Origin of the sequence: Proteiniborus sp. DW1 (genome assembly GCF_900095305.1) — a bacterium.
Classification (GTDB): domain Bacteria; phylum Bacillota; class Clostridia; order Tissierellales; family Proteiniboraceae; genus Proteiniborus.
Map to the genome: position 1 here is coordinate 1 of NZ_FMDO01000005.1, position 57,671 is coordinate 57,671.

Genomic DNA, 57,671 nt, shown 5'->3' on the forward strand with positions numbered 1-57,671 from the left:
CCATATATCATGTATTAGTATAGAACCTTTTTAAATCATTCCATACCCAATAACCATAGTACACTTACCCCCAAAGCATCGGCAATAGCTACAAGCTCAATGTCAGTTACTGGTCTTGTTTTTGCTTCAATTTTAGATATAGTAGTTTTATCCAACTCAATGCCACGGACAGCAAGACGAGCTAAAAGGTCTATTTGAGTTACTTTAGGCTTAACTCTATGACGAGCTTGACGAACACGATTGCCTATTAAGTTTTTCTCATTTGAATTTCTCATATTAGTCATAAAAGAATCACCTAATTATCTATTTATAAACTTGATTATAGAGCAAGTTTAATGTTATAATTTGCTTTATAAGCAAGTTTTATAAAATAATTGGGGGAATCTATATATGAATGGTGCAGAGGGACATGTAGAAGAACTAAAAGAACAACTAAACAAGCTTAGTGATGATATTAATAACTACGACTTAGAGAAGTTACTTAATATCAGTCTAGAATTAGATAAGGTTATATATGAATATGGTAGAGAAAAGCAAAGACACGGTTTTTGTGGTTGACACACTCAGATATTTTTCATGGATACATTCTAGTATCTTTGACAAATGCTGGTTTTTGTAATAAGATGTTAATAAAAAGTAAAGTGAGGAGATGGTAACAGATGAAAGCTTTGCCAAAGAAAAAGAAGGCAGTAATTGTTACTACTGTCTTGGCACTAACTATGTTTTTAACATCAGTAGCATTTGCACAAGGTACTTATAAAAACCTAAAGGCTTGGTTTGGCGATATTAAGATTTTTGTCAATAATCAGCTAGTACAAATGGATGTGAAGCCATTTATAGTTGATGGTACTACATATGTTCCTGTAAGAGCTATAAGTAATATATTTAATAAAGATATTAAATGGGATGGAGCAAATCTAAGAATAGACATTACTGACAGACCTAATCAAAATGATGCATATGTTACATATTTATCTCAACAATTAATTGAAAGACAAAATAAAATAAATGAATTAGAAACAAAAGTTGCAAAGCTAGAAGCTGAACTAGCAACTACAAAAAAAGGTTCTAAGTATACCTTTAGTCAATTGGAAGACTATCTTAATGATGAACATGGTGTATATCAGAAAATTTCATTTGATATTGAGTTATATGGAGACAAGGATGATATCGAAGTTGAAATTTATGTAGATCTTGATGATGATTATTCTAGATGGAATTCATTGACTACTTCTAAAATAGAAGGCTATATTGAAGACGTAGTTGACGATATTTTATATAATTTTAAAGATGCAGACATAACTGGATTTATAGAGGACAGCCACGAAGATGAAGTGCTTGTAGAATTCTATCTAAACTCAAAGGGGAAATTAGTAGTAGAGATTAAGGAGCACAGGTATGCATATGATATAGATGAGTTGGAAGATTATCTAAACAGAAAACATGATTACTATGGAGGCGTATATTTTGATATAACGTTATCAGGTAACAAAGACATGATTAGAGTATATGTTGAGACTGATGATGACGATTTAGACTATTTAAAAAAATATGAAATAGAAGATTACCTAGAGAAGTTATATTCAGAAATAGTATATGAATACTCATATGTTGATGTGTATGGATATATTAAAGATGATTATACAAAATATTATTTTGATTTCGATTCAAGAGGAAATGTACATATGGAGGAGAACTAATATATCAAGTTAATAACTAGTAGGTTTGTGGACACAAATTAAGACTAGAATAAGCTAGGGCAGATATTAAATGGATATTTTCTTTTGATTTTAATGAGATAGTTTTCACTTTATATGTTTTTCTAAATCGAAAGTAAATATAGTGAACCAATTCTTAGAGATTTGGTTCACTTTTCTATGTAAAGCCAAGCAAATTGCTTGGCCAGTTGTAGAAGTAAATACTATTAATATATAGATTGAAGTGCTAAGTCAATCTATATTTAAAGTTTATACCAAATTGGTTATGTAATCAATGACAAAAATTTGGAGAATATCCTATAAGTTTGAAAATAGCGTTTATACTAATTATATAATCAGTAAAGTATGTGTATAAAATAAAGTTTTAATATTTTGAAGTAATATTCTTAGGATTTTAATCTAATATAGTAGCACTCACCTTGATGTTATAGGTACAATTGTGCTATAATCTAGGAAAATACATGTTTTTGTAAACATTATGGATGGGAGGAGTTTATTGTGAAAAAATTTTTATCACTTACTGTAGCTATTGTTATGCTTTTTTCAATGAGTATTGTTACATATGCAGAGGGCAGTGTTAGTAATGAAATAGATCCAAATAAAGAGATACAACTAAGCCTTAATGACGCTATAGACTATGCGTTAAAACATAGTCGAGATGTAAAAATACAAGACTTAGAAATGAAAGCAGCACAGCTAAAATATGAACAGAGTAGAAGTGGAGCAAGAGATATTAAAGATCAAATTGAGGAATATAACAATCTACCTGACGATATAAGAGGTGAAATTAGGGAAGAAGTCATACCTATTATAGAAAGTGAGTTAGTAGAGCTAGGAGTTATAGACAGACAAGCTAAGCTAACAAGGCAAATATCAGTATGGAATAAAGAAATAAAGGAAAATGAGATAAAATACAATGTAGAAAAAGCCTACTTTGATTTATTACAAAGTGAAATAGATATGGAAATAGCAAGAGAAGGCTTGGAGTTAGCCAATAAACAATATGAGCAAAGTAAAAAAATGTACGAGTTAGGAAGCATATCGCACCAACAGCTTTTATCAGTAGAACTTGCAGTATCTCAAGCCCAGTCAGGTCTTGATATGGCTATAATGGGATATGAACTGCAAAGGATGAGCTTTAATAATACTTTAGGACTTTCTTTAGGACAAAAGGTAAAATTAACAGACAAGATAGAGTATAAAACACATGAAGATATAGAACTAGAGAAAGCTATAGAAGTTGCCAATGAAAATAGTGCTATGCTTAAAGCTGCTAAGGAAAGCTTCGAGCTTTCTGAGCTTACGCTTAAAGCTGTAAAAGCAAAACATGTTACTCCAAATCAATACAAGTATAGAGAACAGGAAATAGCAGTAGAGCAAGCAGCCAAAAACCTAGATACAACTAAAAATGGGGTGGAGATGGCAGTGAGATCTGCTTACCATAGCTTAATCACAGCAGAGAAACAGATAAAAACTTATGAAAAGGCAGTAGAAAATGCTCAAAAAGCATATGAACTAACTGAATTAAGCTATAGCCTAGGTCAAAACACTTCAAACGATGTGACCAAGGCTAGAATAGACTTAATGGATGCTAAGAAAAGCCTTACTAAACAAATACATGCATACAATCTTGCCTTATTAGATTTTAAATATGCTATAGGTTTAGGAAAAAATACAATAGGCGGTGGGTTTTAGCATTTTAAGGAGTGATTCCCATTAAATCAAGTGAAAATCCTAGGATTTTGCACATAGATGTTCTTAGAATTTTATCGATATATGCAGTTGTGATACTGCATATATCAGCTCCGTTTGCAGCAAATATGAATACTTATGGTGCCAGATGGTGGTGGATAGGCAACCTGGGTGACTCCGCCACCAGATGGTGTGTACCTGTACTTATTCTAATTAGCGGTAGGCTTATGCTTTGTAGTGACAGGGAAGAAAGTATACTCCTATTTCTGAGGAAAAGACTTTCAAAAGTAATATTTCCTTTGATTTTTTGGAGTTTTCTATATTTAATTAATATGCTAAGAAAAAGCGAATTAGGTATCCAGTGGGATATGTCATTACTTAAGTTGTTTCTAACAAATCTTTACACAGGCAATGTACATATTCATCTATGGTATCTTTATATGCTAATTGGACTATATTTGATTACACCTATTATTAAGCCATATGTAAATAATGTAAAAAAGGATAATTTTATTTACTTTATAGTCATATGGTTTATATCTAATGGGGTAATTGTATTTTTAGAAAAGTTTACAGTTTATAATATAGGCATTAATTTAAGCTTTTTCCATTGGAGCCTAGGCTATTATATATTAGGCTTCTTGCTAGAAAGGTACAATCCTTCAGAAAAGCAAAGGAAAATAGCATATATCTTTGGTTTCTTAGGATTTGTAGTAACTGCCTATGGAACGTACTTATTGACTGTGAATAATGTAGGACAGCTTGTGGAGCACTTATATTCATATTTAGCTCCTAATGTTATAGTCATGTCTATATCAGTATACATATTATTTAAGAATATCCATTGGGATAGAGTCATAGATAATATTCCTATACTAAATACCATAATATCAAGCTTCAATAAGACCAGCTTTGGCATATATCTGGTACATTTGCTTGTATTAGATATTATCTATTCTGGCGAATTAGGTATTAGCATAAAAGCTTCATCATTTAACCCCATAATAGGAATTCCATTAGTAAGTATTATTACATTCCTTGTATCTCACCTAGTAGTTCTAATCTTGCAAAAGATACCAATACTAAATAAAGCTGTTCCTAAATAAAATGAGATATAATAATAGAAAACAAATAATATATGGAGTTGATTTTACGAATATGAACAGAAAAGTTTTTGGTTTAAAGAAGGGACAGATTCTAGTAGTCATAGTATGTTTTTTTATGATTACTATGCTTTCAGATAGCGAAGCAATCTCATATGGTGTAGATTTTTATAGAGCTTACAATGAAAATGATATAAAGACTGATGCAAATATAGTAGACACCAAAGAAATTATAAACAAGATTGAATTAGAGCAAGTAGAGCTTGTACCTGAGGTATTAGTTTCTCATGCTGGAGGAAGAGTAAAAGGTAAATCTTATACTAACTCAAAGGAATCTATAGATAAAAGTTATGAAAATGGGTACAGGTTTATTGAACTTGATTTTCAGTGGACTGCTGATGGAAATTTAGCTCTTATCCATGATTGGGATGGATATGTGAATACTGCCTTTGGTGTAGAATCTAAAATGTACAGCACTGAAGAGTTTAAAAGCTTTAATATGATAGAAGGACTTACTCAAATGATCTTGGATGATTTAGCAGAATGGCTTCATGTACACAATGACGTATATATAGTTACTGATATTAAGTATGACAATGTTAAAGCGTTAGGATATATAAAAGATAGGTATCCTGACCTAGTAGCTCAGTTTATTCCACAAATATATAGGATTGAACAGTTTGTACCTGTAAAAGAATTGGGATATAAAAATATTATATTAACTCTGTATGCATCTAACTATTCCGATGACGAGCTAATAGACTTTGTTAAAGCACATAGGGTTTTTGCCATTACTATGCCAATAGCTAGAGCAAAGACAGAACTGCCAAGAAAGCTAAAGGAAGAAAGTGTTTTCGTATATGCACACACAATCAACAGCCAAGAGCTAAGACAGGAACTAGAGCTTTGTGGAGTAGATGGGTTCTATACTGATGATATACTTCCATTAAGCTGGGGAATAGACCAAGTTGAGAAAGCGAGGGAATATAACTTAGTTACAGATAGTATTATTGCAAACCTTCATCAGTATCTAACTAGAGAAGAGGTTTGTGAGTTATTAGTAAACTTATATGAAGCAATGTCAGATAATAAAGCAGAGTTACCTGATTTTAATATCTTTACAGATACAGATAATCCAGAAGTGCTAAAGGCAAATGCATTAGGTTTAGTAAATGGAGTTAATGAAACACAGTTTTTACCAAAAGCTAATATTACTAGGGAAGAAATGGCTACTATGATATATAGGACATTAGAGAAATTAGACGAATCTTTAATAGAAGATAGGTCTCATATTTACTTTGCTGATGTTATTGAGATTTCTAATTGGGCATTAGAGCCTATTAGTTTTTTAAGTGACCACAATATATTAATTGGTGTAGGCAGCAATAGAGTAGCTCCTAAGGACAATGTTACAAGGGAGCAAGGGATTATATTAGTTAAAAGAGTCTATGAAAAATTTAAACTAGATTTAGATAATCATAATTTATAGCATAACTTACGGAACAAATATTCTCTCTTTTCGTCTAGAGTATTAGGTGATACATTGAAAGTAGCAAGAAAATGTTCTAAGTTTCATTTATTTTATCGAAGTTAGAAGGATTTAGGTATTATTTAAAGAATATATTATCTATTAAAGATAAAAGGGAGGGCGATGTATTTTATGTACAGAAAAACAGCAAAGCATCTAAAAAAACTTTCACTTGTACTAGCTTTATTATTCATCTTTACAAGTACTTCAGCATTTGCACAAAACTTTAAAGATGTTCCTAGCACACATTGGGCTAAGAACTACATAGATAAAGTTAGTAAGGCCGGTATTATTACAGGAGATGGAGCAGGAAATTTTAACCCAAATGGTGATGTGACTAAGTTACAAGCAGTTGTTATGATGGCTAGAATGATGGGAATAGATTCATCTAAAACAGCACAGGCAAGACAAACATATCAAAGCTTTTTAACTAAGCAAAATATTCCATCATGGGGTCAAGATGCAGTAGCAGTAGCTTTAGCTGCAGGAATAATAACTGAAAACGAAGTAAAAGGCTTTTACTTAAATAATAAAGAAACTGTAGCTCAAAGAGTAGAGATAGCTCGTTGGTTAACTAAAGCTATGGCTCTTGATGAAGAAGCTAAAAAACTAACTATAATTAGGCTAACATTTAAGGATACAGACTTTATCAGCACAGAAGATCAAAAATATGTATACATGATGATTAATAAAGGTATCATAAATCCTGAAGGAGATGCACAAGGAAAGTTCAACCCTACATCTCCTATAAAAAGAGATGCAATGGCAAAGATGCTATCCATAGGATATGATTACTTGGTTTCAAACCTTCTATTAAATAGGCCGTTAGAAAGTCATGAAACATTAGCAGTAAAGACTATTACTGGTACTATATCTAGTGTACTAAGAGCTCCAAATGAGCTATATGTTACACATGAAGATAGACTAGGAAATAAAACTACATATATAGTCAATGAGAAGACTGCTGTAAAACTAGATGGCAAAAAAGTAGACTACAAAGAGCTTATTGAAGGACTCAAGTTTACAGCAGAAGTTACAGAGGATAATAAAGTAGTATCATTTGAAGCAGAAGGAATAAATGAAGAATATACAGGAAAGATAAAATCTATTTCTACATCTAGCCCTCAAATGCTTACTATAGAATATATTACTGACAAAAAATCAAAAACAACTGATAAAAAAGCTTTTTATCTAGACCCTAATGTGGACATAACATTAAATGGAGAAAGGGCATTTTTAAAAGATTTAAAATCAGGTGATTCTATTGATATAATAGTAAGAAACAGTAAGATTATTGAAATAGAAGCAGTGAGTAAATATTTAAAAATTGAAGGCATTATTAAAGAAATTAAACTAACATCCAGTGAGTATTCATTGGTTATTGAAGATGAAGATAAAGAAATATTTGAATATCCTATAGACAAGGATGTGTCTATATATAGAAGCAAAAGCAAATCAAAGGTTACAGACCTTAGAAAAGGCGATAAAGTAACTGTAGATATTGAAGATGGAGTAATAACTGATATAGAAGCGAAGATTGTTAAAAAAGAAGGGAAAGGTTATATAGTATCTATACTTCAAGCTAAAAAACCTGAGATCACTATAATGAACAGCAAGGGTGAAAAAGAGACTTATTATCTTGGACTTGGAGCAACTATAAGACTTGATAAAGAAAGAGCAGAGCTTTATGATTTGAAAGTAGGGTATTATGCAGACTTTTCAGTAGAAGGCGATGAAATAGTATCTGTTTATGCTACTACTAGAGAGAAAAATCAAATTATCATAGGAAACATAAGCAGTATAACAACAAAGCATAGTATAATCACTGTAACAGTTGATGGAGATAGCACTTTATCTGAGGAGACTATAGTATATTCTAGAGATACTGTATTTATAGATTTATATGGAAATACAGTACGTGAAAGTAAATTAGAAGTTGGAGATGAATTAATCATTGTAGGTGATTATAATGATACTTTCATAGAAGCAAAAAGCATAATTTTACCATATGAAAAATAAAGATTAACTATATAAAACCTAAGGTGAGATAAAATCTCAAGCCTTGGGTTTTTTATTCTAAAGTTGCGACGATAAAGTTTGTATTATATAATTTCTATGTGATACAAATTATACTTTGTGAGGATGGTACTAATGAATACACTTATTAAAATACAGAGAAAATATCTAATTGAGCTTATTGCACTTCTAATCCTTTTCTTTATAAAAGCACTTATTTTTAGTTCTTTTATTGGAAGTGGAAAGTTAAGTGTTATTTTAAGCCTAATAAGTTTAATATATATTATTTTTGCTATTGCATTAACTAATATATTAAAAGGAAAAAAGAAAGACATAGTTTTCGTAGCTATATATACATTAGTTTCTTTAATAATGTTTGCAGATGTGGCATATTTTAGGTATTTTAATCAGCTTACATCTGTAGTTGTACTAAAGCAGTTCAGTCAACTGGGAACAGTTGGTGAAAGCATATTATATGTGGTAAAGCCAACAGATATTTTGATAGTAGCTGACATAATACCCATTATTATTTATTATATCTTCACTAGAAAAACTAAATCAACATATAGTACTTTTTTAGGTAGAAAACAATCTTTTAGTATTGTACTAGGTATATTAGCTATATTAATTTTATCAATAGTTTCTGTAAATAACTTTAGTGAAAATATCAATTTATCTAGACAAGAGTTTTTTACTTATCATATAAGTGATGTATACAACACTATCTTTTCTAAGGAAGAGGTCAGGGATACAGACCAGTTGCTAAAAGAATCAATAGAAAAAACAATTAATAAAGAGAAAAACTTTTATGGGGTAGCCAGAGGTAAAAATATAATTACTATTCAAGTGGAAGGTTTGCAGAACTTTGTGATAAATAGGGAATACAGCGGGCAGGAATTAACGCCTAATCTAAACAATCTAATAAAAGAAAATAGTATATATTTTGATAAGTATTATCAGCAACTAGGCAGGGGCAATACCTCTGATGCAGAGTTTGTTACACATAATTCATTGTATCCTGCCATGGATGGTCAAACCTATCTAAAATATTACAATAACACTTTTTATGGACTACCTTGGATACTAAAGGATAATGGATATAGCACAGCTGCCTTTCATGGATATAAAGCTTCTTTTTGGAATAGGGATAAGGCTTATCCATATCAGGGATTTGACAGATACTATAATGGTGATGGAGATTATACTATTAAAGAGCCTATTATAGGTTTAGGCATAAATGACAGTGAGTTTTTCTCCCAGTCTACTGACTATATAAAAGCTATGAAAGAGCCTTACTATGCATTTCTAGTTACCCTATCTAGTCACCATCCATTTGAAATGCCTGATATATATAAGAAAATCAAATTAATGGAAGAGCATGAAGGGACTTTGTTTGGAAATTATATTCAATCCATTAATTATGCAGATGCTGCTTTAGGTGAGTTTATTGAGAGGCTTAAGCAAGAAGGACTTTATGAAAACACAATAATTAACATATACGGAGACCATTTTGGATTATCTTCAATAGATGAAGAAAATAAAAGAATTATGACTGAATACCTAGGGTTTGAATATGATTTCGATGAAATGATGAAAGTGCCATTAATTATTCATATGCCCGGGTCAGATATAAACCAGAGAATAAGTATTACAGGTGGTCAAATAGATTTTCTGCCTACTGTATTAAACTTACTAGGAGTTGAAAATACAAAGGGTATTATGCTAGGACAAGATTTAGTAAATGCTAAGGAAGGCTTTGTGGCTCAACAGACGTACATGTTAAAGGGCTCCTATATTAAAGAAAATATGGTATTTTCCATGTCTAGAGATGGGATATTCAAAAATAGTAGGGCTTGGAATATAAATACTAGAGAAGCCATAGACTTAAGTAAATGTAGAGAGGACTATGAGAGAGCTATTGAAATGATAAATGAGTCAAATTATATCTTAAAAAATGACTTGCTAAGTGAATATATTAAAGATAGAAAAGAATCATCTAATGGAACCGATAATGCAAATAAGAATCTTACACCAGAAAAATTGATTTCTCATGCAGGTGGGCAAATAAACGGCTTGTACTATACTAATTCAAGGGAGGCTATTGATAAAAGCTATGAGAATGGATATAAGTTCATTGAACTAGATTTTCAATGGACTTCTGATGAAAACCTAGTTCTCATTCACGACTGGGAAGAGAGAGTTGAAGAACTTTTCTCTGTAGAGCCTAAAATGTATACTACTGAGGAATTTAAGAATCTTAATATGATAAATGGCCTTACTCAGATGACCATAGAGGATTTAGCAGAGTGGCTTTATGAGCATAAGGATGTATATATAGTAACTGATATAAAAAGCGAAAATCAAAAGGCTTTAAAACTTATTAAGGAAAAGTATCCAGATTTAATAAACCAGTTCATACCACAGATATATAAATTAGACGAATTTATTCCTGTACAAGGTTTAGGCTATTCAAATATTATACTGACCCTATATGCATCAACATATCCAGATGAAGAGCTGATAGATTTTGTAAGGAGACATGAGATCTTTGCTATTACTATGCCGATAGAAAGGGCAAGAACAGTACTTCCAGAAAAACTAAAGAAAGAGAATATTTTTGTGTATACTCATACCATTAATGACTCTGAACTAAGAAAAGAACTAGAAGCAAAAGGAATAGATGGATTTTATACTGATGAAATATTGCCATAGAGATGGGTTTTTAATACAAGTGAAAAATATAGCCCTTAGGAAAAGCAATCCTAAGGGCTATATTTTTTGTCTAAAAAAAGTTTAAATTAATCGTGGAAAAATGAATAAAACAAAGCTAGTCCTAATATATATTATAAAAAAAGAAAGGAGGAACATGAAAGAATACTTTTAAAAATAATAACCAATAAATGAAGTGTAAAGGGGGGATTTACAGATGAATTATAAAGAACTAATTAGACTAATATGCTTTATGTTGGTAATAGTCATATTCACGTCTATGATGCCATTACAAGCCTATGCAAGTGCAAGTGATATAGCTGGATATTGGGCAGAAGATGTAATTACTCAATGGATTGAAAAGGGATTAGTAAGTGGATACTCAGATGGTACCTTTAGACCTCAAAACTATATCACAAGGGCTGAATTCATGAGCCTAGTAAATAATGCGCTTAAGTTTACGGAAGAGACGGAAATAGACTATATAGATGTATCAGGGGACAGCTGGTATGCGAAAGCTGTGAAGATTGCAAAGGCTGCAGGATATATAAATGGCTATCAGGATGGGACTGTGAGGCCAGATGCCCCAATAACTAGAGAGGAAGCAGCTACTATTATTACAAAGATAACAAATCTAAGCTTAAACGAAAAGGCTATAGAAGGATTTAAAGACAAAGACCAAATAAAGTGGAGTAAAGGATATATAGGTGCTGTAACTACTGCTAAATACATGGTAGGGTTTCCAGACGGGACATTTAAACCACTAAACAATATAACTAGAGGAGAAGCTATATATGCTTTAAACAATATAATAAGCAAAGAAGAAGTAAAACTAATAGCAAAACAAGACTTTTTTGGCATTACTTATATACAAGTAGTATGGAATAAGGGAGTAAAACCATTATCTGTAAAAGCTAACGGCAAAGACCTAACATATGATGAAAAAGAAGGGAAATGGAAGGGCACATCTCTAGAATTAAATATAGGAGATACTGTTGAAATTGCAGTTTTAGAAAATGGAGCAGAATCTAAGGCTACTGTTGTTGTGGAAGATATCCTAGATAACTAGGAAGTCTTATAAAAAAATTAGTAGGAGGGTTTACATTGAAGAAAAAATTTTTTGTAAAAAGGCTACTTTCATTGATGATGGCTGTATTGATGGTATTCCCAGCAATAGGACTAGCATCCAATGATGGGGCAGATGGCTTAATAGAAGCTGTTTGTTTTCAAGACGATAATGGCAACATGGTATTTGTAGACTATGCAGAAGCAATTAGGCAGTCCATAGAAGATGAGGATTCCACTCTCTACAACGCAATAAGGGAACATGTAGGAGCTGCAGAGGAAAAGGGAAGACCTGTATATGTAAAGCTGTTCAATGGCAAGGTACTGGATTATAGTCTTGCAATGTTAAACAATTTATTTTTATTAGCTCAAATTATGGACAAAGAGGAATACAAAGTAGATGGAGAAATTAAATGTACTCATGAACTAAAAGTAATTGATGGGAAGGCAGTTATAGTTGAAATTAAAGAAGGTAAAGATTCAGAGTATACTATTGAAATCGGTGGGCCAGAAACATTGGAATTAGGTGAAACTGCTTACTATGATATTAGGGCTTATGGAGATGGAAAGGGCAATATAGATTATAGAGCTACATTTGAGTATACCATAACTGGTGGTACTGGCAAATTGGAATACTTAGAAGACGGTACTTGGAAAGGAATACCTCTAACGGGCTACTTCGGACCAAAAGATGGACTTACTTTAACTCCTAACTGGAACTTAATTACTAAGATAAGATTTACTCCTGATGTGGAAGGAACATTTTCAATTGAACTATTATTAGAAGATTTAGATAAAGATAGGACTTTGGCTGAAGCTGATTATACTTTTACTGTTTTAAAACCAGCAGAAGAACCTGCTAAACTAGTAAGCATAACTCCAGTACAAGGTATAGAAGTAGAGGTAGGTACTGCTGAAAAGATAGTAAAAGAAAAACTATCTAAGACTACTACTATATTAGATAGCAGGGATAAGGTTCATACTGTAAAACTAAACTGGACTATAGAAAATTACAATAAAGATATAGAAGGCGAGTACAAAGCCATAGGAACCTTTGAACTACCAGCTGGAGTTGTAAAACCTGACGGATTAGACCTAAAAGTAGAAGCTATAGTAAAAGTATATGCACCTGTAGTTGAACCAGAATGGCCAATGGAAGTAGAAAGTGTATTTGTAGGAAAGAGTGAAATCACTGGAAACACATATGCAAACATAAAGATAAAAGCAGAGTATGTATCTTTTGTTAAAGCTGTATATGTAGATGGTAAAGTAGCCAATAAAATAGAGACAGATATATCTCAATGGAGAATTCAAGTGCCACATGGTACAAAGGCAGAAGACCTTAAGGGAAATATATCAGTTGTATTAGATACTACAATGATTGCCTATATAAAACCAGTAGAAGATGTAAGCGTAGAATTTGGGACTCCTAAAGCAGATGCAATAGCCAAACTATCTCCAACAACAACCATAAAGGACAATATAGGAAAATCTTATACAGTAGATTTAGAATGGGAAATAGAAGGCTACAATGGCAACTTACCAGGTAATTATAATGCAGTAGCTACTTTTGAACTACCAGAAGGAGTAGAAGAAAATCCAAGTATAGAATTAAAGGTAAAGGCAACTGTAAAAGTAATGGAGAAAGTCATATTGACTGAATTCTTTAAGGATCAATTACTTGGAGATGGTTTTGGACTAGGCAAGTTAATAGCTTATAAGGAAATAGCAAAAGGCTATGAAAATGCTAGTAAATACGCAGTAGTGTATACTGTAGGAAACAGTGATGTTGAAGTGACTACAGATATGGCAGGCTTTGGAGAGGCACCAAAGGATTTGGTTCAACACATAGAAGGTGTAAATAAAGTTGACATCATTCTCTACGATGCTTATGGCAATGCAATAGTAAGAATAGAAAATATAATGGAATAAACTATAATTGTAAACTAATATAAGGAGGGAAAAATCTTGAGAATTAAAAAATACTTATCGTTTCTATTAGTTTTAGTGCTGGTTACTTCAGGAATAGTTTCCTATGCTGCGCCTAGAGAAGCAGATGACTTATTAGATGGTTTTAAAGAAGTTAATATGTTTCCTAAGGAGCCAGATAAAATAGATGTAGTGACATATGATGATATTTACAAAGACAATGATTATGTAAGAATTATTGTCCAACTAAAAGATGAACCAGCAATCTCCTATAGTCAGAGAAATGTTAGAAAATATTCAGAGCTTTCCAGTGACAGAAAGCTTAAGCTTGAAGGAACAGTACTAGATAGTCAAAGAACTTTGCAAAATGAATTATCAGAGCAAGGAATATATTTAGATACTATAAACAATATGACTGTGGCAGTCAATGCCTTTAGTAGTATGGCAAAAGTAGAAGAAATAGAAAAGATAAAAGCTAATCCAAGAGTTAAAGATGTATATATAGCAAATGAATACTTTAGACCTGAAAATCCAGAGATGATAACTAGTAATGATATGATAGGCTCCTACTATATCTGGGATAATCTTGGATACAAGGGAGAAGGTATGGTTGTAGCCATCATCGATACAGGAATAGATCCTTCACATAAAGATATGAAAATATCAGAAGGTGTTGAAGCAAAATTAGATGAGAGATTTGTAAATGCTCAAAAACTTCCAGGAAAATATTTTACAGAGAAAGTACCATATGGATACAACTATTTTGACCGCAATCAAACAATATTAAATGTAGACCCTAGTTCTCATGGTATGCATGTTGCAGGTACTGTGGGGGCCAACGGAGAGATTAAAGGGGTAGCACCAGAAGCTCAACTGCTTGCAATGAAAGTATTCAGCAATGATCCTGATTTCCCATCTACATATGATGATATATATATGAAAGCTATTGATGACGCTATTAAACTAGGTGTAGATGTAATCAATATGAGTATAGGAAGTCCGGCAGGTTTTTATATTCCTAATAGTGCTATGGATGAGATAATCACAAATGCACGAAAGCATGGTGTTGTATTTTCTATTTCAGCAGGGAATGCTGCTCATTCAACTGATGGATACATTCATGGCTATCCTTATAGGGAAAACCCAGATATTGGTATGGTAGGTTCTCCATCCTTAAATAAGGATTCCATATCTGTTGCATCTATTGAAAATACACATAGTCAAACCAATTATATCGCTTATGGGGAAAATGGTAAGGCACAGTATGTTCTAGCAGGCAGTATTCCTTTGGCAGGAATATTTGATGGACCTGTGGAGTTTGTGGATGTTGGATTTGGATATCCAGAGGATTATGAAGGTAAAGACTTAAATGGGAAAGTGGCTCTAATTTCTCGAGGGCAAATTGACTTCGTTTCTAAAATCATGAATGCACAAAATGCAGGAGCAGCAGTAGCTATAGTTTATAACAATGCTGGTGATGATTTAATAAGCATGGTGTATCCAGATGAAGGTAAGATACCAGCTGCATTTATAGGAAATACAAGTGGAAAAGAATTAAAATCACTAGAAGTTAAAGAAATGTCTTTCCCAAAAGACTTACTCAGTGTACCTAACCCAAATGCATGGGAAATGGCGGATTCCACTTCATGGGGAACAACACCAACCTTAGATATGAAGCCAGAGATAACGGCTCCAGGAGCAAAAATATACTCAACTCTTGAGAACGATAACTATGGAATTATGAGTGGTACATCTATGGCAGCACCTCATGTTTCAGGAGGAACAGCTTTAGTTCTACAGCGTCTGAAAAAAGAGTTTCCAAATATGTCATACGAAGAATTGTCTGAATTTTCAAAGATTTTATTAATGAATACAGCAAAGCCTGTTAAAGATAGGTATGAGTATCCTTATTCACCTAGAAGACAAGGTGCAGGACTAATGAACCTAACAGGCGCACTAACTACTCCAGTTACAGTAGTAAATAAAGCCGATGGAGAGGCTAAAGTACAACTAAGGGATTTTGACTCTAAGGTATTTAGTATTAACTTACTAGCGACTAATCATTCAGATAGAACAGTTGATTATGATATTGAAGTAGATGTACTAGGAGAGTGGATACATCCTCAAGGCCTTAGTTTCTTAGATGTGGCACCATTAATTGGTGCAAAGGTTACAGGAGATACATCTGTTACTTTAAATGCTGGTGAAACTAAGGAGATTTCCTTAAAAGTAGATATTTCAAATGCAAAAGTTCCAGGTATAGAGACTCCTATAGAGCCAAATATGTTTGTAGAAGGATTTGTAAGGCTTGTGGCACCAACTCAAGTTGCTGTAGATGAAGTGGAAGAAGAACTTTATCCAAGCCTAGTAGTTCCTTATGTAGGCTTCTATGGAGACTGGTATGGGGAAAACAGTCCAAGAATTCTTGATGGAATGCCTAGATTTGGTGAAGAGTCCTACTATGGATATGCAGGTATAGTAAATCAGAACGGACAGTATATGGGCTTTGACCCAGTAAACGGGTTTAGCAACTCTATTGATAGGTTAGCAATTTCACCTGATTCTAAAGAAGAAGAGGCAAATACTCATATAATTCCAGTACTATCATTCATGAGGAATGCAGAAGAAATACAGTTCAATGTAGTAGATGGAAGTGGAAGGCAAATAAGAAGAATAAAAACAGAAAGCTGGGTAAGAAAGACTTATTATAATGCCCAAAATATTTGGTTTTCATATGTATCAAATAGAGGTTGGGATGGGAAAGCCAACGGTAAAATTGTAGAAGATGGCCTATACTTTTATGAAATAAAAGCTAAACCACAAAATGGTGACTGGCAAGTATATAGATATCCTGTACATGTAGACACAGTAGCTCCAGAGATATTAAATCTCAAATATAAAGACAGCAAATTGACTTGGGAAGCTTCTGATAGGGGCATAGGAATATCACACTTTACAATATATGTAGGCGATAAAGAACTTGAAGTAGTAATACCAACTATTGATGGAAAATATCAATTGGAAATTGAAGTTCCAGAAGAGACAGAAATTACTTTACTGGCTCAAGATTATGCAGGAAATGTATCTAGGGCAACAGTTAAATCTACTATAGGGCAAAAGCCTTCAATTACCTTCGAAACACCACAGCCATTTGACCTATATAAAACTAATAGTATAACAATAAAGGGTAGCGTAAAGGCTGAAGAGGGACTTAAGAGCCTAATTGCTTATATTACTCCAGATGGAATAGAAGAAGATACATTAGAAGTAAACATAGATATAAATGATGAAGGCCAGTTTAATAAAGTAGTAGAGAACTTAGAAGATGCTGTGTATTATATAAGACTTGTTGCTATTGATAATGCAGATCAGAATTCTGAAATATTTAGATACTTCCATATAGACACCACAGCTCCTGTAATCAAGAATGTACAAGTAGAAATAGAGGAATCTGATGGAGAAACTATAGATAAACAAATGCCTAATGGTGGAGTTGCTATAGTGATACCACATCTACAAGAAGCATATCATAGAGACTATATAACTAAAAATACAGTTGCTAAAAATAAATTTAACCAAGCAATTGCATCAGGTAAAGATGTTTATGTTAAATTAGCTAATAATGTATTTGTTAACTATGAAGGGAAATTAGTGACTCAAGATAATGTGCCTGCACTAACCTATTATAATTCACAAGGTTTTGTGGAGAAATATGATGAAAATGGGAACTATATAGTTACGGCAACAAAGATTGCTAAGTTTAGATTAGAAGTAGAAGAAAACCATGGATACTTTGAGGTTTACGTGAATGGTAGCCAAGAATATATTCAAAAAGAATATGGATTAATCGAAAGAAAGCCTTTTGATGGAACTATAGAATTTAGTATTGAAGTAGCAGATAGTATAACTGAATTCGAAATTGTTATAGAAGATAATGTAGGAAATAAAGTGTCAGAAAAGGTAGGCTTAGACCTAGCTAAAAGATAATAATACAAGGATACTTGAAGAAAAAAATATCTAATTAATTTCAGAAAAACAAATCAAGGAACACTAGATCAAGGCGAGGTAGTGACCATATCTCGTCTTGATTTTATCTTTTGATTATAAAAATCTCCATAGACAAGAAAGCATATGATATATCAGCAGATATACCAGTGAAAATAAATGCAAAAATAAGGGAAAATATACACATATATCTAGAACATAAGGATGCAAAGGTAAATACTTTTAAATTTTTTTCCTACAAAAAACAACATTTACTTTCAATTATTTACAAAATTTCATGTAACTTTTTGGATTAATATAAAACTAAAACAATAATAATGTAATAAATTGTCAAATATGGTTGAAAAGTTTTTCTGAACAGAACATATTTTCGGAAGGTATTTATTCTAAAAAGATGAAATACTTATAATGAAAATTGAAAATTTATTAAATATTTGAAGCGGTCAAGGGGGAATTTTTGTGGGGGAATAGTTTCAGTGAATCCTAGGGTCTTATGTGTAGATGACCAATATGGCATCAGAGTATTACTTAAAGAAATCTTAAAATCAGACTATGAAGTCATGACTGTAGAAACAGGAGAGGAAGCCATAGAAAATGTTTGGAAATTTGCTCCTCATGTAGTAATACTAGATATGAAACTATCAAAAATGAAGGGAACAGATGTTTTAAAATCCATAAAAGAAATTAATTGTAGTATAGGTACTATAATCTTGACAGGCTATCAAGACAGCGACTTAATCAATGAAATTAAAAAATCAAATCCTGAAAAAATCATTTTTAAACCATTTGACATTGAGCAAATTAAAAACAGTGTTAAGGAACTTGTAGAAAATTCTATAGAAAATACGCAGGTAAGTTAGATAGAGATAAGCAGAGAGAGCGATAATGCTCTCTTTGTTTGTTGCTTTGCTAAATAATTGTCATAATTGCTTAATTAATTGCTAAATATTATGAGTATCCTGTATAATGTAATTAAGGAGAAAAACAGGAGGGGAACATTATGAAGGCAATGATAAGAGTTAGAATGAGTATGCATGATGCTCACTATGGGGGAAATCTAGTTGATGGGGCAAAGATGCTTCAACTATTTGGAGATGTGGCAACTGAATTATTAATAAGACATGATGGAGATGAAGGGCTTTTTGTAGCATATGAAAGCGTTGAATTTAAAGCACCTGTTTATGCAGGAGATTTTATTGAAGCTGTAGGTGAAATAACTCAGGTTGGTAATTCTTCTAGAAAGATGGTATTCGAAGCTAGAAAGGTCATAGCTCCAAGACCAGATATTAGTGATTCTGCTTGCGATGTTCTAGAGGAGCCTATAGTAGTATGTAAAGCAGTGGGTACTTGTGTAGTACCTAAAGATAAGCAAAGAAAAAAGGGGGAATAGTAAATGGATAAGTTAATCATTACAGCAGCACTAACAGGGGCAGAGGTAACTAGAAAAGAACAGCCTAATTTACCATTGACTCCAGATGAAATAGCAGAGGCAGCATACGAAGCATATAAGGCAGGGGCAGCTATGGTTCATGTCCATGCAAGAGATAGTGAAGGAAATCCTACACAGGATTATGAAGTATATAAAGAAATCAAAGAAAAAATCGAAGCTAAATGCCCAGTGATATTCCAACCTTCAACTGGTGGAGCAGTATGGCATTCGCCAGAGGAAAGACTTCAACCTGTTGAGCTAAAGCCAGAAATGGCTACCCTAAGCTGCGGAACCTGCAACTTTGGCTCTGATGTATTTATGAACAGTGAAGAATACATGGAGAAGTTTGCAAAAAGAATGAAGGAACTTGGAGTAAAACCTGAGATTGAAGTCTTTGAAAGAGGTATGATAAACAATGCTTTAAAGCTTGTTAAAAAGGGACTAGTAGATACGCCACTACATTTTGACTTTGTAATGGGTGTTCCAGGAGCTATTACTGCAGAGCTTAGAGATTTACTGTACTTAGTAGAAAGTATTCCAGCAGGTTCTACTTGGACTGTTGCAGGGATAGGTAGATTTGAGCTTCCATTAGCAGTAGCTGCTATAACTCTTGGAGGCCATGTGAGAGTTGGATTTGAGGATAATGTATATTATAGCAAAGGAGTTCTAGCAAAGTCTAATGCTGAACTTGTGGAAAGAATAGTTAGAATAGCTAAGGAGCTAGGTAGGGAAGTAGCCACTCCAGATGAAGCGAGAGAGATATTAGGACTTAAATAATAACAATTAAAAAATATTATTTATTATACAAAAAGTAGCTTTCAGGTAATGTACCTGTACAAGCTACTTTTTGTTTTGAATTTATATTTTAATTTAAGAAGGAATTATTATGTGAATGAAGAATTAAAGTATAATAAGGAGGGAAATGCCATGCTTGTTAATACTAAGATAGCTATTGCTGTAAGGTGTGGGACATGTGATAGTCTTAATGTGCATGAGACTACTTTATTTGAGCTTTTTTCAAATAAAGTAACAGATCTAGATTGTAGCTGTGGCCAGCGTATTGCTATTATAAGAGCTAATGACTACAAATCTTTGCAGATGGATATAGACTGCTGTGTATGTGAAGATAAGCATACATTTAAATATACATTAAAACAACTCCTAAAAGGAAATATAATAACTAGATGCATAGAAACAGGAGTAGAAATCTGTCTCATGGTAAATAATGGAGATGCTGGGGAGTTAATAGATAATTTTAAAGTGAATTCAGATGGCATATATGGAGAATTAGAATTTTTAGATTATTTTAATGCCCCAGACATAATGATGAAGTCACTTAACAGGATAAAGGAACTAGATAATGATGGACGTATAGGATGTAGCTGTGGAGAAAACAGTATAGAAATGAATATATTTCCAGATAGAATAGAGTTAAAATGTATGAAATGTAAGGGTATAAAACTCATATATGCAGAAAATAATGAGGACTATTGGAACTTTGTTTCTAAGGATAAGATAATTATTCGCGAAAACAGATTTGAATGTATAGATGCAATAAATCAAAATCAAGATACAGAGAACAAATAGTCTAGTCATAAAAAGTTATTAAATTACCATATAGATAACTAATAATATAGATAGAAAAATATAAGGAGGTTTTTTTAATGCTTGTATCAGGTAAGGAAGTGCTACAACACGCACACAAAAATGGATATGCTGTAGGTGCATTCAATGTAAACAATATGGAGATAGTACAAGCTATAGTATCAGCTGCTGAGGAAACAAATTCGCCAGTTATTCTTCAAGCTAGTCAGGGTGGACTTAAATATGCAGGTGTAGAATATATTGCTAAAATGGCTCAAATAGCTGCAAATAACGCAAAAGTGCCAGTAGTTATACATTTGGACCATGGAACAGACTTCGTTCAAATAATGCAGTGTATTAGACATGGCTTTACATCAGTTATGATAGATGGTTCAAAATATGACCTAGAAAGAAACATTGAAATTACTAAGAAAATAATTGAATTAGCTCATGCAGTAGGAGTATCTGTTGAAGCAGAGCTTGGGAAAATAGGCGGTACAGAAGACGATATTACAGTATCAGATAGAGATGCTACATTCACAGATGTTGATGAAGCTGATAGGTTTGTTAGAGAAACAGGTGTAGACTCATTAGCTATAGCAATAGGTACTGCTCATGGCCCATATAAAGGAGAGCCAAAGCTAGACTTTGATAGACTAAAAGCTATAAAGGAAAGATTAAATATACCTATAGTGCTTCATGGCTCATCAGGAGTTCCAGAAGAAAGCATTAAAAAGGCAGTAAGTCTTGGAGTTAATAAAATAAACATAGATACAGATATTAGATTTGCTTTTTCTAATGCAGTGAGAGAAGTAGTTACAAACAACCCTAATGAATACGACCCAAGAAAACTACTAGACCCTGCAAGAAAAGCTATGCAGAAGATAATAGCTGAGAAAATGATAATGTTTGGGTCAGCAGGAAGGGCATAGTTAATAGTTAATTGAGAATTAGGAAATATTGTTATATTAAGTACTGTAAGCTGATATGTACTTTGTAGCCCTGAGACGATTTGCTAGGTCAATTATAACTTGTTACCTTGAGATGGGAGGGTAATCCTTACTTACGAAGGGCTAAGAATGGAGGGAAAATAAATTGAAGCTTTTTATTGATACAGCCAATATAGAAGAGATAAAAGAAGTAAATGATTGGGGAGTAATCTGTGGTGTTACTACGAACCCATCACTTATAGCAAAGGAAGGCAGAGATTTCAAACAAGTTATCTACGAGATAACAGATATAGTAGATGGACCAATTAGTGCAGAGGTTATCAGTTTAAATGCTGATGAGATGGTAGAAGAGGCATTAGAATTAGCTAAAATTCATAAAAACATAGTTATAAAGATACCTATGACTAAGGATGGGCTAAAAGCAGTTAGCATGCTTAGCAAAAAGAAAATTAAAACAAATGTGACCCTTATATTTTCAGCTAGCCAAGCACTACTTGCAGCTAGAGCAGGTGCTACATATGTAAGTCCATTTGTAGGAAGAATGGATGACATAAGCAATGAGGGCATGAACTTGATAGAAGATATAGTGGATATATTTGATTTACATGGAATAAATACTGAAATAATATCTGCTAGTATAAGACATCCAATGCATGTAATCCAATCAGCAAAAGCAGGAGCACACATAGCTACAGTACCATATAAGGTATTTCAAGCTATGTTAAACCACCCTTTAACTGATATAGGTATAGAAAAGTTTTTAAAGGATTGGGAAGGCGTGTCGAAATAAGTACAAATAATCTAATTTTAAGCATATAAAATTGATAGTATCAAGAAGAGAAGATTACCTTTTTAGGTATTTTCTCTTTTTTTATTAAAATAAACGACAAAATTTTTGAAATTTCTCGATAATTTTACAAAAAGTACTTTTAATTATTAAGAAAATGATATATAATAAATTTAGGTAAACGATTACCTAGGCGATAAATTGAGATAGCGAGGAAAGATTATTATATGAGTATTAGTAAAATAGCTAAATTGGCAGGAGTATCGACTGCTACCGTATCGAAAATACTAAATGGAAAAGATCAAGCCATAAGCGAGAAAACTAGACAAAAGGTTTTGAAAATCGTAGAAAGTGAAGGATATATTCCCAATGCGATAGCTAAAAGTCTTAAAATAAAGAACACAAAAACTATAGGGCTAATAGTACCTGACGTAATGAACTTATTCTTTAGTGAATTAGCTAGGGGAGTAGAAGATTCGGCTGATAGGTTGGGCTATTCAGTAATACTTTGTAATACTGACAATAATTCGGACAAGGAAAAAAAATACCTACAGGTATTGCAGTCAAAAAGAGTCGACGGGATTATTATATCTGCTGTAGAGAGCAATAAAAATATTTGCTTTAGCAACTGTATCACGCCAATAGTGTTAATGGATAGAGATATCGAAACAGATAAACCTGTTGGCAGAATAAAAGTAGATAACATAGGATGTACTTATGATGCAACTACACATTTACTATCAAAAGGCTGTACTAATATTGGATTTATTTCCTCTGATACAACTAATGTTCTGTCAAGGGATCGCTTGAAAGGATATATCAAGGCATTAGAGGACAACAATATGCCCTATATAGAAGCCGCTGTGTATCTTAAGGATTATTCTATAGAAACCGGATATCTTGGTGCTAAAAAACTGCTAGATAATAATAAAATAGATGGGATTTGTTGCGGAAATGATTTAATAGCAATCGGAGCAATTAAAGCTCTTAAGGAGAAGGGAATTCATGTTCCCAAACATGTCAAAGTAATCGGTCTTGATGATATATTTATAAGTAGCTATTTTGATCCGCCGTTAACTACTATTAAACAACCTATATACGGCATGGGGCATGAGGCTGTTAATCTTCTTATAGATATGATAGAAAAAAAAGAAACTAATTTATTGCGAGTTTTAAACCATAGGTTAGTTGAAAGGATGAGTACCTAGTGAGCAGTGATATCATTGTGATTGGCAGTATCAATATGGATATTGTTGTAAAGACTAAAGAAATTCCCAAAGTAGGCGAAACTGTTATTGGCAGAGAGATTACTGAAAATCCAGGAGGGAAAGGTGCCAATCAAGCAGCTGCACTAGCTAAGCTAGGAACAAAAGTCAGCTTTCTTGGGATGGTTGGTAACGATACAAACGGAAAAAAACTCTTATCATCAATGCAAGAATCTGGTGTAAACACTAGCCTTATTAAATCAATAGAAGGTTCTTCAGGCACTGCATTTATTTCTGTTGATGATGAAGGAAACAATAGTATTATTGTAGTTCCAGGAGCTAATGATAAAGTAGATAAAAACTATTTAGAAGAGAATATAAATGCTATAAAAGAAACTAAGTTTGTACTTCTTCAACAAGAAATACCAATGGAAACGGTAAAGGAAGCAGTTTTACTTTCAAAAAAACTTGGAAAGACAATTATACTAAATCCTGCTCCAGCCCATTGCCTAGATGAAGAAGTATTGAAAAATATTGATATACTTATTCCCAATGAACATGAGCTAGCTAGATTATCTAACAGAGAAATAAAAGATATAGATTCTATCATAGAAGCTTCAAAGTATCTAATAAGTGTGGGAGTGTCGAAGATAATAACTACCCTAGGGGAAAAGGGAGCTATATATGTTGACGAAGCTGTAGTACAACACTTTAAACCCTTTACTGCTAAGGTTATAGACACAACAGCTGCTGGTGACAGTTTTATTGGAGGATTTTTGCACAGTTATTTAGATACAGGAAATATATTTAAGTCAATTGAATTTGGTCAAAAGGCTGCTACGATAACTATTCAAAAATATGGAGCTCAGGTCTCTCTACCTACTATAGAAGAGATTAACAATTACGGGTTTTATAAGAAAAGCGAGGTGATAGTAGATTGAAGCAGGTTATTATAGACGTAGATACTGGCATAGATGATGCACTTGCTTTGATTTTAGCTATTAATAGCGGAAAGCTGGATATTAGAGGAGTCACTACTGTATGTGGCAATGTGCCAGTAGAGCTTGCAACTGAAAACACCTTAAAAGTATTGAAATTATTAGGTAGGGAAGATATTGAAGTTTATGAAGGCTGTAATACTCCTAAGACTAGGCATATCTCTTTTAGTGAGTCAATTCATGGAGAGAATGGCTTAGGTGGGCAGTTAAAAGAAGCTGTGACAAAAGAAAAAAACTCTATGCATGCGGTTGACTTCATTATAAGTCAGGTTAATGAACATCCAAATGAAATATCCCTGATAATGCTTGCTCCACTTACAAACCTTGCAAAGGCATTTGAAAAAGAACCTCAAATAAAGAGCAAGATAAAGGAATTATATATAATGGGGGGAGTAGTAAATGGACCTGGCAATGAAAGTGCTGTAGCAGAGTTCAATTTTTATACAGATCCCGAAAGTGCTTACGAGGTGTTGAATAGTGGTGTACCTATTAATTTAATAGGTTTAGATGTGACTAGAAAAGCACAGTTTTTTGAAGCAGACTTAGACAATTTTCCAAATGACTCAAGCTTAACACAATTTGTAAGAAATGTTATTAGTCATTATATAAATAGAGTTTCATTAGGCAAAACAGTAAGGAGATGCTTACTTCATGACCCACTTGCAGTTGCAGTAGCCATAGATGAAGACGTTGTTGTTATGAAAGATTATTTTGTAGATGTAGAGTATTCCAGCAGACTATGTGATGGACAAAGCATTTGCGATTTTAACAATAAATACGATAAAGAACCAAATGTCAAATTAGCTTTAGAGTTAAATAAAGACAAGTTCATGGATATGTTTTTACAGAGCATTATGAAGTAAATGTCTATAAATTCAAAAGAGAGGATGGTGTAAGTGAAAAAATACTCATTTTACTTACTTTTAGCTCCGGGTTTTCTATTTCTGTTTGTTTTTGCAATCCTTCCACTTATTATTGTCATTTCAGGTTCGTTTATAAGTGAGGAAGGTATTACAATAAGTAGATACATTGATTTTTTTAAGGACTCTTATTATACAAGTATTTTATTAAGAACATTAAAGCTGGCTTTAATAGCTACCTTGATTTCAGCAATATTAGGATTTCCAACAGCTTATTATATTAGCAAAACCAGCATTAACAGGAGAGGACTCTATATAGCATTGGCAGTGTTCCCTATGCTAACAAGCCCTGTAGTTAGGTCTTTTAGCTGGATGGTTATATTAGGAAAATACGGAATAGTGAATAATACTCTTATGAAGCTAGGTTTGATAAAAGAACCTCTATCATTGCTATATAATGAGTTTTCAATTGTTATAGGTTTTGTGTACCTATTTATGCCCCTTATGATTTTATCTTTAATAGGAGTATTAGAGAATATAGATAAGGACTTAGTTGCGGCTGCAGAGAGCTTAGGGGCAACAAGATTTAAAGCCTTTATGAAGGTGGTCTTTCCTTTAAGTATACCTGGCCTAATAGTAGGAAGTGTGTTAGTGTTTACTGGGAGTTTGACGGCATATACTACTCCTCAGCTATTAGGTGGAACTAAATCAAGAGTACTAGCAACTGTTATGTATCAGAATGCTATGACATTATTTGATTGGGATACTGCTGCAGTAGTGGCTACTGTAATGATAGTAGTTACAATATTAATAAGTGGTGTAATTAACTCCTTTGCAAGGAAATTAAACTCTAGGGGGTGATGTCCATGAATAGAACTAGCAAAGGACTAAAAATATTTGCGTTTTTAGTGTATTTCTTTTTATTGGCTCCGTTAGTTATCATTTTTATAGCATCCTTTGGAGCTGAAAAATCATTAGTATTTCCCCCAAAGGGATTATCATTGAAATGGATGTTAAATATATTCAAAATAGAGATGTTCAGAAAGACATTTTTAATCAGTATTCAACTATCTGTTATTGGAACCATAATAGCTCTAATATTAGGAATTCCAGCTGCATATGCACTTAGCAGATATGATTTCAAAGGAAAGAGCTTATTTAACGGAGTATTTCTATCACCAGTTCTAATACCAGGGATAGTACTAGGATTTTCACTATTAAAATATCTAGTTATATCTTTTAAATTGCCTGTTTATGCAAGCTTATTAATTGGACATGTTATCATTATGATTCCTTATATTATAAGGGTCATTTCTTCTAGCTTAAGTAACTTTGATTATTCAATAGAAGAGGCTTCTATGAGTTTAGGAGCCAATAAAGTGAAGACATTTTTCACTGTAGTGTTACCTAATATTAGGTCTGGGGTCATAGCTGCATTTATTCTTGCATTTATAAACTCATTTAATAATGTGCCAATATCATTGTTTTTAACAGGTCCTGGCGTTAGTACCTTACCTATACAGATGTTAATACACGTGGAGTACAATTTTGACCCAACGATTGCGGCTTTGTCGGTAGTGCTTATGGCAATGACAGCAGTACTCATGCTCATTATTGAAAAGACATTAGGCTTAGCATATTTTGCAAAGTAGATTTAAATAGAATTGGGAGGGTAGCAGATGTCACTTATTAGTTTGGAGAAAGTAACAGTTGCATATGGTAACAATGTTATTTTAAAGGATTTAGACCTAAGAGTAGAAAAAGGGCAGCTTGTGTCTTTGCTAGGACCAAGTGGTTGTGGTAAAACTACTACATTAAGATTAATTGCAGGATTTTTAAATTCACAAGGTGGAAAATTCATCTTTGATGGCAAAGATTATTCTAATATACCTGTGCATAAAAGAAACTTTGGTTTGGTTTTTCAAAGTTACGCATTATTTCCACATCTAAATGTCTTTGACAATGTAGCTTTTGGACTAAACCTAAGAAAAGTTGAAAAGGAAGAAATAAGAAAAAGAGTTGTAGAGATACTTGAAATCGTAGACTTACTTGAATATCAAAAGAGATTTCCAGCAGAACTATCTGGTGGTCAAAGGCAAAGGGTTGCTCTAGCAAGAGCTTTAGTAATTAAACCTGATCTGTTATTACTAGATGAACCATTGAGTAATCTTGATGCGAAACTAAGAGTTAAAATGAGAGTAGAAATAAGAAAAATACAACAAGAGCTAGGAATTACAACTATATATGTTACTCATGATCAAGAGGAGTGTTTCTCAATTTCTGATAATGTTGCCATTATGAATAATGGAGTTATTGAACAGATGGATGAACCAGCAAAGATTTACAAGTATCCAAGTAGTGAGTTTGTAGCAAGGTTTGTTGGTTTTGAGAATTTTATTGATTTAAAATTATTATCTAGAAATGGAAAAACCTTAAAATTGATATCTAAAAATAATACTAGTTTCATCGTAGATGACTTAGATATTTATAATAATATTGAGCCTACTAAGGGTGCCATAAGACCAGATGACTTAAAAATTAGCAGTTCAAATTTAGAAGGAGATTCAAATATTATAAGTGGTAAGATTATAGTCAGAACATTCTTAGGGAGAGATTATCAGTATGAGGTAAAAACAGACCTTGGGAACTTCCTAGTAAATCATGAAGCTTTAGAAACCTTTGAGGTAGGGGATAATGTGAGTATATATTTTCCAACAGATAAGATTGTTTTAGTAAGATAAATAAAAAGCAAGACTAAAGAGGAATTGATTTTTAATTATATCTTTAATAAAAAAATATAGGTTAAACAGTGATTTTATTCACTGATTAATACAATATTAATTGTCAAGGAGGATTTAACATGAAAAAAATAAGTCTACTATTAGTATTATTAATGACGTTGTCAATGTTCATGGTGGCTTGTTCACCTGCATCAGACAATAATACTGATACCAATCAACCTAACGGAGATGCTTCAAATCAAAGTAGTTCAGGTAAACCAACAGAATTAGTTATTTCAACTTGGGGCTTCAATGAAGAACTACTAAGAAAAAACATCTACGAACCATTTGAAAAAGCACATAATGTAAAAATTGTTTTAGAAGTAGGAAATAATGCGGACAGACTTAATAAAATAAGACTTGGAAGCAGCAATGTAGATATTATTCAGATAGCAGAAGGCTTTGCAATTCAAGCAATAGAAGAAGGTTTATTTGAAAAAATTGACCGTTCAAAAATACCAAACATAGAAAATCTATATGATGTTGCTAAGGCGCCATTTGGTGAAGATTATGGTCCTGCATATACTGTAGGAAGATTTGGAATTATGTATGATGAAGCCAAAGTAAGCAAACCAATTGAATCATGGGCTGATTTATGGGATGAGTCTTTAGCTAAACAAGTAACAATTCCTGATATCACAACAACAGCTGGACCTTTTCTTCCTTTCATAGTAGCTGATATAGAAGGACTTGACGTTAAAGCTGATACAGATGCAATTTTTGATAAAATTAAAGCTATAGACAAGAATCTAGTAAAGATTTACTCAAAGTCATCTGAAGTTGTAAATATGTTTAGCCAAGGAGAAGTAGCTGCAGTTGCTGGACAAGATTTTTCATTTGGGCAAGTTAAAGAAGCAGTTCCTACAGCAAAATGGGTAGATCCTAAGGAAGGTGCTTATGCAGTAGTAAATACAATTAATATTGTAAAAGGAACTAAAAATAAAGAGCTAGCAGAAAAGTTTATAGATTGGATTTTAAGTGAAGAGGTACAAAAAGCTAATGCTATTGATAAAGTAGATTCACCAGCCAACAAAAATGTAGTATTAACTGAGGAAGAGGCTGAAGGCTTGACTTATGGAGCAGAAATAATAGACAAATTGATACTAGCAGATTGGGAATATATCAATAGTGTTAATAAAGAGTGGATAGACAGATGGAACAAGGAAATAACAGGCAGCAACTAATAGTGTAAGCACCTAGATATCTAGGTGCTTTTCATATAATATTAGATTATACAAGGAGGTAATTAAGTACATGTTAATAAAAAATGTAACTGTTTTAACAATGAACTCCAATAAAGACATAATTGAAGATGGAGTAGTTGTAACTGATAAAGAGCTTATTATAGACATTGGAGGAAGGGAGTTATTAGAAAAATACTCTCATCATGAAGTAATAGATGGTGAAGGGGGGATTTTAATCCCTGGCTTTGTAAATGCCCATACCCATTGTGCTATGTCAGTTTTTAGAAGCCTAGGAGATGATGTTGCTGATAGGCTAAGGAGATTCCTGTTTCCGTTAGAAAAAATGCTAGTAGACAGGGAATTAGTTTCTTTAGGTTCCAGATATGGTATTTGTGAAATGGCATTGGCTGGGGTTACCACTTTTGCAGATATGTATTATTATGAAGACGAAGTAGCAGAATCGACAAAACAAATAGGCTTAAGAGGAGTGCTTGGGGAAACAATAGTAGACTTCGTAGCTCCTGATGCAAGTAAACCCTATGAAGGATTAGAGTATTGTAGATGGTTTATAGATAAATGGAAAGATGATGATATGATTATTCCTTCTGTTGCGCCTCATGCACCATATAGTAACGATACAGCACACCTTCAAGAAGCTTTCAATCTTGCGGAGAGTAAAGATGTACCTATAATCATGCATATAGCGGAAATGGAATTTGAAACTGAAAAATATAAAAAGGAATATGGGTTAACTCCTGTACAGTATCTAGACAAAATAGGAATACTAAATAACAGAATGATTGGGGCACATCTCATAAATGTAAACGATGAGGATTTAAAAATATTAAAGGAAAAGAAAGTAGGCATCTCTCATAATATTGGAGCCAATGCCAAAGGAGCTCATGGTGTTGCACCTGCATATAAAATGTATAGCATGGATTTAAAGCTTGGGCTAGGTACAGATGGACCTATGAGTGGAAATACTCTAGATATGTTTACTCAAATGGGTCTAGTTGCCAAGATACACAAATTAGTAAATAATGATAGAACCATTTTTTCGGCAGATCAAATACTAGAAATGGCTACCTTAGGTGGAGCAAGAGCTTTGAATTTAGATAGCAAAATAGGCTCTATTGAAATAGGTAAGAAAGCTGATTTTGTTATAGTTGAAACTAAATCCATAAATATGCAGCCAATTTATGACTATTACTCAGTGTTAGTATACTCAGCTAATGCAAGCAATGTTTCTTCAGTGGTGGTAAATGGAAAGTTTATTGTAAGAGACAAAGTTTTATTAACTCAAGACTATAGCATTTTATCTAAAGAGTTTAAGAAGATAAGAGATAAAATAATGGCTGTTGCCAAGACTTTATAATAAAGGTTATAGTACGTCTTAGGAGGGATTATATGGATGAAAGATATAAGGAGTATTTGGATAGAGTATTAGATGAAATAGATAATAACAAAGAAAGTTTTATAAGCACATCTACCTATATATGGGAAAACCCAGAGATTGGACATAAAGAATTTAAAGCTATGGAAGCTTTAGTGGAACTATTGAGGAATAATGGATTTCAAATAGAAACTAGGGTTGCTGGGCTTGATACAGCTTTTTTAGCTACGGTAAAAGGCAAAAAACCAGGTCCAACTATTGCATTAATGGCTGAGTACGATGCCTTGGAGGGGCTAGGACATGCATGTGGGCATAATTTGTTTTCTGTATCAGCGGTGGCTACGGCTATTGGATTAAAAAAAGTAATACAGGAAATAGGAGGTACTATAAAGGTTATCGGAACTCCTGCTGAAGAGGGAACAGTGAAAAATGCAGGAGGCAAGGCTATTATGGCGGAAAAGGGTATATTTGATGATGTTGATATTGCCATGATATGTCATGCGGAAGGGAGAACTATAATTGAAAGAAGACTAGTTGCAGCAACTGTAATGGAAGTAAGCTTTACAGGTAAGGCTGCACATGCAGGAGGCTCGCCAGAAAAAGGTATCAATGCGTTGACAGCAGGAGTATTAACTATTAACAATATAAATGCACTTAGACAACATTTTTTACAAGGTACTATTGTCAATCCTGTCATCATAGAAGGAGGTATAGGACATAATACTATTCCCCATAAATGTGAAATGAAAATGAGTATAAGAGCTACTAATAGAGAAATATTAAAGGATGTATTGGAAATGGTTGAGAGATGTATATCAGCAAGTGCATATGTTACTGGATGTAAGTATAGCATTAATATGCCTAATAAAGTATATGAAGATTTGAGGCCAAACCATTCTCTAGCATTAGTTTTTAAAGAAGCACTGGAGTATTTAGGAATAGATTATATACAGGCAGAGGATGCTAATTATTCTTGGGATGCAGGTAATATTAGTCATCTATGTCCTACTATTGCCCCTTACATTAAAATCGGAAGCCCAGAACTGGTAGGGCATACTGAAGAATTTAAAAAAGCTTCTTGTTCTAAAGAAGGTTTTAATGGGATGATAGTAGGAGCTAAGGCAATGGCTATGACAGCTTTAAAGTATATATTAGATAAGGATTTTAGAGATAGGGTGAGTAAAGAGTTTTTAGCTAAATAATTGCTTTGTGATATACTTTTGACAAAAAGATACTAAATAGAATATACTATATTATATAAAAAACTGAAGAATGCTAAACCTAGGAGGGGAATATATGGATAGAAATCTAGCTTTGAACTTAGTTAGGGTCACAGAAGCTGCTGCATTATCTAGCGCAAGATACTTAGGACGAGGAGATAAAAACGCAGCAGATCAAGCTGCAGTAGACGGTATGAGGAAAATGTTTGATACACTCAGTATCGATGGCATTGTAGTTATTGGCGAAGGAGAAATGGATGAGGCTCCTATGCTTTATATTGGAGAGCAAATAGGTAGATGTATAAACAATAGCTTAAAGGTAGACGTTGCAGTAGATCCAGTAGATGGTACTACAGCAGTAGCAAAAGGGCTTCCTAATGCTATTTCAGTAGTGGCTATGGCACCTAGAGGCTGTTTACTTCATGCACCAGATATGTATATGGATAAAATTGCTGTAGGACCAAAGGCTGCAGGCAAAATAAATATAGATGCACCTGTAGAAGAAAATTTAATTGCAGTTGCTAAGGCCTTAAATAAGGACATATCTGATTTGACAGTTACTATAATAGACCGACCAAGACATACTGAGCTTATAGAAAAGGTGAGAAAAGCAGGTGCTAGAATAAAGCTGTTTTCAGATGGGGACGTGGCAGCAGCTATGGCTACTTGCTTTGAACACTCAGGCGTTGACATACTTTTAGGAATAGGTGGAGCACCAGAGGGAGTTATTGCAGCAGCAGCGCTAAAGTGCATGGGCGGAGAATTTCAAGGAAGACTATACCCTATGAATGATGAAGAAAGAGAAAGATGTAAAGCAATGGGCATAGGAGATATAGACCGAGTACTTACTATGGACGATTTGGTGAAAGGAAATGAAGTGTTTTTTGCTGCTACAGGTATTTCAGACGGAGAACTTCTAAGGGGTGTAGTTTATCACCAAAACAATATAGCTAAGACACATTCAATGGTTGCAAGATCAGAGACTGGAACTGTTAGATTTATTGAGACTATTCATAAACTAGATAAAAAGCCTGAATATGCAAAATAAAATGCCCACCTTGGGCATTTTGTTGTATATTAAATACTAATTCTTGACTATAATCTAATATAATGGTATCATAAGTATGGTTAATACACTTCTCTTGGCTTTTCTTGTGTTATTTCATTGTTTCGTTAAGTCTTAATTTTCCCATATATTATGACTATATTGTGGAATTTAATTATATATATTATATTTTGGAGGTGTAAATTTGAATCTTGATGATTTACAGAAAAAGAAGTTAGATGAACTTCGCCAGATAGCTAAAAGTCTGGATATTAAAAGTATTACAAAATACAAAAAGGACGAACTAATTGACATTATTTTACAGAATTCTGCAAAGGAAGAACCCCATGGTTTAGAGCCTGTTAGCTTAGAAGAAAGCGATGGATTTACATTGACTGAAACAATTGCCAAAAGGCCGCCTGAAAAGTTACAGATACAGATGCAAAACGGAGAATCTACAGAAGCTGAAGGGATACTAGAGCTTCATGCTGATGGTTATGGTTTTTTGCGTTCTGCAAATTATTTATCCGGAGATGACGATATATATGTATCCCCTTCTCAGATAAGAAGATTTAATTTAGGTACAGGAGATAAAATATTTGGTATTACCAGACCACCTAAATCAGGAGAGAGATATAGAGCTTTATTGTATGTAAAGAGTGTAAATGGTGAAAATCCAGAAACTGCAACTAAGAGACCAGATTTTGAGACATTGACTCCTATTTTCCCTAATGAGAGAATATCTCTAGAAACAAACCACAGTGAGTTATCTACAAGATTGTTAGATCTAATAGCACCCATAGGAAAAGGACAAAGAGGAATGATAGTAGCACCCCCTAAAGCAGGTAAAACTACTTTTCTTAAAAAAATCGCCAACGGAATTGCACAAAATCATCCTGAAATTGAAATTATTATATTGCTAATAGATGAGAGACCTGAAGAGGTTACAGATATGAAAAGATCAGTCAAAGGTGATGTTGTCTATTCTACATTTGACGAGCTTCCTGGAAACCATGTAAAGGTTGCAGAAATTGTTCTTGAAAGAGCAAAAAGATTAGTAGAGCATGGTAAGGATGTAGTCATACTTTTAGACAGTATCACAAGGCTAGCAAGAGCCTACAACCTGACTATACCACCAACAGGTAGGACATTATCAGGAGGATTAGATCCTGGCGCATTACATAAACCTAAAAGATTTTTTGGTGCAGCAAGAAATATTGAAGAAGGCGGCAGTTTAACAATACTTGCTACAGCTCTAGTAGAGACAGGTAGTAGAATGGATGATGTAATATTTGAAGAATTTAAGGGAACAGGAAATATGGAAATACACCTAGATAGAAAGCTTTCTGAGAAGAGAATCTTCCCAGCCATAGATATTAATAGATCTGGTACAAGAAGAGAAGATTTACTTATGAACCATAAAGAGCTTGAAACAATTTGGGGAATAAGAAAGGCACTAAGCAATGCACCAGTATCAGAGGTTACAGAGACCTTAATAAATCAATTGGTACTTACAAAGACTAATGATGAATTTATAAACAATGTTAGAAATAAAATGTGGGATTAGAATAGCATGAAACAGTGGTTAAGCAATTGCTAAACCATAGTCAAACTATTACTAAACAATATTCTGTTGAAATGGTTAGAAATTTATGCTATACTATACTAGTTGAAAACTGATTACTTTTAAATATACAGTTAAGAGACTTTTGAAAAGAGGTGAAATCAATGAAAGAAGGAATCCATCCAAATTACAAAAAAGCGACTGTAACATGTGCATGTGGAAATACTTTTGAAACAGGTTCAGTTAAGGATGAATTAAGAGTAGAAATTTGTTCAGAATGTCATCCATTCTTTACAGGACGTCAAAAATTTGTTGACAAAGGCGGACGTGTTGATAAATTTAAGAAAAAATACGGTATTGAGTAATAACTATTTAGGTCTGTCTGATAGGTTAGTTGCCATTGGCTTCTAACCTTTATTGTTTATTTTTGCTATTTTAAATACTGGTGAAGAACTTTGGTTTTGTTTGATTCATAATTTTCCGGGGGTGTGGAAATATGGCTAAGCTGTATTTTAGATATGGAGCAATGAACTGTGGAAAATCGACTAACTTGATGCAAGTAGCATACAACTATGAAGAGAGAGGTATGAAGGTTATCATAGTAAAGCCTTTAATAGATACTAAGGGAGGAAATAAGGTAGTATCAAGGCTAGGTATAGATAGAGAGGTTGATCTAATACTATGTAAAGACCAAAATGCTTATGAAGAAGTTCAGAAATGGAATAAAGAAAAATGGAAAATAGATTGTATCTTAGTAGATGAAGCACAGTTTTTTACAAAGAAGCAAATTGATGAGTTTTTTGAGATAGCAGTAAAGATGAATATTCCAGTCATTTGCTATGGACTAAGAACTGATTTTCAAATGAAGGGCTTTGAAGGTAGCGAAAGACTGTTACTTATAGCACATAGTATAGAAGAATTAAAAACTATTTGTGCATGTGGAAAGAAAGCAATATTTAATGGAAGAAAAATCAATGGGAAATTTGTCTTTGAAGGTGAACAAGTAGCCATCGAAGATGAAAAAGATATTGTATATGAATCACTCTGTGGAGAATGCTATTTAAAGAAAAGAGACAACAGGTAGAGAACTGGAGACTATAAAGATATTAGATTGCCCAGAAACTATTACCCTGAGGGAGCGAATGGGTATCAAGACAGCAGGGACAGTTCTTTTTGACTCGCTTTTTGACTCAAAAGGAACCTGTCTCATTTTATTTTTTGACTAGAAAAGCCAAATGAAAGATATAGTTCTTTTTCTTTGATGCCTATAAAAGATATGTTTTCAATAAAGCTAAACAATATTGTACTATTGATAATAAAATAGTAATATATTTCATATTATACAAAGTTCTTAGAGTATAAGTATGTAAAGGAGAATTAGAAAATGAATAGAAAGAAAAAACGTCTTGCCATTATATTATTGATTTTTATATTGTCCTTATCATTTACAGCTTTCTCTTATGCAAAAAGAAATACTGTAACCATTTCAATAGCAGGAGATACTTTACTAGGAGATTTTATGGGTAATCACATAGACACTCATGGAGTAGATTATCCCTGGGAAAGTGTAAAAAAAGTCTTTCAAAAATCTGACTTAGTTTTAGTTAATCTAGAATGTACAGTGGGTACTACTGGAGAGCCTCAGGACAAGCAGTATACATACAGAGCAAAGCCAGAAACTCTACAAGGTCTTGTAAATGCAGGAGTTAAAGGAGTGTCCCTAGGCAACAATCACTCTCTTGACTATGGAAGAGAATGCTTTGTAGAGACCTTAGATAATTTAGAGAAATACAATATCAAATATACTGGTGGTGGAAGAAACATAAAAGATGCCTTAGAGCCTGCCATATGGGAGATAAATGGATTAAAGATTGGCTTTATAGGGTTTTCAAGAGTGACACCACATGTAGATTGGTATGCTACAGAAAGCAGGGCTGGAATCGTCAATGGATATGACAGCAATGCAAATAATGTGATACAAGCAGTGAAGCAAGCAAAGGAAAAGGTAGACTTTTTAATAGTGTCTCTTCATTGGGGAACTGAATTAGCTGACTATCCTAGAGATAATGACGTGACCATAGCTAAAGAACTAATAGATAATGGTGCTGACTGTATAATGGGACATCATCCTCATGTGCTTCAAGGCATTGAGTTTTACAATAATAGACCTATAGTATATAGCTTAGGTAACTTTGTTTTTGGTGCAAAGGTAGGCGCTAGAACTTCTCAGACCATGATATTTAATATGGAAATAAACAAGGATGGTATAATAAATACAAGTATTGTTCCCGGGATAATCAAGTTTGGAAAACCAACTATTTCTGAAGAAGACAGAGAGACTATAATAAGTTTAATAAACCGATTGTCAGCAGACTGGGGTACAAAGGTCTTAGAAGATGGCAATATCGTTGGCAATATTGAATATGTAGTTCATAATGAGTTAGAACCTGAAGAAAATAATCAGATTGAAAATGAAGAGATAATCCATAATAGTACTGAAGCTAAAAACTTTCATGAGGAAAACCAAAGAGATGTAAAACATGGCAAATTTAGCCTTGAAGATTTTATAGACTTTTTGACCGAATATGGACTGAGGATTTTTATAATTAGTAGTATCTTGTTTGTAGTGTTGCTCGTTATTATGCAACGGGGACGGTTCTTTTTGCATTAGAAATGGTTATTTTGATTTATCACTATTGAAATTATCTATAGATAAAGATAAAACTATAGATAAAAACTATTAGAAAAAATCTTCTATTCATATTAGAATTCTATAGGAACAAATAAAACAAGCTTTACTAGGAGGCGTACTATGAAAACAAGAAAACCTGTAGTTATTCTACTAAGTTTATTATTAGTTTTTGCATTGACACTAACAGGATGTACTACAAATACTCCTTCATCACCAGATGCTGGGAACAATCAAGTAGAAGAAAATAATGAAAAAAGTGGATTTAAGGCTCAGATAACTTTTAATGGCTCATCTACTTTAGCACCAGTAATGTCAGCTATTGCAACTGACTTCATAGAAGGATATACAACTTGGAACAATGTAGATGCAAGCTTTCCAGAAGAAAATATAGCTATTTACATATCTGCTGGAGGTTCAGGAGCAGGAGTTAAGGCAGTTTTAGACAATACTGCTGATTTTGGAATGTTAGCTAGAGAAATCAAAGATGAAGAATTAGAGAAAATAGGAGATGCTAAGGTATTTAAGCTAGGAATTGATGCATTAACAATAGCTGTTAACCCAGAAAATCCTATTTTACAAGTTAAAGATGATTTATCAACAGAAGAAGTTAGAAAGATATTTGCAGGAGAATATAAATATTGGGATGAGGTAGATAGCAGCCTTCCACATAGTGAAATAGTAGTAGTTATTAGAGATTTAAGTGGTGGGGCTCATGAAGTATTCCAAAAAAGTGTAATGGGAGATGCTCAAATCAGAGAAGATGCTATTCAATCACCTTCAATGGGGGCATTAGTTACAAAAATAATTGAAAATAAAGATGCTATAGGATATGCATCATATGGAATGGTTAATCAAAATGTGGGTAAACTTATTCCTCTAAAGGTTGATGGAGTTGAAGCTACAGAGGAAAACATAGTAAATGGTTCATACAAAATATCTAGACCACTCATTGCAGTTAAAAGAGGAGAATTAACTCCTGAGCAAAAAGCATTTATGGATGTAGTGACATCTGAAAAGGGGCTTGTTATTATAGAAGAGATGGGATTTGTGCCTGTAAGATAGGTAAAGATTTAATTCAGGGGATGTTTTACTCCCCTGTTTTTTGATTAGATGAGTTCCTTTGCCAAGGCTCAGGACGACAAGTGTGCTATTTGTCTTATCCTGAATCTAGTGAAGGATTTCTTTGTGAGGTGGCATATGTATAAGTTACTAGATAAAGCCTTCAGTATTTTAATAAAGCTGCTAACCGTATTTTCCCTATTGTTGTTAGCATTTGTTTTAATATTTATATTCAAAGAAAGTACTGCTTTTTTTAAGGAAGTGTCAATATTTAAATTTATAACAGGTAGAACATGGAATCCCCTATCATCTCCAGATAAGTTATCAATATTAAATGTAATACTAGGAACATTATATGTATCTTTTGTTGCTATTGTTATAGCATTGCCCATAGGGGTAGGTAGCGCATTATTATTGTCTGGGTATATTAAGGGTAGAGGAAAAACTATCATTAGAGGAATTATAGATATCCTTGGAGGAATACCTTCTGTAATATATGGATTTATAGGTCTTTTAGTCTTGGTCAAATTCTTCGAGATTAGATTTGGTTTTCCTACAGGCGAATCTGTCCTTGCAGGAGGCATACTACTTTCACTAATGGTGCTTCCATATATAATATCTACTTGTAATGAAACTATGGAAAAGGTATATAATGATCATTTATCATCTTCTCAGGCGTTAGGTGTTTCAAAAAACTATTTCTTACGAAAGATTGTCCTAGCTGAGAGTAAAAAAGGTATAATAGCTGCAACAGTATTAGCATTAGGCAGAGCTATGGGTGAGACTATGGCAGTCATGATGGTTATTGGAAATGCACCTATTACACCTAGATTGCTTGGAAAGGCTCAGACAATACCTTCACTTATTGCATTAGAGATGGGAATGGCAGAAGTAGGTAGCTTACATTATCATGCTCTTTTCGCTTCAGGGTTTGTATTGATGATTATTTTGTTGATAATCAACATAATAGTATATTATGTAAAGAAAAGCATAAGCTTATAAATTTGTGAGGACGATATTATGGGAGAAAAGATTAAGTCAAGTCTATTTAATTTATGGATTATATTAAGTACGATAATAGTGCTTTCCTCCATAGCATTTATATTCATATATATTATAAAAAATGGAGCAGGCTCTATAAACCTTGAGTTCATTTTAGGTAAACCTAAGGGCATACCATTAGGCTCAGAAGGTGGAATATTGCCAGCTATTGTAGGTAGCCTGTTATTGACCCTTATTGCTTGCATATTTGCTACAGTACTAGCTATATCTACTGCAATTTATGTAGTATTTTATTGTAATTCCAAGAGAATAGAAGGGATAGTTCATGTTATAGTACAGTGTATGGCAGGAGTTCCTTCAATAGTTTTAGGTCTTTTTGGCTACACACTATTGGTAGTTAATTTAAAACTGGGGAGATCACTATTATCAGGAGGAATAACTCTAGGAATAATGATATTTCCTTTTATACAAGTAAGGGTAGAAAAGACATTGAGAGAAATCAGCACTTCTCTCATTAATTCCTCCTATGCTCTTGGCGTGTCAAAGTCATACACTCTTTTTAAACTAGTGCTACCTATGTGCAAATCAGACATAGTATCAGCTATAACACTGGCAGGAGGCTTTGCAATGGGAGCTGCTGCGCCTATAATTCTTACAGCAGCAGTAATATTTGCTCCAATTCCAGAATCCTTATCTTCTCCAGTAATGGCGCTACCGTTTCATCTTTACATACTTACAGGAGAAGGAATATCACTAGAGAAATCATATGCCACTGCATTAGTATTGATAATGCTTTTGTTTATAATTAACTTGTTGTCATTATTGACCCTAAATAGGAAATACAATAGAAATATTTAGTGAACATTTGCAGGATACGACTATAATTCTTAGCGAAGGCAGATATAAAATCCGTTAAGCAATTATGCTAAGGTAAGGCCAGCATACGCTGGCATAAGGAGTTACAACGAAATCAAAGATTTCTGTAACTCCATTAAGCGTAGCGAGTTTGCAAGCTGTAGGATTTTATATCGGAATGAGCTTTAGAATTATTCGTGTCCGAAACCGTGAGCGGATATTTCTATTGTATTTCCTTAACCTTTAACCGAAAGGAGCTGAAATAAATGGATATAATTGAATTAGCATCCTTAAATGCATACTATGGAAATAAAAAAATACTAAATAATATAAATATGAAAATCAAGAAGAATAAAATAACTGCTATAATAGGTCCATCAGGCTGTGGTAAATCTACCCTACTAGCTGCTTTAAATAGAATGCTTGAAGAAAACGGTGGAAATGTTCAAGGCGACATAATATTTGATGGGGAAAATATATTTTCTTACCCAAAAGAAGATGTGCGAAAAAGAATAGGAATAGTTTTTCAAAAGCCAGCTCCTTTTCCTATGTCTATATATAAAAATCTCACATATGCTCCTGTGTATTATGGAATTAGGAATAAAAAGAAGCTAGACGAGATAGTACAAAACAAGCTTAAAGTATCAGGGCTTCTTGATGAAGTAAAAAATGATCTGGATATGTCTGCGTTGAAGTTGTCAGGAGGGCAACAACAAAGGCTTTGTATAGCTAGAGCACTTACAGTAGAGCCAGAGGTTCTACTATTAGACGAGCCTTGTTCTGCACTAGATGTGAAAAACACAGCTAATATTGAAGATATGCTTTTAAAGCTTTCAGATAATTATACTATAATCATAGTCACACATAATCTACAGCAAGCTAAGAGAATATCAGATTATACAGCATTCATACTGGATGGAGAGCTTATTGAGTATGATGAAACCGAAAAGATATTTAATAACCCAGAGGATAAAAGAACAAAAGAATATATCGAAGGAATATATGGTTAATGGGGAGGAATTAAATGTTAATTTATAACATACCTGGTAGAGACAGAATAGAAATAGAAAATGTTGTATTTGATTATAATGGCACAGTTGCTGTAGATGGAAAACTTATAGATGATGCAAGAGAGCTAATACTAAAGTTAAAGGAATATGTGAATATATACATTCTAACAGCTGATACCTATGGAACAGTAGAAAGCCAATGCAAAGAGCTAGGAGTAAAGGTAGCCACATTCCCAAAGGAGATGGCTAGCCTTTCTAAAAAGGAGATAGTAGAAGGTCTAGGTCCAGAAAAGACTATTTGTGTTGGAAATGGATTCAATGATATAGAAATGTTTAAAATATGTAAGATATCAGTGGCTGTTATGGAAAATGAGGGATGTAGCGGAAAGTTATTATCCTATTCAGATATAGTGACTAAGTCTATAAAGGATGCTATAGAAATCATTTTAAGCGAAAATAGGATGAAGGCCACATTGAGAAATTAATTTTATAGTATTAGGTCAGAGTACAATCTCTGGCCTTTACTTTTCTATTCATTATTATGATTATGTGTTATAATAACATTTATAGACTATAGTTTAGGAGTGGTTTTTTTGCCAAAAATAAAAGATATAGAGAGAAAACCAAAGCACTGCACCACTATTGGTGGTCAGGCATTAATTGAAGGAGTAATGATGAAAGGGCCAAGAGATATAGCAATAGCTGTAAGAAAGCCTGATAATCAAATAGAGCTAAAAAAAGAACCTATAAAGTCGCCATCTACTAAGTATAAATTTTTGAAGTGGCCATTTATAAGAGGAGTAGTAGGGCTTGTAGAAGCAATGGTTGTTGGCGTGGATTCTCTAATGTATTCAGCACAGTTCTACGAGGAAGAAGAAGTAACTGAACCTGGAAAAATAGACAAGTTTTTTGATAAGCTTTTCAAGGACAATGCAGAAAAAATAGCAATGTATATCTCAGTATTTATTTCTATGGTAATTGGAGTAGGGGTATTTATGCTAGGACCAACACTAATAACAAACCTTATAAAAAGATCAATTGAAGCACCAATAATCCTTAATTTAATGGAAGGATTTATAAGGATATTAATGTTTCTAGTGTATGTAACTGCTATTTCTAAAATGAAAGATATCCAAAGAGTATTTCAGTATCATGGAGCAGAGCACAAGACTATTCACTGCTACGAACATGAGGAAGAGCTTATCGTAGAAAATGTAAAGAAATATCCTATTCTACATCCTAGGTGTGGTACTAGTTTTCTATTTATGGTAATGATAATAAGCATATTAGTATTTTCATTTTTTGGATGGCCAAATCCATTGATGAGATTTTTAATTAGAATTGCTATGCTTCCAGTAATAGCAGGAATATCATACGAAATAAATAGAATCATCGGAAGAAGCAATAGCAAGCTAGCATACTGGCTGTCTTATCCAGGATTATTTGTTCAAAAGATAGCTACAGTAAAAGAGCCAGATGGCCCACAAATAGAAGTTGCTATAGAAGCACTAAAGGGAGTATTAGTTGATGACAAGGAGGCAGACCTTTGGTAAAGGCCTACACAATAGAAGATTTAATTAAGATAGGAATAGAGACTTTAGGAGAAGGGGAATTTAATAATCCCCTTCTTGACTCTCAACTTTTATTATGTCATGTGCTTAATGTTGATAAAATCTATACTTATACACATAAGACTGAAATAGTTGATAGTTATTCTGTGGATAAGTTTTTAAAACTCATTGATAAAAGGAAAAGTGGATATCCTATTCAATATATATTAGGAAAACAGGAATTTATGGGTTTAGACTTTTTTATAAAAGAAGGAGTTCTTGTTCCAAGACCTGATACAGAAATTCTAGTTGAATATATAATAGACATTGTAAATAAAGGATATTTTAAGGGAAAAGACCAGTTAAAAATTGTAGATATCGGTACAGGAAGTGGTGCTATTACATTAAGCTTAGCACATTATTTAAAAAATGTTCATATTTACTCAGTAGATATAAGTGACATTGCTCTCCAAGTGGCTACAGAAAATTCACGAAGATTGGGCTTAGAGTCAAAGGTAACTTTTCTAAAGGGGGATTTATTCGAGCCACTGGATAATCTAGGACTATACAGGTCAATAGACATAATCGTATCAAACCCACCATACATCCCAACAAAAGATATAGAGGAACTACAAAGAGAAGTAGCCGAATACGAGCCTAAACTTGCACTTGATGGAGGAGAAGATGGACTAGACTTTTACAGAAGAATAGTAAACGAGTATGATAAGTATCTTTCTGAACGTGGAATTTTAGCAATGGAAATAGGTTATGACCAAGGGCCTGCCATTAAAAAACTACTAGATTTAAAGGAGCAGGCGACAAGAGAAGAGACAAGGGGACAGATCTCCTGTCTTATAGAAGCTGTTACTTTGAGAGAGGCGAATGGGTCTCGGAAAGGATGTAAAAATAACCATCCTCATTGTATAGAGATAATTAAGGATCTTGCAGAACATGATAGGGTGGTGGTTCTAAAGACAATTTAGAGAGACCTGTCATCCTGAGCGTTAAGGAAGGAGTTAGTTTTAGAAAAATAAAATTATAGAGGGATAGTTATGTAATAGTGTAGTAGAAGTTTAGCCATAGTTAAACAATCGCTTAACTACTGTTAAACTCTTATTAAGAGAGATAATGAAAAAATGATAGCATATATTAAAAAATTATGATATAATATTACACTGGACAATTCCGTAGTGATGAGGTGAGAATCGTGTTAGATAAATTGAAGTTTACAGAAGAGAGATATGAAGAATTGAGCAAAAAGATAAGTGATCCAGAGATAATAAATAACATTTCGGAATGGCAAAAATATGTAAAGGAACATGCTGAAATTGAGCCTATAGTATTGAAATATAGAGAATACAACGAAGCTGTTAATCAATTAGAAGATTCCAAAGAAATGCTTAAGGAAAAGTTAGATGATGACTTTAGAGAGCTTGTAAAGCTTGAAGTTGAGGAGCTTACACAAAAATGTGATGAGCTAACGGAAGAGCTAAGGACACTTCTTATTCCAAAGGACCCAAATGACGATAAGAACGTTATAGTAGAGATTCGTGCAGGAGCTGGAGGAGATGAAGCGGGTATCTTTGCAGGGGATTTATTTAGAATGTATACTAGATACGCAGAAAGACAGCGCTGGAAAGTTGAAATGATGAGCTCCAATGATCAAGGTATCGGCGGTTTTAAAGAAGTTATATTTATGATAAAGGGTAAGGGTGCATATAGCAAACTAAAATATGAAAGTGGTGTTCATAGAGTTCAGAGGGTTCCTGCTACTGAATCAAGTGGAAGAATCCACACATCTACTGCTACTGTAGCTGTATTACCAGAGGTAGATGATATAGACATTGAAATCAATCCAGCAGATGTACGTGTTGACGTATACCGTTCTTCAGGTAATGGAGGACAAAGTGTTAACACTACAGACTCGGCTGTTAGACTTACTCACATACCTACAGGTATGGTAGTAGCATGTCAGGATGAAAAGTCTCAGTTAAAGAACAAAGAAAAAGCCTTTAAAATACTAAAGGCTAGACTTTACGACCAAATGATGGAAGAGCAAAATGCAGAAATTGCAGAAACTAGAAGAAATCAAGTAGGAACTGGAGATAGAAGCGCAAAAATAAGAACATACAACTTCCCACAAGGAAGAATCACAGATCACAGAATAAATTTAACTGTATATAAACTAGAAGCATTTCTAGACGGAGACATAACTGAAATGCTTGATGCACTAATAACAAGTGCCCAAGCAGAAAGACTTCAACAAGCAGAATAAAAAAGTCAGACTTAGCTAAGATTACTGAGAAAGTTTTCTTCTGTCATCTTGAACGTTGTCGAAGGAACTCTCATGTACTAAGAACATGAGATTCTTCGACTACGTCTTAGAATGACAGGTAGAAGAATTTAGAACTTTTAGTAGCCTTGTATAGTCTGACTGTTTTTTTATCAAAAACTCTAACCTGTTCTCTATCTTACAAACTCATCGACACCACAATCCCAATAATAAATCCAACAACAATACCTAAACTCGATGCCCTGCCACTATGTAATGACTTAGCATCTGGAATCATTTCTCCGCAGGTTATATAGAGCATAGTTCCACCAGCAAAAGCTAAGCACAACCCAATTAAAAAATTTGATACACTTCCCAATACTGCTCCTATAAAGGCACCTATACCAGTAGGTATTCCAGCCATAACAGTTAAAAATATCACCTTTACAGTAGAGGAGCCGCTTAATCTTAGTGGAGCAGCCATGGCTAACCCTTCGGGAAGGTCATGTAATGCAATTATTATAGCCATAGTTATACCCATCTTAGAAGTGTACATATATCCAGAGCCTATGGCCAAGCCTTCAGGAAAATTATGTATAGCTATGGCTATTCCTATAAGAGCACCGGTTCTAAAAAAATGACTCTTAGAACTAGATGGTTTTTTATTTTTATTATCAGGAAAAAACTTTTCAATAAACACTACGACAATAACTCCCAGAAGTATACCTAGTATTTCTGTTCCTAAGCCAGCTATATTATAAGCCTCAGGGAGAAGATCAAATGCAACTACACTTAGCATGAGACCACTAGTAATTCCAAAAAGAACCCCTAAAAATTTTGAGCTAGGTTTAACTATAAATAAAGATATCAAACCGCCTAAGCCAGTCCCAATAGTACCTACAAGTGTACCAATAATAGTAATCACCACAACTTCAGTCAAACATATCACTCCTTGTCATAAAAATGTATGTATTGAAACCTAATCTATATTGCACTTTAAATTCATAATGAAACAGCTTTCACGAGAGCCTTTAAAATCAAAATTTGAACTATAGAGTGTTAACACTGTATTTTCTGTTGAATTATTTGTAAAGCTAATATAATATATATTTTAAGAAAGTAGATAATAGAATTGTAAAGAGTGAATATCAGTTGACAATTCTTAAGAAAACTAAGAAAATACCAGTAGCTAGAACAGATATTTATCCAGCTAAACTAAGGAAAGGAATTAGCAATGAAGGGAAAAAATACTACAACATTAACAAAGATATTAACAATAGATCCATCACATCCAGAAATAGATAAAATTTTAGAGGCAGCAAAAATAATCAGCGATGGTGGAACTGTAGCATTTCCTACAGAAACCGTATATGGTTTAGGTGCAAATGCATTAGATGAAAAAGCCATAGAAAAAATATTCACAGCTAAGGGCAGACCTCAAGACAATCCTTTAATAATTCATATAAGTGATGTTACTCAGCTACAAGAGCTTGTAGAAGACATACCACAGCATGCCTACATACTAATGGAAAAATTCTGGCCAGGACCTCTGACCTTAATTTTTAAAAGGACCAATAAAGTCCCGGACAGAATAACAGGGGGCTTATCCACAGTAGCCATAAGGATGCCAGCTCATAATATAGCATTAGAGCTAATAAGACATTCACAGCTTCCTATAGCGGCCCCAAGTGCCAATACTTCAGGTAAACCAAGTCCTACAAATTCTTCACATGTAATGAATGATTTATCAGGTAAAGTCGATATGATAATAGATGGAGGGAATACAGGAGTAGGTCTAGAATCTACGGTTCTAGATATTTCTGGAGATGTACCTACTATATTAAGACCAGGTGGTATCACTATTGAAGACTTATTAGACGTTTTGCCTAAGGTAGAATATGATAAAGCCATTGAGATGTCTAATGAAAACATAATACCAAAATCACCTGGACAGAAATATAAGCATTATTCACCAGATGCAAATATGATTATAGTCAAGGGAAATGTAGAGGAAATTGTGAAGAAGATTATGAAATTATGCAAAGAATATGAAGCACAAGGAATGAATGTAGGAATAATGGCTACAAAACAAACCTTTGATAAATATGAAAATGACAATATACTAGTAGTTGGAGATAGGAGTTTTCCGGAAACCATAGCATCAAATCTTTTTAATGTTTTAAGGAGGTTTGATGAAAAAAAGGTTGATATTATAATAGCTGAAGCTGTAGAGGAGAAAGGCATCGGAATAGCTATAATGAATAGAATGAAGAAGGCAGCAGGAGGTAAAATGATATGAATGTTCTTTTCGTGTGTACTGGAAATACTTGTAGAAGCAGTATGGCTGAAGGTCTATTTAGACATATGATAGATAAAAATGGCTTAGGAAATGAAATAAATGTAGAGTCAGCAGGAGTATTTGCAGAATCAGGTTCTTCTGCATCAAATCAGGCTATTGAAGCCATGGAAAAACACTCCGTTGACATATCTAATCACAAATCTAGGCAACTTACAAAAGAAATGATTGATAAGGCAGATTTAATCCTCACTATGACTAATAGCCATAAAAGAGCAATAATATCTATGAACGACAAGGCCTTAGACAAAACATTTACTTTAACTGAATATGCTTATGGAAATAATAAGAGCACTGATATTGTGGACCCGTTTGGAGCTCCTGTACAGGTATATGAAGAATGCTTAATAGAGATAAAGAATGCACTTAATGTTATAATAAAAAAACTAATAGAAAAAAATAAGGAGGAAAAATAAATGAAAATTGCATTAGGCTGTGATCACGCAGGATACGAACTTAAAGGATATATTAAAGAATACTTAGATAAAAAAGGTATAGAATATGTAGATTTTGGAACAAATTCTATAGAGTCGGTAGACTACCCAGAATTTGGTGAAAAAGTTGCTGAGGCAGTGAAAAGTGGTGAGTGTGATAAAGGAATTGTTTGCTGTGGTACTGGAATAGGGATATCAATTTCCGCTAATAAAGTTCCAGGAATTAGGTGTGCTTTATGCAGTGACTGTTATTCTGCAAGGATGTCAATTGAGCATAATAACGCTAATGTACTAGCGATTGGAGCCAGAGTAATTGGAAAAGATTTAGCTCTTGAGATTATAGATACATGGCTTAAAGCAGAATTCCAAGGTGGAAAACATGAAAGAAGAGTAAATAAAATTAGAGACATAGAAAGCAAGTATGTGATATAATACTACAGACTATGGAAAAGAGAGATCCTTTTGAGACTTTAATTCCTGCCATAGTGTAATAATTAGGAATACCTTTGGCTTTAGGCTTTTAGATGACTAAGCAGATGTCATCATGAACGATAGTGAAGGATCTGACTTGTTTAAGAGCTAAAATAATATGAGAGGAGAGATGTACGTGAATAGAGTTATAGTTATGGATCATCCATTGATTAAGCACAAACTAACATTTATAAGAGATAAAAATACTGGACCAAAAGAGTTTAGAGAATTGGTAAAAGAGGTTGCAATGCTTATGGCATATGAGGTTACTAGAGATTTACCTCTTGAGGATATTGAAATCGAGACTCCTCTTACGAAAACAACATCACAGGTAATAGCTGGTAAAAAACTTGGAATAGTACCTATATTGAGAGCGGGACTTGGAATGGTAGAAGGACTATTAAATTTATTGCCAGCGGCAAAGGTTGGACATATTGGACTTTATAGAGATCCAGAAACTCTACAGCCTGTAGAATACTACTGTAAGCTGCCATATGATGCAGTAGAAAGGGAGCTAATACTATTAGATCCAATGCTTGCAACAGGTGGTTCAGCAAGGGCAGCAATTACTTTCCTAAAGGATAGAGGGGTAACAAATATTAAGCTTATGTGCTTAATAGCTGCTCCTGAAGGAATAAAGGCTGTACACGAGGTACATCCTGATGTGGATATCTTTGTGGCAGGAGTAGATGAAAAATTAAATGACCATGCATATATTCTTCCAGGACTAGGAGATGCAGGAGATAGATTGTTTGGGACAAAATAAAGATGGGGGAACCCATCTTGTTTTTTTACGTCAAAGAAGTAATACAATTGGAAACTGATAATTATTAATTATTAAGGAGAATTATGAATTAAAGGTTTTAAGAATTGAAAATATTGTTATACTGAGATGTAGGAGGGCTGGTTTCCATGCCAACCCATTAGTTCTATTATTAAAAAGGGGGCAGTTACATGAGACCATCATGGGATGCTTATTTTATGGAGATAGTAAATGTAGTGAAAAAAAGATCAACCTGTATTAGACGACAGGTTGGGGCGCTTATAGTTTTAGATAAAAGGATTCTGTCAACAGGCTATAATGGAGCTCCTACAGGATTAAAGCACTGTTCAGAAGTAGGATGTTTAAGAGATAAACTTGGAGTGCCATCAGGTCAAAGACACGAGCTGTGTAGGGGACTACATGCTGAGCAAAATGCTATAGTACAGGCTGCAAATTCAGGTGTCAGCATAAAGGGTGGTACAATATATGTAACGAACCAACCATGTGTACTATGTGCAAAGATGATAATAAATGCGGGAATTATAAGAGTAGTCTTTAGTGGAGAATATCCTGATGAATTGTCTACAGAAATGCTCAAGGAAGCAGGGGTAGACCTAATAAAGATTGACTAATCTTGCTAATTAGAGTAAAATCAGAGTTAGGAAATATACTTATCAAGCAATATTTACCATAATTCAGCTTGGCAATATATCAAGCCTGATCCGAAAGAAGAGGAGTGTTAATTATGACTAATTATTATATAGTCTTTCTTATACCAATAATATTATCCTATCTACTTACACCATTGGCTAAATACACAGCAAAGAAAATTGGAGCCATTGATGTGCCTAAGGATGATAGAAGAGTTCACAATGTCCCCATACCTAGACTAGGTGGGCTTGCTATTTATTTAGCTACAATGATATCCATGCTTATTTTTTTAGATATTGATAAATCTATAATTTCTATTATGATAGGAAGTACCATAATCGTAATAACAGGAATAATAGATGATGTCAAACCTATGTCGGCAAGGTGGAAGCTAGTATTTCAGATAATAGCAGCAGCAGTTTTAATTATAGGAGATGTTAGAATAGAGTTTCTTGGGAACCCTTTTGTTAAAAATGGAATTATTGACTTAGGTATTTTCTCTATACCAGTAACTATTTTTTGGGTAGTTGGTATTACTAATACCCTAAACCTTATTGATGGTCTAGATGGACTTTCAGCAGGTGTAGGAGCTATAGCAGCTGTATCACTATTCTTTGTAGCAGCAAGTATAGATTATATTGATACTAGTATGGTTATGATAATGTGTGCAATTATAGCTGGTTCAGCCTTTGGATTTCTTCCGCATAACTTTAATCCAGCTAAGATATTTATGGGGGATACAGGAGCCTTATTTTTAGGATATATGCTTTCTGTAGTAGCTGTTGAAGGAGTTATGAAAAGTGTGGCAACCATAACTATAGTAGTGCCTATATTAGCTTTAGGTCTGCCAATATTTGATACTACATTTGCCATAGTCAGAAGACTTATTAACAAAAGACCCATATCAGAAGCAGACAAGGGCCATGTTCACCATAGACTATTGGATAAAGGACTTAGTCAAAAGCAAGCAGTTTTAATACTTTATATAGTAAGTGCTGTATTTGGTACATCAGCGGTACTTATGGCTGGACTAAGGCCTGAATATGGAGTAGTAGTTGTAGGTATAGTTCTGACACTGGTATTTTTAGGAGCTGTAAGATTTGGGATTATAGGAGTTGTTGATATCAAGAAGAAGAATAGAGAGAAAAGATAGGAGCATATAAACATGAAGAAAATAAAAGTTCTAACTGTTTTTGGGACAAGACCAGAGGCTACAAAAATGTGTGTAGTTGTAAAAAAACTAAATGCAAATCCTTTTATTGAGCATAAGCTTTGTGTAACAGCACAGCATAGAGAGATGCTGGACCAAGTTCTTAATATATTCGATGTAGTTCCTGATTATGACTTAAATATATTTGAAGCAGGGCAAAGTCTTAGTCAAATTACAACTAGAGCCTTAAATGGCCTTGAATCTGTAATAAAGGAGTTCAAACCTGACTTAATATTAGTTCAGGGAGATACTACTACAGTGTTTGCAGGCGCCTTAGCAGCTTTTTATAACAAGGTAAAGGTTGGACATGTAGAGGCAGGGCTTAGAAGCCACAATCTATATTCACCTTTTCCAGAAGAAGCTAATAGAATGCTTACAGGGATAGTTGCAGATTTTCATTTTTGTCCTACAGAGGAAAGTAAGCAAAATCTATTGAGAGAAGGCTATGACCCTAGTAAAATCTATGTGACAGGGAACACTGCTATAGATGCCTTATTAGAAACAGTATCTGACACCTATGTATTTGAAGATGAGTTTTTAAATAAATTAGATTATAAAAATAAAAAAATAATATATATGACTTGCCATAGAAGTGAAAACATAGGAAAACCTATGGAAGATATATTTACTGCTATGTCTCATATAATAGACAAAAATCAAGACGCAGAATTAGTTTTTCCAATGCACTTAAATCCAAAGGTAAGAGAAATCGCCTATAGGGTATTAAGGGATAAACCTAGGATACATCTTATGGAACCTTTAGACTATGAAGCATCAGTTAATATGCAGGCGAGATGTTATCTTGTAGTTACAGATTCTGGAGGATTGCAAGAAGAGGCGCCTACATTAGGTAAGCCTGTTCTAGTAGTTAGAAGAGAAACAGAAAGACCTGAAGGAATAAAAGCAGGTACAGCTAGGCTTATAGGTGTAGAATATGAAAATGTATTTAATCAGATAGATTTGCTTTTAAATAATAAGGAAGAATATAATAAAATGGCTAATGCAGTAAATCCATATGGAGATGGACATGCAGCTGAGAGAATAGTGGAAATCATAGTAAGGCAATTGAAAAGTGCTAACTACTAATCAAAGATTAATAATAGAAAATTAAGAGTTTTATTGAGACGGCCCCTGGTCGTCTTTTTGTTTAACATCATGTTAGTATGAACAAAGGGAAGGGGATCTCTTATACATTTGAACTTCTAATTTTAACTATTAATCTTTATTAATGTATAATCCTTAATTACAAATGGAAGGATTCCAGATATAAAATGTAGAATATATTATACACTATCTTTACAATAGTAGGTATTAGAGGGTGAGATTGTGGAGTCTAAAGATATCTTAAATAAAACCAAGGAAGAAGAAGCCATTCAGTATGAATTAAAAAAGCTAGCACAAAGCCTAGATGTCATGAAGGACATATTAGATCATGAGTATCAAGGTATGGTTCTTGTAGACACTGAGGGGAAAATTCTTAAATTTAACTATGAAAAGTTAATGGGTATAAAAGAAAAGGATGTAATAGGAAGGCATGTGGATGAAGTCATAGATAATACAAGGCTACCTATAGTCATTAAAACAGGAAAAAAAGAAATAAATGATATTCAAAAGATACAGGGCAAGGACATGATAGCTACTCGTATTCCTGTAGTAAAGGATGGAAAGGTAATAGGAGCAATAGGGAGTGTAGTTTTTAAGGATGTTAGGGAGCTTAAGCCTCTGATTCAAAGAATAGAAACATTTGAAAAGACCTTCAATAAATACAAAGGCGAAATTAAAAAGATGCACGAAGCTACTTATTCATTTGACCATATAATAACTCAGAGTAAAAGAATGAACCATCTTAAGGAAGTAGCTAAGAGAGCAGCTGAAAGCAATTCTACAGTATTGATTCAAGGAGAAAGTGGAACGGGTAAGGAATATTTTGCTCATGGAATTCATAAAGCCAGCCATCGAAGATATGGAGCCTTTGTACGGATAAATTGTGCAGCTATACCTAAGGAGCTTTTAGAGGCAGAGCTTTTTGGATATGAAGAGGGAGCTTTTACAGGAGCTAAAAAGGAAGGCAAGTTAGGAAAGCTGGAAATAGCCAATGGTGGTACAGTACTACTAGACGAAATAGGAACCATGCCACTTGAAATGCAAGCAAAGCTACTTAGGGTTTTAGAAGAAAGAGAATTTGAAAGGATAGGTGGTACAGAGAGAATAGGACTAGATATACGAGTGATAGCCTCAACAAATGAAGAATTAGAGGAAGCTATAGTTAAAGGAAAGTTTCGGCAAGACTTATATTATCGTCTTAATGTCATAAGAATAAATGTCCCACCTTTGAGAGAAAGGTTAGATGATATACCTCTTCTTACTAGACATATGATAAAAGATTTATCTAATAGAATTGGGGTAGATTCTAAAGAAATAGCTCCTGAAACTATGGATATTTTACAGAGCTATAGTTGGCCTGGTAATGTAAGGGAGCTTAGAAATGTATTAGAATCAGCTTTGAACCTTGTAAAAGGAAAAGTAATTTATCCTGAGCATTTGCCTGAACATATGGTACAACATTCATGTAAAGAGAAAATAAATGCAGAAGAAGGACTTTTACTTAAGGATATAGTAGCACAGGCTGAGATAAAAGCCATAAAAGAAGCACTCAGGAAAGCTAAAGGAAGCAGAACAGAGGCAGCAAAGATGCTAGGTATTCACAGAACAGCTTTGTACAAGAAGCTAGGTGCATATGGGTTGGACATTACAAAACTATAATTAAAAATTTATCATAATAAAAATTAAGAAATAAGAATTAACAAATGAAAAGCTATGGCAAACTATTGTTTGACTACTGCTAGGATAATCTTAAAACAAACAGTACTAATTTATTGAGGAAGCTACCAATAGATGTAGCCAGACTTCTACAAAGAATCTATTTTTGTAGAAGTCTGGCTACATCTATTTTTGTTGAATTATACCCTTTAAGTCAAAAGGAACCTGAAATATTGTAGATAATTTTCTACAATATTTAAATTTTCTGACAATTAACATTCGAATACAAATTTGCAGATTTGATTATGATATTGGAAATAAGCCATTTTTAATAAACATCAGATATTGGCACAGAGATTGCTATATAAAAAGATATAACACAATATAAAGGAGGGCTTTTCAATGAGAGAAGTAGTAATAGTTGGTGCAGCTAGAACACCAATAGGAAGCTTTGGAGGTGCATTTACTTCACTGTCAGCAATTGATTTAGGTGCAATAGCAGCTAAAGAAGCGATAAAAAGAGCAGGTATCAAGCCTGAAGACATTGATGAAGTCATCATTGGAAACGTTCTATCAGCAGGACTGGGACAAAATCCAGCAAGACAAGTAGCAATAGCTGCAGGGCTACCAGACACTACACCTGCAACTACAATAAACAAAGTATGTGGTTCAGGACTAAGATCAGTTAGTATGGCGGCTCAGTTTATTATGCTAGGAGACGCAGATGTAGTGTTAGCAGGAGGAACAGAAAGTATGTCAAACGCTCCTTATCTAATACCAAGTGCAAGATGGGGACATAGAATGGGAGACGGTAAGGTAGTAGACTACATGGTTCACGATGGATTAACTGATATATTTAACAATTATCACATGGGAATAACAGCAGAAAACATAGCTGAACAGTGGAAGCTAACAAGAGAAGAGCAAGATAATTTTGCATTAGAGAGTCAATTAAAAGCAGAAAAAGCACAAAAGGAAGGAAAATTTAAAGATGAAATAGTTCCAGTAGAAGTACCACAAAGAAAAGGTGATCCAATAATAGTAGCAGATGATGAATATCCAAAACATGGTACTACTATAGAAAAACTAGCAAAACTAAGACCAGCATTCAAAAAAGACGGAACAGTAACAGCTGGAAATGCATCAGGAATTAATGACGGAGCAGCAATGCTAATAATCATGTCAAAAGAAAAAGCAGATCAACTAGGACTAAAGCCATTAGCAAAGATAAAATCCTATGCATCAGCAGGAGTGGATCCAAAGATAATGGGATATGGACCTGTACCAGCAACTAGAAAAGCACTAGAGAGAGCAGGTTTAACAGTAGATGAACTAGATCTAGTAGAAGCAAACGAAGCATTTGCAGCACAATCACTATCAGTAGTAAAAGACTTAGGATTAAATCCTGAAAAAGTAAACGTAAATGGTGGAGCTATAGCTCTAGGTCATCCAATAGGTGCATCGGGAGCTAGAATCCTTATATCCTTAATCTATGAAATGGAAAGAAGAAATGCGAAAACAGGTCTTGCAACACTCTGTATAGGTGGAGGACAAGGAACAGCGGTTATAGTGGAGAGATAAGGCTAAAAGATAATTGAAAATAAAAGATTGAAAATTAGAAAAGATAGTGGAATTGAGAATAAAAGGTGAGATTTCTTACGTTTGTCCGGAATGACAATCAGTTTGTCATCCTGATTAGGAGAAGGTTCTTTCTTTTAGAATTATTATGATAACTTTATCGGAGGTGCAATATGAACAAAATCGTGTCCATGAATGAAGCTTTAGAGCATGTTAAAGACGGTATGACAGTAATAATAGGAGGATTTCTTGGAACAGGTAATCCTCACAAGATTATCGATGCTCTTCTAGAAAAAGGTGTTAAAGATCTTACTATTATTGCTAATGATACTGCATTCCCAGAGGTAGGCATAGGTAAATTAATAGTAAATAAAAGAGTTAAGAAAGCAATAGTATCTCACATAGGCACAAATCCAGAAACAGGAAATCAGATGAATGCAGGAGAATTAGAAGTAGACCTTGTACCACAGGGAACTCTCATAGAGCAAATTAGAGCAGGTGGAGCAGGTCTAGGAGGATTCTTAACACCTACAGGAATAGGTACAGTAGTAGAAGAAGGAAAAAGAAAAATTGAAGTAGATGGAAAAGAATATCTGCTAGAGAAACCATTAAAGGCAGATGTAGCATTGATATTTGGTTCTATCGTAGATAAGAAAGGAAATATCTTCTTCAATAAAGCTACAAGAAACTTCAACAAATTTGGTGCAACAGCTGCTGAAGTAGTAATAGTTGAAGCAGAAAAAATAGTAGAGGTTGGAGAAATAGATCCAAACGTAGTCGAGGTTCCAGGACTCTTCGTAGACTATATAGTTAGGGGGGATGAATAATGGATAAAAATATGATAAGAGAAATTATAGCTAAGAGAGTAGCAAAGGAGCTAAAAGACGGTGATGTTGTAAACCTTGGTATTGGCTTACCTACTCTTGTTGCTAACTATATTCCAGAAGATATAGATGTAACATTCCAATCAGAAAATGGCTTTGTAGGCTTAGGTCCAGCTCCTGAGCCAGGACAAGAAGACAAAGATCTTGTAAATGCAGGAGGACAACCTGTAACTATAAAACCAGGTGGAGCATTTTTCGATAGCTCAATGTCATTTGCAATAATTAGAGGAGGCCATGTAGATGCCACAGTGCTTGGTGCCCTTCAAGTAGACCAAAAAGGGAACTTAGCAAACTGGATGATTCCTGGTAAAATGGTGCCAGGAATGGGAGGAGCTATGGACCTAGTAGTTGGGGCAAAGAAAGTCATAGTGGCAATGGAGCATACAGCTAAAGGCAATCCAAAAATATTAAAAGAATGTACTCTTCCATTGACAGCGGCAGGAGAGGTTAATTTAATAGTCACAGAGATGGCAGTTATAGAAGTGACAGAAAAAGGATTAGTTCTTAAAGAATTAGGGCCAGAAGCAACAGTAGAAGATGTAATTGCAGCAACAGAAGCAGAACTAATTATCTCAGAGGACTTAAAAGTAATGAATATTTAAACCTCTAAGTGGGCAAGAGACATTTAAGTTCCTGATTATATTCCAGTCATACTGAGCGTTAGAGAAGAATCTCTCTATTAGATTCTTCGCAACGTTCAGTATGATAATTTCATTTACTATCTTGTCTCGAGCTTGCTATTAATAAAAAGAAGGAGAGATAGTATGTTCAAAAAAATTACAAATGGCTGCGTTGCACTTGTGCAGAGGTACCTTCCAGATCCGTTCTTATTTGCTGCAATTCTTACTATTCTTGTTTTTATCTTAGGTATTATCGCTACAGGTCAAGGACCACTACAAATGGTAGTGCACTGGGGTAACGGTTTTTGGAGTTTACTTCTATTTTCTATGCAAATGGCGCTTGTATTGGTTACAGGACACACACTAGCTAGTGCACCAGTAATTAAAAGAGGACTTTCTAAGTTAGCATCGTTCTGTAAAACTCCAGGTCAAGCAATACTTGCGGTTTCACTAGTTTCTGGTATTGCATGCTGGATTAACTGGGGATTTGGACTAGTTGTCGGGGCATTATATGCTAGAGAATTAGCAAGACAAGTAAAAGGCGTTGACTACAGACTTTTAATCGCGGCTGCTTATTCAGGCTTTTTAGTATGGCATGGTGGAATATCAGGTTCCATACCACTTTCACTAGCTACAGATGCACAAGAATTAGCAAAGGTTACTTCTGGTGCAGTTACAGAAATAATACCAACAACTCAAACAATATTTGCACCATTCAATTTAATCATTTCCGCTATTCT

At 33.8% G+C, this 57,671-nt stretch carries 53 protein-coding genes (1 of these 53 running past the window's edge); 51 read left to right on the forward strand and 2 right to left on the reverse strand.

The genetic code is table 11. The features are described from left to right. Window positions 1-35: 35 nt before the first annotated feature. The gene (locus tag DW1_RS00925; RefSeq protein WP_083605451.1) at window positions 36-275 is read right to left on the reverse strand and encodes a helix-turn-helix domain-containing protein; all 240 of its coding nucleotides are present in this window, start codon (window positions 273-275) and stop codon (window positions 36-38) included. A gap of 115 nt (window positions 276-390) precedes the next feature. Between DW1_RS00925 and DW1_RS15090 the strand changes: the two genes are divergently transcribed. The 39 genes from DW1_RS15090 to prfA all read left to right on the forward strand — a co-directional run bounded on the left by DW1_RS15090 (window position 391) and on the right by prfA (window position 45,207). Beyond that, the gene (locus DW1_RS15090) at window positions 391-558 is read left to right on the forward strand and encodes a Spo0E family sporulation regulatory protein-aspartic acid phosphatase (protein WP_083605442.1); all 168 of its coding nucleotides are present in this window, start codon (window positions 391-393) and stop codon (window positions 556-558) included. A 101-nt stretch (window positions 559-659) separates the two neighbouring features. Beyond that, window positions 660-1,700 carry a copper amine oxidase N-terminal domain-containing protein gene (locus DW1_RS00930; protein WP_074348688.1) on the forward strand — a complete coding sequence of 347 codons (1,041 nt, stop codon included), beginning with the start codon at window positions 660-662 and terminating at the stop codon, window positions 1,698-1,700. Between the two features lie 516 nt (window positions 1,701-2,216). Next, the gene (locus DW1_RS00935; protein WP_074348690.1) at window positions 2,217-3,413 is read left to right on the forward strand and encodes a TolC family protein; all 1,197 of its coding nucleotides are present in this window, start codon (window positions 2,217-2,219) and stop codon (window positions 3,411-3,413) included. Between the two features lie 11 nt (window positions 3,414-3,424). Continuing rightward, complete coding sequence (locus tag DW1_RS00940; protein WP_083605443.1) at window positions 3,425-4,516, forward strand: acyltransferase; 1,092 nt, start codon at window positions 3,425-3,427, stop codon at window positions 4,514-4,516. A gap of 52 nt (window positions 4,517-4,568) precedes the next feature. Continuing rightward, on the forward strand, window positions 4,569-6,002 hold the full coding sequence (locus DW1_RS00945; protein ID WP_074348693.1) for an S-layer homology domain-containing protein: 1,434 nt from the start codon (window positions 4,569-4,571) through the stop codon (window positions 6,000-6,002). A gap of 171 nt (window positions 6,003-6,173) precedes the next feature. Further along, window positions 6,174-8,060, forward strand: coding sequence for an S-layer homology domain-containing protein (locus DW1_RS00950; protein WP_074348695.1), 1,887 nt, complete (start codon window positions 6,174-6,176; stop codon window positions 8,058-8,060). 132 nt (window positions 8,061-8,192) lie between these two features. Next, entirely contained in the window at window positions 8,193-10,769 is a 2,577-nt protein-coding gene (locus tag DW1_RS00955; protein ID WP_074348708.1) for a sulfatase-like hydrolase/transferase, read from the forward strand. A gap of 214 nt (window positions 10,770-10,983) precedes the next feature. Continuing rightward, window positions 10,984-11,835, forward strand: coding sequence for an S-layer homology domain-containing protein (locus DW1_RS00960; protein WP_074348709.1), 852 nt, complete (start codon window positions 10,984-10,986; stop codon window positions 11,833-11,835). A gap of 35 nt (window positions 11,836-11,870) precedes the next feature. Continuing rightward, the gene (locus tag DW1_RS00965) at window positions 11,871-13,763 is read left to right on the forward strand and encodes a hypothetical protein (RefSeq protein ID WP_074348711.1); all 1,893 of its coding nucleotides are present in this window, start codon (window positions 11,871-11,873) and stop codon (window positions 13,761-13,763) included. A 36-nt stretch (window positions 13,764-13,799) separates the two neighbouring features. Further along, window positions 13,800-17,747, forward strand: coding sequence for a S8 family serine peptidase (locus DW1_RS00970; RefSeq protein ID WP_074348713.1), 3,948 nt, complete (start codon window positions 13,800-13,802; stop codon window positions 17,745-17,747). A gap of 110 nt (window positions 17,748-17,857) precedes the next feature. Further along, window positions 17,858-18,061, forward strand: a complete 204-nt coding sequence (locus DW1_RS15230; RefSeq protein WP_143474327.1) for a hypothetical protein — start codon at window positions 17,858-17,860, stop codon at window positions 18,059-18,061. Window positions 18,062-18,241: 180 nt separating this feature from the next. Then, window positions 18,242-18,625: a response regulator gene (locus tag DW1_RS00975; protein WP_074348715.1), complete on the forward strand. Its 384-nt coding sequence runs from the start codon at window positions 18,242-18,244 to the stop codon at window positions 18,623-18,625. A 140-nt stretch (window positions 18,626-18,765) separates the two neighbouring features. Continuing rightward, window positions 18,766-19,155 carry a 3-aminobutyryl-CoA ammonia lyase gene (locus DW1_RS00980; protein WP_074348717.1) on the forward strand — a complete coding sequence of 130 codons (390 nt, stop codon included), beginning with the start codon at window positions 18,766-18,768 and terminating at the stop codon, window positions 19,153-19,155. A 3-nt stretch (window positions 19,156-19,158) separates the two neighbouring features. After that, window positions 19,159-19,971: a 3-keto-5-aminohexanoate cleavage enzyme gene (locus tag DW1_RS00985; RefSeq protein WP_074348719.1), complete on the forward strand. Its 813-nt coding sequence runs from the start codon at window positions 19,159-19,161 to the stop codon at window positions 19,969-19,971. Window positions 19,972-20,121: 150 nt separating this feature from the next. Next, window positions 20,122-20,781: a hypothetical protein gene (locus tag DW1_RS00990; RefSeq protein ID WP_143474328.1), complete on the forward strand. Its 660-nt coding sequence runs from the start codon at window positions 20,122-20,124 to the stop codon at window positions 20,779-20,781. Window positions 20,782-20,858: 77 nt separating this feature from the next. Beyond that, window positions 20,859-21,710: a class II fructose-1,6-bisphosphate aldolase gene (locus DW1_RS00995; protein WP_074348723.1), complete on the forward strand. Its 852-nt coding sequence runs from the start codon at window positions 20,859-20,861 to the stop codon at window positions 21,708-21,710. A gap of 163 nt (window positions 21,711-21,873) precedes the next feature. Then, window positions 21,874-22,518: a fructose-6-phosphate aldolase gene (fsa, locus tag DW1_RS01000; RefSeq protein ID WP_074348725.1), complete on the forward strand. Its 645-nt coding sequence runs from the start codon at window positions 21,874-21,876 to the stop codon at window positions 22,516-22,518. A 203-nt stretch (window positions 22,519-22,721) separates the two neighbouring features. Further along, window positions 22,722-23,723, forward strand: coding sequence for a LacI family DNA-binding transcriptional regulator (locus DW1_RS01005; RefSeq protein WP_278335712.1), 1,002 nt, complete (start codon window positions 22,722-22,724; stop codon window positions 23,721-23,723). Beyond that, window positions 23,723-24,661 carry a ribokinase gene (gene rbsK, locus DW1_RS01010; protein ID WP_083605448.1) on the forward strand — a complete coding sequence of 313 codons (939 nt, stop codon included), beginning with the start codon at window positions 23,723-23,725 and terminating at the stop codon, window positions 24,659-24,661. Before DW1_RS01005 ends, rbsK begins: the two co-directional genes overlap by 1 nt. Beyond that, entirely contained in the window at window positions 24,658-25,581 is a 924-nt protein-coding gene (locus DW1_RS01015; RefSeq protein ID WP_074348729.1) for a nucleoside hydrolase, read from the forward strand. The genes rbsK and DW1_RS01015 overlap by 4 nt, the downstream gene beginning before the upstream one ends. 33 nt (window positions 25,582-25,614) lie before the next feature. Further along, window positions 25,615-26,439: an ABC transporter permease gene (locus tag DW1_RS01020; RefSeq protein ID WP_074348730.1), complete on the forward strand. Its 825-nt coding sequence runs from the start codon at window positions 25,615-25,617 to the stop codon at window positions 26,437-26,439. A 5-nt stretch (window positions 26,440-26,444) separates the two neighbouring features. Next, window positions 26,445-27,230, forward strand: coding sequence for an ABC transporter permease (locus DW1_RS01025; RefSeq protein WP_074348732.1), 786 nt, complete (start codon window positions 26,445-26,447; stop codon window positions 27,228-27,230). Window positions 27,231-27,257: 27 nt separating this feature from the next. Beyond that, the gene (locus tag DW1_RS01030) at window positions 27,258-28,319 is read left to right on the forward strand and encodes an ABC transporter ATP-binding protein (protein ID WP_074348733.1); all 1,062 of its coding nucleotides are present in this window, start codon (window positions 27,258-27,260) and stop codon (window positions 28,317-28,319) included. A gap of 119 nt (window positions 28,320-28,438) precedes the next feature. After that, a complete protein-coding gene (locus tag DW1_RS01035; RefSeq protein WP_074348735.1) occupies window positions 28,439-29,542 on the forward strand; it encodes an ABC transporter substrate-binding protein in 1,104 nt (367 codons plus the stop codon). 70 nt (window positions 29,543-29,612) lie between these two features. Continuing rightward, window positions 29,613-30,917, forward strand: a complete 1,305-nt coding sequence (locus DW1_RS01040; RefSeq protein ID WP_074348737.1) for an amidohydrolase — start codon at window positions 29,613-29,615, stop codon at window positions 30,915-30,917. A gap of 32 nt (window positions 30,918-30,949) precedes the next feature. Continuing rightward, entirely contained in the window at window positions 30,950-32,137 is a 1,188-nt protein-coding gene (locus DW1_RS01045) for a M20 family metallopeptidase (RefSeq protein WP_074348739.1), read from the forward strand. 94 nt (window positions 32,138-32,231) lie between these two features. Then, complete coding sequence (gene glpX, locus DW1_RS01050) at window positions 32,232-33,203, forward strand: class II fructose-bisphosphatase (protein ID WP_074348740.1); 972 nt, start codon at window positions 32,232-32,234, stop codon at window positions 33,201-33,203. A gap of 202 nt (window positions 33,204-33,405) precedes the next feature. After that, window positions 33,406-34,767: a transcription termination factor Rho gene (gene rho, locus DW1_RS01055; RefSeq protein WP_074348742.1), complete on the forward strand. Its 1,362-nt coding sequence runs from the start codon at window positions 33,406-33,408 to the stop codon at window positions 34,765-34,767. A 161-nt stretch (window positions 34,768-34,928) separates the two neighbouring features. Continuing rightward, the gene (gene rpmE / locus DW1_RS01060; RefSeq protein WP_074348744.1) at window positions 34,929-35,129 is read left to right on the forward strand and encodes a 50S ribosomal protein L31; all 201 of its coding nucleotides are present in this window, start codon (window positions 34,929-34,931) and stop codon (window positions 35,127-35,129) included. Between the two features lie 131 nt (window positions 35,130-35,260). Next, window positions 35,261-35,848 carry a thymidine kinase gene (locus DW1_RS01065; protein ID WP_074348746.1) on the forward strand — a complete coding sequence of 196 codons (588 nt, stop codon included), beginning with the start codon at window positions 35,261-35,263 and terminating at the stop codon, window positions 35,846-35,848. A 300-nt stretch (window positions 35,849-36,148) separates the two neighbouring features. After that, window positions 36,149-37,435: a CapA family protein gene (locus tag DW1_RS01070; RefSeq protein WP_074348748.1), complete on the forward strand. Its 1,287-nt coding sequence runs from the start codon at window positions 36,149-36,151 to the stop codon at window positions 37,433-37,435. A 141-nt stretch (window positions 37,436-37,576) separates the two neighbouring features. Further along, window positions 37,577-38,518, forward strand: coding sequence for a phosphate ABC transporter substrate-binding protein (locus tag DW1_RS01075; RefSeq protein WP_074348750.1), 942 nt, complete (start codon window positions 37,577-37,579; stop codon window positions 38,516-38,518). A 135-nt stretch (window positions 38,519-38,653) separates the two neighbouring features. After that, window positions 38,654-39,517, forward strand: a complete 864-nt coding sequence (gene pstC, locus DW1_RS01080; protein WP_074348752.1) for a phosphate ABC transporter permease subunit PstC — start codon at window positions 38,654-38,656, stop codon at window positions 39,515-39,517. Between the two features lie 18 nt (window positions 39,518-39,535). After that, on the forward strand, window positions 39,536-40,375 hold the full coding sequence (locus DW1_RS01085) for a PstA family ABC transporter permease (RefSeq protein ID WP_074348754.1): 840 nt from the start codon (window positions 39,536-39,538) through the stop codon (window positions 40,373-40,375). Window positions 40,376-40,638: 263 nt separating this feature from the next. Further along, a complete protein-coding gene (gene pstB, locus DW1_RS01090; RefSeq protein ID WP_074348756.1) occupies window positions 40,639-41,382 on the forward strand; it encodes a phosphate ABC transporter ATP-binding protein PstB in 744 nt (247 codons plus the stop codon). A 14-nt stretch (window positions 41,383-41,396) separates the two neighbouring features. Beyond that, window positions 41,397-41,867 carry an HAD family hydrolase gene (locus DW1_RS01095; RefSeq protein ID WP_074348758.1) on the forward strand — a complete coding sequence of 157 codons (471 nt, stop codon included), beginning with the start codon at window positions 41,397-41,399 and terminating at the stop codon, window positions 41,865-41,867. 186 nt (window positions 41,868-42,053) lie between these two features. Continuing rightward, a complete protein-coding gene (locus DW1_RS01100) occupies window positions 42,054-42,935 on the forward strand; it encodes a DUF1385 domain-containing protein (RefSeq protein ID WP_083605452.1) in 882 nt (293 codons plus the stop codon). Then, on the forward strand, window positions 42,929-43,915 hold the full coding sequence (gene prmC / locus DW1_RS01105; protein ID WP_074348762.1) for a peptide chain release factor N(5)-glutamine methyltransferase: 987 nt from the start codon (window positions 42,929-42,931) through the stop codon (window positions 43,913-43,915). The genes DW1_RS01100 and prmC overlap by 7 nt, the downstream gene beginning before the upstream one ends. A 221-nt stretch (window positions 43,916-44,136) precedes the next feature. Beyond that, the gene (prfA, locus tag DW1_RS01110) at window positions 44,137-45,207 is read left to right on the forward strand and encodes a peptide chain release factor 1 (RefSeq protein WP_347499693.1); all 1,071 of its coding nucleotides are present in this window, start codon (window positions 44,137-44,139) and stop codon (window positions 45,205-45,207) included. Window positions 45,208-45,403: 196 nt separating this feature from the next. Here prfA and DW1_RS01115 read toward each other — a convergent pair whose 3' ends face one another. Next, window positions 45,404-46,144, reverse strand: coding sequence for a ZIP family metal transporter (locus DW1_RS01115; protein WP_143474329.1), 741 nt, complete (start codon window positions 46,142-46,144; stop codon window positions 45,404-45,406). A gap of 294 nt (window positions 46,145-46,438) precedes the next feature. Between DW1_RS01115 and DW1_RS01120 the strand changes: the two genes are divergently transcribed. The 12 genes from DW1_RS01120 to DW1_RS01175 all read left to right on the forward strand — a co-directional run. Further along, window positions 46,439-47,503 (forward strand): L-threonylcarbamoyladenylate synthase, encoded by a 1,065-nt coding sequence (locus tag DW1_RS01120; RefSeq protein WP_074348764.1) that lies wholly within the window; start codon window positions 46,439-46,441, stop codon window positions 47,501-47,503. Further along, entirely contained in the window at window positions 47,500-47,976 is a 477-nt protein-coding gene (locus DW1_RS01125) for a low molecular weight protein arginine phosphatase (RefSeq protein WP_074348765.1), read from the forward strand. The genes DW1_RS01120 and DW1_RS01125 overlap by 4 nt, the downstream gene beginning before the upstream one ends. Next, the gene (rpiB, locus tag DW1_RS01130; RefSeq protein ID WP_074348767.1) at window positions 47,977-48,426 is read left to right on the forward strand and encodes a ribose 5-phosphate isomerase B; all 450 of its coding nucleotides are present in this window, start codon (window positions 47,977-47,979) and stop codon (window positions 48,424-48,426) included. Between the two features lie 175 nt (window positions 48,427-48,601). Then, window positions 48,602-49,231 (forward strand): uracil phosphoribosyltransferase, encoded by a 630-nt coding sequence (gene upp / locus DW1_RS01135; RefSeq protein WP_074348769.1) that lies wholly within the window; start codon window positions 48,602-48,604, stop codon window positions 49,229-49,231. 188 nt (window positions 49,232-49,419) lie between these two features. After that, window positions 49,420-49,860 carry a deoxycytidylate deaminase gene (locus DW1_RS01140; protein ID WP_074348771.1) on the forward strand — a complete coding sequence of 147 codons (441 nt, stop codon included), beginning with the start codon at window positions 49,420-49,422 and terminating at the stop codon, window positions 49,858-49,860. Between the two features lie 113 nt (window positions 49,861-49,973). Next, entirely contained in the window at window positions 49,974-51,032 is a 1,059-nt protein-coding gene (locus DW1_RS01145) for an MraY family glycosyltransferase (protein ID WP_074348772.1), read from the forward strand. A 12-nt stretch (window positions 51,033-51,044) separates the two neighbouring features. Then, a complete protein-coding gene (gene wecB, locus DW1_RS01150) occupies window positions 51,045-52,175 on the forward strand; it encodes a non-hydrolyzing UDP-N-acetylglucosamine 2-epimerase (RefSeq protein ID WP_200800449.1) in 1,131 nt (376 codons plus the stop codon). A 240-nt stretch (window positions 52,176-52,415) separates the two neighbouring features. Continuing rightward, window positions 52,416-53,852, forward strand: coding sequence for a sigma-54 interaction domain-containing protein (locus DW1_RS01155; protein ID WP_242942414.1), 1,437 nt, complete (start codon window positions 52,416-52,418; stop codon window positions 53,850-53,852). 399 nt (window positions 53,853-54,251) lie between these two features. Further along, window positions 54,252-55,430 carry an acetyl-CoA C-acetyltransferase gene (locus DW1_RS01160; RefSeq protein ID WP_074348774.1) on the forward strand — a complete coding sequence of 393 codons (1,179 nt, stop codon included), beginning with the start codon at window positions 54,252-54,254 and terminating at the stop codon, window positions 55,428-55,430. Between the two features lie 170 nt (window positions 55,431-55,600). After that, window positions 55,601-56,254 (forward strand): CoA transferase subunit A, encoded by a 654-nt coding sequence (locus DW1_RS01165; protein WP_074348775.1) that lies wholly within the window; start codon window positions 55,601-55,603, stop codon window positions 56,252-56,254. After that, a complete protein-coding gene (locus DW1_RS01170) occupies window positions 56,254-56,913 on the forward strand; it encodes a CoA transferase subunit B (protein ID WP_074348777.1) in 660 nt (219 codons plus the stop codon). Before DW1_RS01165 ends, DW1_RS01170 begins: the two co-directional genes overlap by 1 nt. A 162-nt stretch (window positions 56,914-57,075) precedes the next feature. Beyond that, window positions 57,076-57,671 carry the beginning of a short-chain fatty acid transporter gene (locus DW1_RS01175; protein ID WP_074348779.1) on the forward strand. 757 nt of this gene lie beyond the right edge of the window, so 596 of the gene's 1,353 nt are visible here — the first part of the coding sequence; the start codon lies at window positions 57,076-57,078; its stop codon lies off the right edge, out of view.

Excerpts from the sequence above, each read along its gene's own strand:
- pstC (WP_074348752.1), top strand. The coding sequence starts at position 38,654 with ATGTATAAGTTACTAGATAAAGCCTTCAGTATTTTAATAAAGCTGCTA.
- DW1_RS00950 (WP_074348695.1), top strand. The coding sequence starts at position 6,174 with ATGTACAGAAAAACAGCAAAGCATCTAAAAAAACTTTCACTTGTACTA.
- DW1_RS01160 (WP_074348774.1), top strand. The coding sequence starts at position 54,252 with ATGAGAGAAGTAGTAATAGTTGGTGCAGCTAGAACACCAATAGGAAGC.
- DW1_RS00925 (WP_083605451.1), bottom strand. The coding sequence starts at position 275 with ATGAGAAATTCAAATGAGAAAAACTTAATAGGCAATCGTGTTCGTCAA.
- DW1_RS01120 (WP_074348764.1), top strand. The coding sequence starts at position 46,439 with ATGAAGGGAAAAAATACTACAACATTAACAAAGATATTAACAATAGAT.
- DW1_RS00955 (WP_074348708.1), top strand. The coding sequence starts at position 8,193 with ATGAATACACTTATTAAAATACAGAGAAAATATCTAATTGAGCTTATT.
- DW1_RS01095 (WP_074348758.1), top strand. The coding sequence starts at position 41,397 with ATGTTAATTTATAACATACCTGGTAGAGACAGAATAGAAATAGAAAAT.
- DW1_RS15090 (WP_083605442.1), top strand. The coding sequence starts at position 391 with ATGAATGGTGCAGAGGGACATGTAGAAGAACTAAAAGAACAACTAAAC.
- DW1_RS01065 (WP_074348746.1), top strand. The coding sequence starts at position 35,261 with ATGGCTAAGCTGTATTTTAGATATGGAGCAATGAACTGTGGAAAATCG.
- DW1_RS01165 (WP_074348775.1), top strand. The coding sequence starts at position 55,601 with ATGAACAAAATCGTGTCCATGAATGAAGCTTTAGAGCATGTTAAAGAC.
- rpiB (WP_074348767.1), top strand. The coding sequence starts at position 47,977 with ATGAAAATTGCATTAGGCTGTGATCACGCAGGATACGAACTTAAAGGA.
- DW1_RS01070 (WP_074348748.1), top strand. The coding sequence starts at position 36,149 with ATGAATAGAAAGAAAAAACGTCTTGCCATTATATTATTGATTTTTATA.
- DW1_RS01170 (WP_074348777.1), top strand. The coding sequence starts at position 56,254 with ATGGATAAAAATATGATAAGAGAAATTATAGCTAAGAGAGTAGCAAAG.
- DW1_RS00980 (WP_074348717.1), top strand. The coding sequence starts at position 18,766 with ATGAAGGCAATGATAAGAGTTAGAATGAGTATGCATGATGCTCACTAT.
- DW1_RS00945 (WP_074348693.1), top strand. The coding sequence starts at position 4,569 with ATGAACAGAAAAGTTTTTGGTTTAAAGAAGGGACAGATTCTAGTAGTC.
- DW1_RS00985 (WP_074348719.1), top strand. The coding sequence starts at position 19,159 with ATGGATAAGTTAATCATTACAGCAGCACTAACAGGGGCAGAGGTAACT.
- DW1_RS01045 (WP_074348739.1), top strand. The coding sequence starts at position 30,950 with ATGGATGAAAGATATAAGGAGTATTTGGATAGAGTATTAGATGAAATA.
- DW1_RS01075 (WP_074348750.1), top strand. The coding sequence starts at position 37,577 with ATGAAAACAAGAAAACCTGTAGTTATTCTACTAAGTTTATTATTAGTT.
- DW1_RS01040 (WP_074348737.1), top strand. The coding sequence starts at position 29,613 with ATGTTAATAAAAAATGTAACTGTTTTAACAATGAACTCCAATAAAGAC.
- DW1_RS01035 (WP_074348735.1), top strand. The coding sequence starts at position 28,439 with ATGAAAAAAATAAGTCTACTATTAGTATTATTAATGACGTTGTCAATG.
- DW1_RS01030 (WP_074348733.1), top strand. The coding sequence starts at position 27,258 with ATGTCACTTATTAGTTTGGAGAAAGTAACAGTTGCATATGGTAACAAT.
- DW1_RS01085 (WP_074348754.1), top strand. The coding sequence starts at position 39,536 with ATGGGAGAAAAGATTAAGTCAAGTCTATTTAATTTATGGATTATATTA.
- wecB (WP_200800449.1), top strand. The coding sequence starts at position 51,045 with ATGAAGAAAATAAAAGTTCTAACTGTTTTTGGGACAAGACCAGAGGCT.
- DW1_RS01100 (WP_083605452.1), top strand. The coding sequence starts at position 42,054 with ATGATGAAAGGGCCAAGAGATATAGCAATAGCTGTAAGAAAGCCTGAT.
- DW1_RS00990 (WP_143474328.1), top strand. The coding sequence starts at position 20,122 with ATGCTTGTTAATACTAAGATAGCTATTGCTGTAAGGTGTGGGACATGT.
- rpmE (WP_074348744.1), top strand. The coding sequence starts at position 34,929 with ATGAAAGAAGGAATCCATCCAAATTACAAAAAAGCGACTGTAACATGT.
- DW1_RS01125 (WP_074348765.1), top strand. The coding sequence starts at position 47,500 with ATGAATGTTCTTTTCGTGTGTACTGGAAATACTTGTAGAAGCAGTATG.
- DW1_RS00930 (WP_074348688.1), top strand. The coding sequence starts at position 660 with ATGAAAGCTTTGCCAAAGAAAAAGAAGGCAGTAATTGTTACTACTGTC.
- DW1_RS00995 (WP_074348723.1), top strand. The coding sequence starts at position 20,859 with ATGCTTGTATCAGGTAAGGAAGTGCTACAACACGCACACAAAAATGGA.
- DW1_RS00960 (WP_074348709.1), top strand. The coding sequence starts at position 10,984 with ATGAATTATAAAGAACTAATTAGACTAATATGCTTTATGTTGGTAATA.
- pstB (WP_074348756.1), top strand. The coding sequence starts at position 40,639 with ATGGATATAATTGAATTAGCATCCTTAAATGCATACTATGGAAATAAA.
- DW1_RS01025 (WP_074348732.1), top strand. The coding sequence starts at position 26,445 with ATGAATAGAACTAGCAAAGGACTAAAAATATTTGCGTTTTTAGTGTAT.
- DW1_RS01145 (WP_074348772.1), top strand. The coding sequence starts at position 49,974 with ATGACTAATTATTATATAGTCTTTCTTATACCAATAATATTATCCTAT.
- glpX (WP_074348740.1), top strand. The coding sequence starts at position 32,232 with ATGGATAGAAATCTAGCTTTGAACTTAGTTAGGGTCACAGAAGCTGCT.
- DW1_RS01140 (WP_074348771.1), top strand. The coding sequence starts at position 49,420 with ATGAGACCATCATGGGATGCTTATTTTATGGAGATAGTAAATGTAGTG.